Genomic DNA, 57,671 nt, shown 5'->3' on the forward strand with positions numbered 1-57,671 from the left:
CCCCCCCCCCCCCCCCCCCCCCCCCCCCCCCCCCCCCCCCCCCCCCCCCCCCCCCCCCCCCCCCCCCCGCTCCCACATTGGTTTTGTGGATTGGCGCACCAGTGGGTGGCAGCTGTGCAAGGACACGCACTGTTATCGGACTTAAAGGACCTGTCGCGATCCTGCTCGCGATGGCATCACCGTGGATTCCAATTTTGTTGTCTTGTTGGTCAGCAACTTGCATTGCCCTGTGCAAGCCCGAGAGCCCAGCCAACCTCACAACAAAATGGAGTTTCAATTCATGCACAAACGCCCGTTGAAGAAGCTGCTTTGCGCCGTTGCGGCGGCCATTGGTTTGAGCGCCAGCCTGACCGCCGTAGCCGCCGATCCGCTGAAAGTCGGCTTCGTCTATATCGGTCCGATCGGTGACCACGGCTGGACGTATCAGCATGAACAGGGGCGCAAGGAACTCGCGGAAAAATTCGGCTCGCAGATCACCACCAACTACGTGGAAAACGTCGCCGAAGGCGCCGACGCCGAGCGGGTGATCCGCAACATGGCCAAGGACAAATACGACCTGATCTTCACCACCTCCTTCGGCTACATGAACCCGACGGTGAAAGTTGCCAAACAGTTTCCCAAGGTGACCTTCGAACACGCCACCGGCTACAAGCAGGACAAGAACCTCGGCACTTACCTGGCGCGCACTTACGAGGGCCGCTACGTCGGCGGCTTCCTCGCGGCGAAGATGACCAAGACCAAGAAGGTCGGCTACGTCGCCTCCTTCCCGATCCCGGAAGTGATCCGCGACATCAACGCCATCCAGTTGGCCCTGAACAAATACAATCCCGGCACCGAGATCAAGGTGGTGTGGGTCAACTCATGGTTCGATCCGGGCAAGGAAGCGGACGCCGCCAACGCGTTGATCGATCAGGGCGTGGACGTGGTGTTCCAGCACACCGACAGCCCCGCGCCGATCCAGGCCGCCGAACGTCGCGGCGTGTATGCCGTGGGCTACGCTTCGGACATGGCGCACTTCGGGCCGAAAGCGGTGCTGACCTCCATCGTCAATGACTGGGGGCCGCACTACGTTCAAGCAACCCAAAGCGTGCTCGACCATGACTGGAAATCCCGGGACTACTGGGGCGGTTTGAAGGAGGGCACCGTTGAGCTGCCGATCAGTGACCTGGTACCGGCGACGGTGAAGAGCGAAGCCGAGCAGCTCATCGCCGACATCAAGAGCGGTGCGCTGCAACTGTTCACCGGGCCGATCAAGGATCAGGCCGGGGTCGAGAAAATCCCGGCGGGCGAGAGTGCGACCACGGCGGAACTGGCGTCGATGAATTACTACGTGGAAGGCATGAAGGCCGAGATTCCGAAGTAATTCTCCAATGCTGAAACACCGTCCCTGTGGGAGCGAGCTTGCTCGCGATGGCGGACTTTCAGTCAGCAAAGATGTTTGTTGTGCTGGCCTCATCGCGAGCAAGCTCGCTCCCACAGGGTTCTTCAGTGTTTTCCAGTCTGCGTTTTTTCAGGACAATCCATGAACAGCCTCCCCATCATCGACATCACCCCGCTCTACAGCGACGATCCATCCGCCTGGCCAGCGGTGGCCGAACAAATCGACCTCGCCTGCCGCGAGTGGGGTTTCTTCTACATCAAGGGCCATCCGATCAGCACTGAGCGGATCGACGGACTACTCGACAGCGCCAAACGCTTCTTCGGCCAACCTACCGCCGAAAAGCTCAAGATCGACATCACCCAGACCCGTCACCATCGCGGTTACGGCGCCATTGCCACCGAGCAATTGGACCCGAGCAAACCCAGCGACCTCAAAGAAACCTTCGACATGGGCCTGCACCTGCCGGCCGAGCACCCTGACGTACTGGCGGAAAAACCCCTGCGCGGCCCCAATCGCCATCCGTCCATACCCGGCTGGGAAGCGCTGATGGAGCAGCACTACGTCGACATGCAAGACCTCGCGCAAACGCTGTTGCGGGCAATGACCATCGCGCTGGGGATTGAGCGTGATTTCTTCGACGCGCGCTTCAATGAGCCGGTCAGCGTGCTGCGGATGATCCATTACCCGCCGCGCCACACCGCCAGTTCCGAAGAGCAACAAGGTGCCGGCGCGCACACCGACTACGGCTGCATCACCCTGCTCTATCAGGACGCCGCCGGTGGCTTGCAAGTACGCAACGTCAAAGGCGAATGGATCGACGCGCCGCCGATCGAAGGTACGTTCGTGGTCAACCTCGGCGACATGATGGCGCGCTGGAGCAACGACCGTTACCTGTCGACGCCGCACCGGGTGATCAGCCCCCAGGGCGTGGATCGTTATTCGATGCCGTTCTTCGCCGAGCCGCACCCGGATACCCGCATCGAATGCCTGCCCGGATGTCAGGACACATTGCATCCGGCGAAATACCCGGCCACCACCTGCGCCGAGTTCCTGCTCTCGCGCTTCGCCGATACCTACGCTTATCGACGGGAACAGGAAGCGGTGTGATCAACCGCCTGGTCAGGTTTTACCAATTGTTGCGGCAACCCTCTGTAGAATGGCGACCATTGCACCTGATGAGAAAAGAATTATGTACGACTGGCTGAACGCCCTGCCCAAGGCAGAATTGCACCTGCACCTGGAAGGCTCGCTGGAGCCGGAGCTGTTGTTCGCCCTGGCCGAGCGCAACAAGATTGCCTTGCCATGGAACGACGTCGAAACCTTGCGCAAGGCGTATGCCTTCAACAACCTGCAGGAGTTCCTCGATCTGTATTACCGGGGTGCCGATGTGCTGCGCACGTCCCAGGACTTCTATGACCTGACCTGGGCGTACCTGCTGCGCTGCAAAGAGCAGAACGTGATTCACACCGAACCGTTCTTCGACCCGCAGACCCACACCGACCGTGGCATCCCGTTCGAAGTGGTGCTCAACGGCATCGCCGCCGCGCTCAAGGATGGTGAACAGCAACTGGGCATCACCAGTGGTTTGATCCTGAGCTTCCTGCGCCATCTGAGCGAAGACGAAGCCCAGAAAACCCTCGATCAGGCGCTGCCGTTCCGCGATGCGTTCGTCGCCGTGGGCCTGGACAGCTCCGAGATGGGCCACCCGCCGAGCAAGTTCCAGCGCGTGTTCGACCGTGCCCGCCACGAAGGCTTCCTGACCGTCGCCCACGCCGGTGAAGAAGGCCCGCCCGAGTACATCTGGGAAGCCATCGACCTGCTGAAAATCCAGCGCATCGACCATGGCGTGCGCGCCATCGAAGACGAGCGCCTGATGCAGCGAATCATCGACGAGCAGATCCCGCTGACCGTGTGCCCGTTGTCGAACACCAAGCTTTGCGTGTTCGATCACATGTCGCAGCACAACATTCTCGACATGCTGGAACGCGGCGTGAAAGTGACCGTGAACTCCGATGACCCGGCGTATTTCGGCGGTTATGTCACCGAGAACTTCCATGCGTTGCACACCCATCTGGGCATGACCCAGGATCAGGCCAAGCGCCTGGCGCAGAACAGTCTCGATGCACGGTTGGTAAAACCCTAAAGGCAAACGCAAACCTTGCAGGAGCTGGCTTGCCAGCGATAAGGCCATCACCTCCAGTATTGATGCTGGATGAGAGGCCGCCATCGCCGGCAAGCCGGCTCCTACAACGCCATTTCCAGTTCGGACTCACTGGCAAAGCGATGAATTTCCCGTTGCCCGGAGGCCGTCACCTGCAAGGTTCGGGAATCGTTGGGCAGGCTCAACCACCCCGACTGCATGAACAGCTGCAACAATGCCGCGCCCAGCGAGCCGCCCATGTGCGGGCGCCTTTCGCTCCAGTCGGGGCAGGCGCAGGCAACCCTGCCGTTGTGATGGGCCAGCGCCTGGATGAACACTCCCCGTGCCGCCAACTCTGTCGCACCCTTGAGCGTGACCGTGACCCGCTGATCAAAGTGTTCGATCCAGCCCGCCTCCAGCAGCCGCTGATACAGATCGGCGGACAGGGTGCCCCCCAAATGATCGTCGCACAGTCGGGCACTCAACAATGGTGACCGCACCACCCGGGGCTTGACCAGAGGTGCATTGCGCTTGAATACGTCCGGAATATCCTGGGGTGCGCTGGCGAAGGTCGCGCTGGCCAGTGCTTCGATTGCCGCTCCGACCTCGGGAGCGGCCAGGCGGAAGAAGCGTTTGCGGCCGCGGTTTTCAACCTTCAGCAGACCTCCGGCGGACAGACGGCCCAAGTGTGCACTGGCCGACGACGATGACAGGCCGGCCAGCAATGCCAACTCTTCGGTTGCTCGCGCCGAACCATCCATCAAGGCCCACATCATTGCGCTGCGCTTTGGGTCAGCCAGCAACGTGGCGATCTGGCTGATGCAAGGTGCATGTTCCATGTATTCACTCCCTGTTGAATCGTTTCGTCTACTGCCCAGAGAAATCTTGACCAGTAATGTGTCGTCGGCCAATCCGTGGAAACTGCCATAAGCCCGGCAACGCCTTGCTCAACCATTTGCGCTGCCCGGCCGATGCTGCGAAGGCCAGAAGGATGACCGTGCAGCCGGGCCGACTCGAACGTGGACCCACCATTGGGGATCGACGCTACTTACATGATGAGGGCGCTAGTATATGCGGGTTGGTCGGCGGATCCTTTCCTCCACCCGGCGTAGGTGGTGATCGTTCCTGAGGGAAATTTCTCTTTTTTCGTGCGACTAATGATCGATTTCCGAAAAGCCTGGAAATTGACTGCTCAAAAGGGCGCATCGTCTGGCAAGCATTTCACGCAACAGGTTCACCGGCTTACTCAATTGTGCGCGATGGGCGCACAACAGATTCAACGGTGCGCGCTCACAGAGCAGCTCCGGCATCAGCACCTTCAAGCGGCCGGCCAGTACATCGGCGGCCACATCGAGCCAGGATTTGTAAGCGATCCCGGCACCTGCCACGGCCCATAGGCGCACGACATCGGCATCGTCGCTGAAACGATCGCCGCTGACGGTCAGGCTGACTTCGCGTTTGCCGTCGTGAAAACTCCAGTGATCGTGGACCCGGCTGCCGAGCATGTACAACAGGCAATTGTGCTGTGCCAGTTGCTCCAGCTGCCGCGGCTCGCCATGCCGGGCCAGATAGCCGGGAGCGGCGCACAAAACCCGTCGGTTCTGCGGGGCGATGGGCAGCGCCACCAGGCTGGAGTCCTCCGGTTCACCGTAGCGCAGGGCAATGTCTACCGGTTGGCGAAACAGGTCGGCGATGCGGTCCCCCAGCAGCAGGCGCACGGTGAGTTTCGGATGCTCGCGTTGAAACTCGTCGAGCCAGGGCAGCAGCAGGTTGCGGCCAAAGTCCGATGGCGCCGACAGTTGCAGCACCCCGCTGACCTGGTCCTGACCACTGGCCAGCAATCGCCGGCCCTCGTCGAGATTGCTCAGGGCCGCGCGGGCGTATTCAAGAAAGCCCTCGCCTTCGGCGGTCAGGCGCAGGCTGCGGGTAGAACGGGCCAGTAAACGGGCGCCGAGTTGCTGTTCGATGCGCTTGAGCGCCGCACTGGCCACCGCCGCCGACATGTCCATGCCCCGCGCGGCGGCGGACAGGCTGCCCAGGTCCGCCGCCCGGACAAACAACTGCAAGTCATCGAAACGCAGCATCAAGAACACCGATTATCAAAAAAATATTGAAAGAGACTGCTCTTTTAGCCGGTTTTATCTTCAGGAGAAATAGCCAATCATCTGCCCCATCGTATCCCTTCTTTATTAGTGTTCAGGAGCCGCCCATGAAAGCCATTGCCTACTACGCCTCGTTGCCGATCAGCGACAACAAGGCTCTGCAAGACATCGAGCTGCCAGAGCCGGTTGCCGGCCCCCGCGACTTGCTCGTGGAAGTCAAAGCCATCTCGGTCAACCCGGTGGACACCAAGGTGCGCCAGAACGTCCAGCCCGAAGGCGGCGCGGCCAAAGTGCTGGGTTGGGACGTGGCCGGTGTGGTCAAGGCCGTGGGCAGTGAGGTGACGCTGTTCTCGGTCGGCGACCAGGTGTTTTACGCCGGCTCCATCGCGCGGGCTGGCGGCAACAGCGAGTTGCATGTGGTGGACGAACGCATCGTCGGCCACATGCCCAAGACCCTCGGATTCGCCGAAGCCGCTGCCCTGCCGCTTACCGCGATCACGGCCTGGGAACTGTTGTTCGAGCGCCTGCAAGTGCGCGAAGGCAAAACCGATGAAGGCCAGAGCCTGTTGATCGTCGGCGCGGCAGGTGGCGTGGGCTCGATTCTTACGCAGCTCGCTCACCAACTGACGGCCCTGAAAGTCATCGGCACCGCTTCGCGTGCGCAAACCCAAAGCTGGGTGAAGGAGTTGGGCGCTGACCTGGTGATCGACCATGGCCAGCCACTGAGCGAAGCACTCAAGCGTGCCGGTGTGGACCAGGTTACCCACGTCGCCAGCCTGACCCAGACCGACCAGCATCTGGACCAATTGGTGGAGGCATTGGCGCCCCAAGGCAAACTGGCGCTGATCGATGACCCCAAGTCGCTGGACGTGACCAAGCTCAAGCGCAAGAGCCTGTCACTGCACTGGGAGTTCATGTACACCCGTTCGCTGTTTGAAACCGCGGACATGATCGAACAGCACAACCTGCTCAATCGCGTCGCCTGGCTGATCGATGCCGGGACACTGAAAACCACGATGGGGGAACACTTCGGCACGATCAACGCGGCCAATCTGCGCCGTGCCCATGCCCTACTGGAAAGCGGCAAAGCCAAGGGCAAGATTGTATTGGAAGGGTTCTGAAGCGCTGAAAAAACCGCCACTGATTTCATCGCTTTCTGCTGTTTTCCGTCTGCGACCGGGACGCTCCGGTCGCGGACAACCTCTGTGGGCGCCCTCGAAAAGTCGTGTTTTTTTTAGTTACAAACCGTCAGTCAGACAGTTGATCCTTGTCACAATGGTGACCGTGTACGGGACTACAATCGAATCTCCTGCGAGGCATTCTTTTGCGTAACGTCTTTTACGAGAGGTGATCAGCTGTGAAGATCCTGATAAAAGAACTGGCAAAATCCCAGTGGCAAGTCCGTCTTGACCAACATGCTGTGACGTTCCGCAGCGAAGCAGAAGCTCGCGCTTTCACGCGTACCCTTGAAGCCCGCATCCAGGCCCCTCACCCGATTCCCGTCCTCCTCACGCAGCGCGCAGCCGGCTGACTCCGGCCTCAAACCCGGGCTTGCGCCAGCGCCCGGGCATTTTGCAAACGCCGGGTGAGCACCGCCGCGCTCACCACCAGAATTCCACACAGGCTGATGACCATGGCCATCGGCACGGCGCTGCCGTCGTGCAACACGCCCACCAGCGCAGAGGCGCCGGCAGCCACGCTGAATTGCAGGCAACCGAGCAGCGCCGACGCGCTGCCGGCCCGTGCGCCCTGCCCGCTCATCGCACAAGCCGCCGCGTTGGGGCTGATGCAACCGAGGCTGGCGATACAGATGAACAATGGAATCAGCAGCGGCCACAATTGTGCCGTGTGCAGAGAGCTGACAGCGAGCAGGGTCAAACCGGCCGCCAGATAAACCCACACCGCGCGCGCCAGCAAAAACATCGGGCCACGTTTGGCCAGTAACCGCGCGTTGACCTGCGCCACCAGAATGAAGCCCGCCGCATTGATGCCGAACAGCCAGCCGAAATGCTCGGCCGCAACGCCGTAGAGCTTGATGAAGATGAAGGGCGAACCGGCGATGTAGGCAAACATCCCGGCGATGGCGATGCCCCCGGTCAAGGCATGGCCAAGAAATATGGGGTCGGCCAGCAACCGACCGTACTGACGCAGCGCACCCGACAGCGGTTGACGCGGTATGTGGGCCGGCAAGCTTTCCGGCAAGCCCGTCGCAACCGCCAGCCCCGCCAGCGCACTGAAACCGGTCAAGGCCAGAAAAATCGACTGCCAGCCTGTCGTGTTGACCAACAACCCACCCAGCAATGGCGCAAGGATGGGAGCAAGTCCCATCACCAGCATCAGTTGCGAAAAGACTTTCGCCGACCCCACCGCATCACACTTGTCGCTGACCACCGCCCGGGAAATCACCATCCCCGCGCAACCGCCCAACGCCTGGATGAAACGCGCGCCGATCAGCCATTCCAGGTTCGGTGCATAGGCGCACGCCACGGAAGCAACGGTGAACAAACCGACACCGATGAGCAACGGAATGCGTCGCCCGAAACGATCCGCCACCGGACCATAGGCCAACTGACCGATGGACAAGCCGAGGAAGTAGGCCGCCAACGTCATCTGGACGTGATTTTCGTCCGTGCCGAAAGCCATGGCCATGGCCGGGAAGGCCGGCAGGTAGAAATCGATCGCCAGCGGACCGAAAGCGCTCAAGGCGCCGAGAATCAGAATGGTACGGAAGTTCATCAGGCATCCAGTGGGGCAGAAGTCGGCAGCCCGACAGTCTAGCCGCGCACGGACGCCTTGAACATTCCGGTAGCTCGCTAACTATCAAATTCAGGCCAGTTTGACGCCGTAACCCTCTTCGCTGATCGCCTCGATCACCTGCTCGGCGGTCAGCGCACTTTCGACACCGACCTCCCTGGCAGCCAGATCGACCCGCACACTGGCTGCCGGGTCTTTGGCCTGGAGCGCCTGGGTGATGGCTTTGACACAGTGACCACAAGACATGCCTTCGACGTTGAACACTTGCATGGGATGACTCCTTTTTCCGAGGGTTGACCCCAGTTTCGAGCTTGCCACCATGGCAAGGTCAAGTTCTGAAGTGAGCTGCCGGGCTGGCAATCGGCGCGACGCTCGGCCAAGCTGCGTCCATCAATGACTCGAACTCAGGAGATTCAGCCATGCGCTGGTCAGTTTTCAGCCTGTTTGGCTTTCTCAGCCTTTTCGCCGCCGTGCCTTCGGCCAATGCTGCCAGTCAGGATTATGGCGTGCTGATCATTTCCCGCGAGCGCCTGGAAGTCGCGACCAGTTGCGAAATCGGCGTGTACATCCAGGATCAACTGGCGGCGCGGCTGTTTCAGGAACAGAGCACCTCGTTCAACCTGCCGCCGGGCATCGTCTCGCTACGCCTGAAACTGCTGCCGGGCCAGATGCCGGGTTGCAATCCGGGCATGCTCGCGCCGGGTTCGCAGGATATCCAGCTCAAGGCTGGCGATGTGCTCAAGTACCGGATCGCGATGACGCAGGAAGGGATGTACCTCAAGCGCGCCGGTCTCGGCTACTGACATCTATACCCCCTGTGGGAGCGAGCTTGCTCGCGATTAGGCCGTTACATTAAACAACTCTGTTGACCGGTACTCCGCCATCGCGAGCAAGCTCGCTCCCACAGGGGATCAGCGGCACGTTTAAGATTGGCGCTTGACCTTGCCAGCATGGCAAGGTTGATCCTGTGGTCATCTACTACAGGGAGTGCGACCGATGTCCGAATCCACCACGTTCGACCTGCCGATTGCCGGCATGACCTGCGCCAGTTGCGCCGGGCGGGTCGAGCGCGCCTTGAGCAAAGTCATTGGCGCCAGTGCCGTCAGCGTCAACCTCGCCACTGAGCAGGCGCGGGTCCAGGCACCCGGCGACAGCTTGCCGGCCTTGATAGATGCCGTGGCCAAGGCCGGCTACAGCGTGCCGCAACAGAGCCTGGAATTGAGCATCGACGGCATGACCTGCGCATCCTGCATCGGTCGCGTCGAGCGTGCGCTGGGCAAGGTGGCCGGAGTGAAAAGCGTCAGCGTCAACCTGGCCAACGAACGCGCCCACCTTGAACTGCTTGGCCAGATCGATCCGCAGACCTTGATCGCCGCTGTGACAAAGGCAGGCTACAGCGCCAGCGTCTGGGAAGCCGAACACCCGCCAACCGACAATCAGCAACAGCGCCTGCACCGCGAACGCCTGGCCTTGATCATCGCCATTGCCCTCGCCTTGCCGCTGGTATTGCCGATGCTGCTACAGCCATTCGGCGTGCACTGGATGCTCCCGGCCTGGGCGCAATTCGCCTTGGCCACGCCCGTGCAATTCATTTTCGGCGCACGGTTTTACGTCGCCGCCTGGAAAGCCGTGCGCGCGGGGGCCGGCAACATGGATTTGCTGGTCGCCCTGGGCACCAGCGCCGGGTATGGCTTGAGCCTGTATGAATGGGCCACCGCCGCCGGGCGCATGCCACATCTGTATTTCGAAGCCTCGGCGGTGGTGATCGCCCTGGTGCTGCTGGGCAAGTACCTGGAAAGCCGCGCCAAGCGCCAGACTGCCAGCGCCATTCGAGCCCTCGAAGCCTTGCGTCCGGAACGGGCGATTCGGGTGACCGATGGTCACGAGCAAGACGTCGCCATCAGCGCCCTGCGCCTCAATGACCTGGTGATGGTCAAACCCGGCGAACGCTTCCCGGTGGATGGCGAAGTGGTTGAAGGCCAGAGCCACGCCGACGAAGCCCTGATCAGCGGCGAGAGTCTGCCAGTGCCCAAGCAGCCCGGCGACAAGGTCACCGGCGGCGCGATCAACGGTGAAGGCCGGTTGCTGGTGCGTACCCAGGCCCTCGGTGCGGAAACCGTGCTGGCGCGGATCATCCGTCTGGTGGAAGACGCCCAGGCCGCAAAAGCGCCGATCCAGAAACTGGTGGATAAAGTCAGTCAGGTGTTCGTGCCCACCGTTCTGCTGATTGCCCTGGCCACCCTGATCGGCTGGTGGCTGTATGGCGCGCCGATGGAAACCGCGCTGATCAACGCCGTGGCGGTGCTGGTGATCGCCTGCCCGTGCGCCCTGGGCCTGGCCACGCCGACGGCGATCATGGCCGGCACCGGCGTGGCGGCACGCTATGGGATTCTGATCAAGGACGCCGAAGCACTGGAGCGTGCCCATGAAGTCAGCGCGGTGGTGTTCGACAAAACCGGCACCCTGACCTCCGGCGCCCCGCGCATTGCTCATCTGAGTGCCATCGACGGTAATGAGGCGAGCCTGCTGCAATTGGCCGGAGCCCTGCAACGCGGCAGTGAGCATCCGTTGGCCAAGGCTGTTCTGGATGCCTGCGCCGAGCGTGGACTGAAGGTGGCCGATGTCAGCGACAGCCAGTCCCTGACTGGTCGCGGCATCGCCGGCAGCCTCGAAGGGCGTCGCCTGGCGCTGGGCAATCGGCGTCTGCTGGAGGACAGCGGCTTGAGTGCCGGGCCGTTGGCCGACTCGGCGATCGCGTGGGAAAAAGAAGGCCGGACCTTGTCCTGGCTGATCGAACAATCCCCCGAACCCCACGTGCTGGGCCTGTTCGCCTTTGGTGACACCCTCAAGCCCGGCGCGCTGCAAGCGGTGCAACAACTGAGCGCACGAAACATCAGCAGCCATCTGCTGACCGGCGACAATCGTGGCAGCGCCAACGTGGTGGCCCAGGCCTTGGGCATCCACGATGTGCATGCCGAAGTGCTGCCGGCGGACAAAGCCGCCACGGTCGCCGCACTGAAACAGACCGGGGTGGTGGCGATGGTCGGTGACGGCATCAACGACGCCCCGGCACTGGCCGCCGCCGACATCGGCATCGCCATGGGTGGCGGCACCGACGTCGCCATGCACGCGGCCGGCATCACCCTGATGCGCGGCGATCCACGACTGGTGCCGGCCGCATTGGAGATCAGCCGCAAGACCTACGCCAAGATTCGGCAGAACCTGTTCTGGGCCTTCGTCTATAACCTGATCGGCATTCCGCTGGCCGTGTTTGGCGTGCTCAACCCGGTGTTGGCCGGTGCGGCCATGGCGTTGTCGAGCGTCAGCGTGGTGAGCAATGCGCTACTGTTGAAAACCTGGAAACCCAAGGACCTGGAGGACAACCGATGAACATCGGCCAAGCGGCCCGCCACAGCGGCCTGAGCGCAAAGATGATCCGTTATTACGAGTCCATCGGCCTGCTCAAGGCAGCCCATCGCACCGACAGCGGCTACCGGGTATACGGCGAAGACGACCTGCACACGCTGGCGTTCATCAAGCGCTCGCGGGACCTGGGGTTTTCCCTGGAAGAAGTCGGCAAATTGCTGACCCTCTGGCAAGACCGCCAACGCGCCAGCGCCGATGTTAAAGCGTTGGCCCGCCAGCACATTGATGAGTTGAACCAGAAGATCCGTGAACTCGGCCAGTTGCGCGACACCTTGCAGGACCTGGTTGAGCACTGTCAGGGCGATCATCGGCCGGATTGCCCGATTCTCAAGAATCTGGAATCGGGGTGTTGTGTCACCCCGGCCCCATCGTGATTGCAGGTCACCGCAAAACCTGTGGGAGCGAGCTTGCTCGCGATAGCGGTGTATCTGACACATCAATGTTGGATGTGCCGACGTCATCGCGAGCAGGCTCGCTCCTACAAGGGATTTGGATGGCACACAAAAAACCCGGCCGAAGCCGGGTTTTTCTTTAACCGATCACTGCATCCACGGTGGAGGCGGTTCTTCGGTCTTGCCCGGCGGCGCATCGTCCGCCGCGCGTACGGCTTGCTTGCGCTCTTCATCCAGGCGCGCGGCCTCGATCTCGCGCATGATTCCGCCCACGTCGGCCAGCTCTTCCGTGTCGGCGAACTCGCCGGTCAGGACACTGGCCGGGTGCAAGGTGCCAGCCTCGTACAAGGCCCACATTTCCTTGGCGTATTTGGTCTTCTTCAACTCCGGCGCAAACCGCCCGAAGTAGGACGCCATGTTGCCCACGTCCCGCTCCAGCATGCTGAACGCGTGGTTGTTGCCAGCCGCATCCACCGCTTGCGGCAGGTCGATAATCACCGGGCCGGTCGGCGTCAGCAGCACGTTGAACTCCGACAGGTCGCCGTGCACCAGACCGGTACACAACATCAGCACGATCTGCGAAATCAGGAACGCGTGATACTCGCGCGCCTGGTCCGGTTCCAGCACCACATCGTTCAGGCGCGGCGCGGCATCGCCGTACTCGTCGGCCACCAGCTCCATGAGCAGCACGCCTTCGAGGAAGTCGAACGGCTTGGGCACCCGCACACCGGCACTGGCCAGACGGAACAGCGCCGCCACTTCGGCGTTCTGCCAGGCGTCCTCGGTTTCCTTGCGGCCAAACTTGGAGCCCTTGGCCATCGCACGGGCCTGACGGCTGTTGCGCACCTTGCGGCCTTCCTGGTACTCGGCCGCCTGACGGAAACTGCGTTTATTCGCCTCCTTGTAAACCTTCGCGCAACGCAACTCGTTGCCGCAGCGCACCACATAAACAGCTGCTTCTTTACCACTCATGAGTGGGCGCAGCACCTCGTCGACCAGACCGTCCTCGATCAGGGGTTCAATGCGTTTTGGAGTCTTCATCAGCTTTTATTGTGGGTCCTTTATTACCAAACACGCGAAAGTCATTCGTTATACGGCAATCCACTCACGGGGGGGAGGGGTTGCCGACTTATGAACATTGCAGATGCACACAATGTACCGTTCTCATCAGGTAAAACCGACGACCGCCATGGTCGTTCCAGATCATAGCCGAGCCTGCCTCACTTGTTGTGCAGAGGCATTGAGGGCAATTGCGACAGAAGCTGACACCACAGTTCATGCCTTCCGTAGGATTTTTCCCAACAGACCTCAATTTCCTCCGACAACAGCCGAAGTCCTAAGTGACAAAGTGATTTGTCCGACAATCGCTCCCCCAATAATAGCGATGCCGCACTCAAGGACCCGGGTTGACCAAGAACGTTTACGGCTGCCAATAAACCGCGAGTCATCTGCACTGCGTGGGCCTACAAGAAAATCTGGAGCGCGGATGAACATCAAACAGAAGTTGACCTGGGCGTTTGCAATCATCGCCTGCCTGCCCGTGGTGCTGGTCGCCACCCTCGTTGTGCTGAACCTGCGCAGTGATGCCAGGGACGAATTCGTCGACGGCAGTGCCCGCGAGATTCGTCAGGTCAGCAACGCCATGCAATTGTTCTTTGACGGCATCAGCCAGAACGTCGATTACCTGGCCAAGCAGCCGCTGATCCGAAACTCCGACGACAGCCTCAAGACTTACATGGCCGCCAACGCCGAAAGCGTCCCTCAGGGGGAGGCTGACAAAAAAGTCTTCGCCCTGCTCCAGGATCTGGGCAACAGCCACCCTGCCTACGCCTATGCCATCCTCGGCACGGCGGCGGGCGGCTATGTGTCGTGGCCGGATGATCCTAAGCTGAATAACTACGACCCGCGCCAGCGCCCTTGGTACAAGGCCGCCCAGGCCAAACCGGGCAAGCCGTTTCGCACCGAGGCCTACTACTGGGCCCAGGATGACGCGACCTATGTCAGCACCGTGCGCACCATCGACAACAAGCTGGGCACCAACGGCGGCGTGGTCAGCATCGACGTGACGCTCAAGCAGCTCACCGAAATCGTCAAACAGATCAAGCTCGGTGAAACCGGCTACCTGATGCTGCTGGAAAACACCGGCATGGTCCTGGTGGACCCGAAACAACCGGATCACAACTTCAAACCACTGAACAGCCTTGGCGACGGCTACGCGCAATTGGCCAAGGCCGGCAAGGGCCTGGTGGAAGTGGAGCTGAACGGCGAGCACTACATGGCCAACGTCTGGCCGTCCGAACAACTGGGCTGGACCTTCATCGGCCTGATCAAACAGGACGACGTGATGAGCTCCGCGACCCAGTTGACCTGGTTGATCGCCATCATCGCCGCCGTCCTGGCCGTCATCTTCGCCATCGTCGGCGCCAGTTTTGCCAGCCTCATCGTGCGCCCGATCCGCAGCGTGGCCAGCGGCCTGGAAGGTATCGCCCAGGGCGAAGGCGACCTGACCCAGAACCTGCAAATCCGTGGCAACGATGAAACCGCGCAACTGGCCAACTGGTTCAACCAGTTCCTGACGGCGATTCGCAACCTGATCCAGAACATCGGCGGCGCGGCGGGCAAAATCCTCGCCACGTCCAAGAGTTCGACTCAGGTCTCCAGCGACATGGCCGAAGCCGCCGGACGCCAGCGTGAAGCGGTGGACATGGTCTCCACGGCGTTCCACGAAATGGTCGCCACCGCCAACGAAGTCGCGCGCTCTTGCAGCCAGGCGGCGGAGTCCGCCGACAGTGGCCAGCGCCAGGCGCGCGAAGGTCAGCAACAGATCGATGCGGCGGTGAACAGCGTGGATCGCCTGAGCCAGGAAATCGAACAGTCGGCCCAGTCGATGCAACAGCTCGAACGCGACAGCAACGACATCCAGTCGATCCTGGGGACCATCCGCTCGATCGCTGAACAGACCAACCTGCTGGCGCTGAACGCCGCGATCGAAGCGGCCCGGGCCGGTGAACAGGGACGCGGCTTTGCCGTGGTGGCTGACGAAGTGCGGGCTCTCGCCAAGCGCACGGCCGACTCCACGGCGGAAATCGACGGACTGCTGGGCAACCTGGCCAAACGCACCAGCCAAGTGACCCAACAGATGCACGCCAGCCTGGAAGTGTCCCAGCAATCGGTGACGCGCATCGGCGAGGCACGCAACAGCTTCGGGCAGATCCGCGAATCGGTGGACGTGATCCGCGACATGAACACCCAGATCGCCACGGCGGCGGAACAACAGCATCAGGTGGCTGAAGACATCAACCGGCACATCAGCCAGATCCATGGCGATGCGCAGTTGGTGGCGGAACTGGCCAACTCGGCCCGCCTGGACTCCCAGAGCCTGGCCGGGTTGTCCAATGAACTGGACGGGTTGGTGCGCAGGTTCCGTACCTGATCAACCGGCACACCCCATAACCCTGTGGGAGCGAGCTTGCTCGCGAAAGCGGTATGGCAGTCAACATTGATCTTGACGCTGATGGCCCCATCGCGAGCAAGCCCGCTCCCACAAGGTTTCGGTGTCGCTCACATAATCTGAGCCAGGCACAAAACCTGTGGGAGCGGGCTTGCTCGCGAAAGCGGTATGGCAGTCAACATTGATGTTGAAGCTGATGGCCCCATCGCGAGCAGGCTCGCTCCTACAATTGCGACTGTTCAACGTTCGATAATGGCGGTCACGCCCTGCCCGCCCGCCGCGCAAATCGAAATCAGCCCCCGCCCCTTGCCCGCCGCATCCAGCAACTTCGCCAGGTTGGCGACGATGCGCCCGCCCGTGGCGGCAAACGGATGCCCCGCCGCCAGTGAGCTGCCCTTGACGTTGAGCTTGCTGCGGTCGATCGAACCCAGCGCCGTATCGAGCCCGAGACGGGTTTTGCAGTACTCCGGATCCTCCCAGGCCTTCAAGGTGCACAGCACTTGCGCGGCGAAGGCTTCGTGGATTTCGTAGTAGTCGAAGTCCTGCAAGGTCAGGCCATTGCGCGCGAGCAAGCGCGGTACGGCGTAGACCGGCGCCATCAACAACCCTTCGGCACCGTTGACGAAATCCACCGCCGCCGCCTCACCGTCACGCCAGTAGGCCAGAATAGGTAACCCGCGTGCCTTGGCCCATTCCTCGCTGCCCAGCAGCACCAGTGACGCGCCATCGGTCAGTGGCGTGGAGTTGCCGGCGGTCAGGGTGCCCTTGGCGCTTTTCTCATAGGCCGGCTTGAGCGCGGCGAGCTTTTCCAGCGTGGAGTCCGGGCGCAGGTTGTTGTCGCGGGTCAGGCCCAGGAACGGTGTCATCAGGTCATTGTGCCAGCCCTCGGCGTAGGACGCCGCCAGTTTCTGATGGCTCTCAAGCGCCAATTGATCCTGTGCCTGGCGAGGGATGTTCCAGGTCTGGGCCATCAGCTCGCAATGCTGGCCCATGGACAACCCGGTACGCGGCTCGCCGTTGCGCGGGAATTCGGGGATCAGGTGTTTGGGACGCAATTGCAGGAAGGTTTTCAGTTTGTCGCCGGTGGTTTTCGCGCGGTTGGCTTGCAGGAGGATTTTGCGCAGGCCTTCGCTGACACTGATCGGCGCATCCGAGGTGGTGTCCACGCCACCGGCGATGCCGCAATCGATCTGGCCCAGGGCAATCTTGTTCGCCACCAGCAGTGCCGCTTCCAGCCCGGTGCCGCACGCCTGCTGGATGTCATAGGCCACAGTGGCGGGCGACAGTCGCGAACCCAGTACGCACTCGCGCGTGAGGTTCATGTCTCGCGACAACTTGAGCACCGCCCCGGCGACCACTTCACCAATGCGCTGGCCGTGCAGGTTGTAACGTTCGATCAGGCCTTCGAGGGCGGCGGTGAGCATCACCTGGTTACTGGCAGTGGCATAGGGGCCGTTGGAGCGGGCGAAGGGAATCCGGTTACCGCCGATGATCGCGACGCGGTGCAGTTGGGTCATGAAAAGCTCCTGATGAATGATCTGAACCGAACACAGCCCCCTGTGGGAGCGGGCTTGCTCGCGAAAGGGCCGGCACACTCAACATCGTTGTTGGCTGATACACCGCCATCGCGAGCAAGCTCGCTCCTACAATGTAACCAAGCGTAGGCCTTATCTCGTGGATCGAACGACTGATCGCCATTCATGGTCCACACTTTGATCCCCAGCTTTCGGAGCGTGTTCCATGTCTGACCGCTATATCGACTTCGCCAATTCGTCCATCGGCCATCGCCTGGTCGGCGCCCTGGGGTTGCCGACACCGACCAGACTGGAGCGCTGGCAAGCGGGCCGGTTGCGACCTGTAGAAGGCGCCCTGCTGATTGGAGGCGGGCCGTTGGCCGAACACGTCAGCGCTTTCGCCAACCGTCTGACCGACGCGATCTACAGCTACGGCACCGAGCCTTCGATGGTCACGGCCTGGATTCCCGGCCATGGACCGAAACTCAAGGCCGTGGTGTTCGACGCCAGTGACCTGCTGCACACCGATCAGCTCAAGCAACTTCGCGAGTTTTTCCAGCCGCTGATGAAAAACCTCGACCACTGTGCGCACCTGGTGATTCTCGGGCGCGATCCGCAAACCTTGCGCGACCCGTTCGCCGCCAGTGCCCAGCGTGCCCTGGAAGGTTTCAGCCGTTCACTGGCCAAGGAGTTACGCAGCGGTGGCACCCTGCAATTGATCTACGTCGGTGAAGGTGCCGAGGGGCAACTGGAAGGCCCGCTGCGGTTTTTCCTCTCACCGAAAAGCGCCTTCGTGTCCGGGCAGGTCATTCGCTTGAATCCGTGTTTGACGCCCGTCACCGACTGGACACGCCCGCTCGCCGGGCGCAAGGCACTGGTCACCGGTGCGGCGCGCGGTATCGGTGCCGCCATTGCAGAAACCCTGGCCCGCGATGGTGCCGACGTCATCCTGCTCGACGTGCCGCCGGCCAAAACCGATCTCGAAGCCCTCGCCGCGCGCCTCGGCGGGCGCACCATCACCCTCGACATCTGCGCCGAAGACGCCGCCGCGCAGTTGATTGAACAACTGCCCGACGGGCTCGACATCGTGGTGCACAACGCCGGCATCACCCGGGATAAAACCCTGGCCAACATGACCCCGGAATACTGGGACGCGGTGCTGGCGGTCAACCTCAATGCGCCGCAAGTGCTGACCAAAGCCCTGCTCGACAGCGGCGCCCTGCACGACAACGGCCGGGTGATCCTGCTGGCGTCCATCAGCGGCATCGCCGGCAATCGCGGGCAAACCAATTACGCGGCGAGCAAGGCTGGGTTGATCGGATTGGCGCAAGCCTGGGCGCCGCTACTCCACGAGCGCAGCATCAGCATCAACGCCGTGGCACCGGGCTTCATCGAAACGCAGATGACCGCGCACATTCCCTTCGGCCTGCGCGAAGCCGGACGCCGCATGAGTTCGCTTGGCCAGGGCGGCCTGCCCCAGGACGTCGCCGAGGCCGTGGCCTGGCTCGCGCAACCGGGCACCGGCGCGTTTACCGGGCAAGCGTTGCGCGTATGCGGGCAAAGCGTTCTGGGGGCTTAAGGATGATCACCGACTGGCACACACTCAACCGCGAACCCGGCCTGCCGGGATTGTACGCACGAGCGGCGACACGGCGAAAAATCACGGGCACCACCCTACCCGATTCGGGTTTGCGTTGCTGGGTCGAAGCCGATCCCAAGCGCCTGGCGGCTTATCGCAAGGTCTGTGGTTTCGCCGACAACGGCCTGCTGCCACCGACCTACCCGCACATCCTCGGGTTTGCCTTGCAGATGCAACTGCTCACGACCAGGGACTTCCCGTTCCCGCTACTGGGCCTGATTCACCTGAGCAATCGCGTTCGTGTACTGCGTCCCATGGGTGGAGTGAATCGGGTGTGCGTCAGCGTGCAAGTGCAGAACCTGCAACCCCACGCCAAAGGCGCGACGTTCGATCTGCTGACCACCCTCGACGATCAGTTGGGGCCGTTGTGGGAAGCGGAAAGCCGGATGCTCTGTCGCGGCGTCAAACTCGAAGGTGAACCGCTCGAAGAGAGCCTGGTATCCAGCCTGGCCCTGAGCGAAGTCGAGCACTGGAAAGCGCCTTCGGACATCGGCCGGCAATACGCCAAGGTGTCCGGCGACTACAACCCGATCCACCTGAGCGCGGCCAGCGCCCGACTCTTCGGCTTCCCGACCGCCATCGCCCATGGCCTGTGGAACAAGGCACGCACGTTGGCTGCGCTGGCCGGGCATCTGCCTGTAGCGAATGTCGAGATCGCGGTGCAGTTCAAGAAACCGGTACGGTTGCCCAGTGAGGTGACGTTACTGGCCAGTGCGCCAGGGCCGAGCGGGGATTTTCAGTTGGTGGGTGTTGGGGAGCTGGAGCATATGGTCGGGCATTGGCGGCCGGTTGCCTGAGAAAGCTGATACCTCGACGTGGCGAGGGCGCTGGCTCCTCGCCACAAAAGCTCCGCGGTTAGTTTTGCGGATCGAGATTATCCAGCGCCCGGTTCACCGCCAGCTCACCCAGCATGATCACCTGCGCAATCCCCAGCAGGGTGTTGCGCTGCGAGCCCTCCAGAAAACCTGCGAAATCACTCGCCATCACACTCGCCGACGCCAGCGACTCACAGGCGTGGGCCAGCAGGGTCTCGGTATCGATGTCCGGGGCGATGACGAACAGAGTGCTGGGTTTGTGAACGGCAGGTGGCTTGGGCGGATTGAGGTAGTGATCGAGGGCGCGGTCGGCGACTTCGTGGAGTTTATTTGAGTGAGGGGATTGGTAGGGGGAAACGTCGTCGGTTTCGGGGGGATTTGGGGTGGGTTTGAACATGGTGAAGCTCCATTCTTGGATTCGGAGTTCGCCATCACTGCGACCAAGCAGAAGGGTGGCGAACCGTACGCAGGTTGGTCGACCAGGGAATGGAAACCCGGCAGGGCCTAAGCCCTCCCACGCACAGCTCGCCATTAAGCAAGCACAAAAATGCCGCTCACGCGGCACTGTGCGCCATTCTAAACCCGGGCGACCAAACCCGATCACTGATTTTGCAGCGACAGACAAAGGCTAGAGATCGCGCTTCCGACGGACAACCTGAGAAACATGTCGGAGATTTCCTCGGGATCTGAGGAAAACTACACAGGAATGTGTTGGCTGAAAGGACGTCATCGCGAGCAGGCTTCTACAGTTGGGCTGGGTACATCTGAAAGAAATAGATCGGCTGGCAGGCCGTCTTCGCGGGCAAGCCCGCTCCCACAGGGTCGAGGTACATCCGCCAAATTCAGTTCGGCTGTCAGGCCGCCTTCGCGAGCAAGCCCGCTCCCACAATAGGTCGGCGTACACCCGCTGCTTCTCACCACTCATCAGGCCGAGCGTTAGCTCGCCTGCAGCTCTTGATCTTGATCCACCCGCCCCCTCGGCAGGCTGAGCGGAGGTGTTCATCCGGGGATTGGCGCGCAGCGCCGTTCGACGCAGTCGAACTCATTGTATGTAGGTCGAAGCGAAGCCGACCGGAGGGCAATGCCCCCGGATGAATACCGCAGCGAAGGAACCCCGAGCCTAAGCGAGGGGCCGTACGTAAGGGGCGAGACCTTTTGGTTACTTTTGGGGCGTTTGCCAAAAGTGACCCGCTGTAAGAGCGGAACCGTAAGCAGCCGTTGCCGAAGAAATGGATATGTACACAACCCAAACCTCCGTTTTGGCGGAATGATTCTATGCTGACATTACTCAGTGATGGTCAAGGTAGACGCACTCATGAAAGCCAGCCTCCCCCACAAACAAAGAAGTGCCGCCGCGAATGAGTTCGCCCTGGGATTGCTGACCGCCGCCATTCATCTGAACCTGCCGGGCATCGGACAAGTACCGAATCTGCCGGCGACCCTCACGACCAGTGCGAGTCTGCAATTTTGAGTGCCGGGGACAAACTCTTCGGGCGCCTGCTCCATCGCCATCCGCCGCCCCCGCCGGAACCGCAAGAGGCACCGCGGGTGCACAGTTTCGGATTGCAGATGCAGCTCAATGCCGAGGGGCGTGTCGTTCAACTGAGCGGTCCGCTGCGGCACTTGCTGGCCCAGCACCCCCCCAGCGAGCAGGCACCGCATCTGTTCGACTTCCTGTTGCCCCACAGCAGCCTCGTCATCGAAGGCTCGCCGGCGGACTGGCAGGGGCAAACCCTGGACCTGGACTTCTACAGCCTCAACGGCCCCCCGCTGCATTTGCGCGGCTGGGCGCAGCCCTTGGCCGATACCTGGTTGTTGCAGATGCTGGACATCGGCGACCTGCTGCTTGAGCGCCTGCAATCGCGCAACCGCGAACAATGCCAGGTGCTGGCGCAGCAAATCGCCGAACAGTTGCGCCTGTGCAGCCTGACGCGCCTGCCCGAGGTGCTGACCGAGCAACTGCAAAGCCTGGCCCAGCGTTTTCAGATCCCCTGCATTGCTCTCGCCTTGCTCGATGAGCAGGAACATGGTTGGCAGATTCACCAGCACTACGCCGCCCTGGATGCACCGCAACTGTGGCAAAACGGTCAACGCCTGGGTACGGGGCTGGACAGTTTGAGCGGCTCGGCACCGCAGCACCTGACCCCGCGCGAACACCCGCGCCTGCAAGGTACGTTCGGCAATACCGATGGCTTCGTCGTGCCCTATCATGATGCGCAAGGGGTGGTCGCCTGGATGCTGTGCGGTTTCTACACGGCGCAAAAACGCGCCCCCGATGTCACGGAACGCGACTGGCTACAAATCACCGCCGCGCTCGCCAGTCCCTTGCTCGGGCGCCTGCGCGAGCACCGGCATCACCTGCAACTGGAACGCCTGGAATCGCTGCAAGCCTTGCTGGGAACAGGCTGGTGGGAAGTTTTCAGCGACAGCGACGAGGTTCAGTTGGCACCTTCGCTGGCCACTACCCTGAACCTTGGAATGTCGCGTTTATCCATGCAGGACTGGCTCGATCAGGTGTATCCCGCCGACCGCGAAGAGCTGCGCATCTGCCTGCAAGACTTGCAGGAGACTGGCACTCCCCTGCTGCTGTGCGTGCGCCTGTATCGCCCCTACGGTGCGCCCGCACCCGCCTGGTATCGCCTGCAAGGCCAGGCGCTGGGCGCGGGAAAAAACCGTCGTCTGGTGGGGTTCATGCTCGACATCAGCGACATCAAGAACCAGGAACAGAGCGCCATCGTCGCCCATGCACGCCTGGACAATCTGATCGCCAGCTCTCCGGCGGTGATTTACGTACAGCGCTATGTCGACGGTGCGTTGCACCCGGTGTTCTTCAGCGACAGCCTGTTGCCACTGCTCGGCTGGACCCTCGCCGACTGCGCACCCGGGGCGCTGGGGGAGCGGGTGCATCCCGACGACCGACTGCAGTATTTCGAGCGCACGCGGCTGTTGCTGCGTGAAGGCTCGGTGCGCGCCCGCTATCGGTTGCGTGACAGTCACGGCGACTATCACTGGCTGCTGGATGAAGCGAAGTTGTTGCGCAACGACCTCGGCCTGCCGGTGGAAGCCGTGGGTCTGTGGCTGGACATCACCGAAGCGACCCTGGCCACCGAACAGGTCAGGCAGAGTGAAGAACGCTACCGGATGTTGGTGGAAGACTCGCCGGCGATGATCTGCCGCTACCAGCCGGACTTGACCCTGACCTTCGGCAACCGCCCGCTGGCCACCTGTCTGGAGTTGGCGCCCGAACAATTGCCGGGGGTGAATCTGGGCGACTGGATGTCCGGGGAACAGCGCACTGCATTCATCCAGCGGCTGAACCGACTGAGCCCCGAGTTTCCGGTCAGCACCGCCGAGATCAACCTGCAACTGCCCGGCTGCGAACACGCCTGGTGGATCTGGTCCGATCGTGGGGTGTTCGATGAACAGGGCCGGTTGCTCGAGGTCCAGGCCGTGGGGCGCGACAACACCGAGGTGCGGCGCGCGCAGCAGCAGCTCACACAAAGCGCGAAAATGGCCACCCTCGGAGAAATGGCCACCGGCCTGGCCCATGAGATCAACCAGCCGCTGAACGTGATGCGCATGGCTATCGTCAACGTACTCAAGCGCCTGAACAACGGCGAAGTACAGGTCGATTACCTGATCGACAAGCTCACGCGCATCGACACGCAAGTGCAGCGTGCCGCGCGGGTGGTGGACCACATGCGGGTGTTCGGCCGCCGCTCGGAAACCGAGCAGCAACCGTTCAACCCGGTCCAGGCCATCGAAGGCACGCTGTCACTGTTGTCCGAGGACCTGCGCGACAAAGGCGTCGACCTGCGCATCAGCGAGACCGGTTTTGAGGTGCAGGTGCGCGGCTATGTCGATCAGCTTGAACAGGTACTGATCAACCTGATGGTCAACGCTCGGGACGCGTTGCTCGGCAAGCGCGAAACCCTGCCCGGGTTCAAGCCGTGGATTTCGCTGTACACCGAACGGGATACACACTCGGTACGCCTGTGGGTCGAGGACAACGGCGGCGGTATCGACCCGCGTTTGCTGGAGCGGATTTTCGAGCCGTTCTTCACCACCAAACCGGTGGGCTTCGGCACCGGTCTGGGGCTCTCGGTGAGCTATGACATTGTCGAGAACATGGGCGGCAAGCTGAGCGTCAGGAACTCCACCGAGGGTGCGCGTTTCTGCATAGAACTGCCGATTGTGCTGCCGGATCAGATCGCCGGGGATGGGCGTCCCGAGTGACAACGGAGGTTGGCACCCACCTCGACTTTGTTCAGGTCGATCCCCAGGCTCGCCAGTGCCAGGCATAAAAACCCCTGTAGGGCACAGGGGTTGAGAGACTGGCTGACTCTAGGATGCGTGCGGCGGGTAGTTGGCCAATATCCGCGTGACCGTTTCCCAGATGGCATCGCGACGATCCGTCGGGTTCGGCGTGCGGCTGAGTATCTGTTCGTCACTGCCACGCCACACCAGTTTGCCGTCCTTGCCATCGAGCAGGTCGATCTGGATGGTCGCCACTTTGTAGCTGACGTTGCGGGTTTCGTTATACATAGGGGCGCCGTAGTAGCCATACCACGGGTTACCCCAGCCGCCACCGTAATTGGTGGTCACCTGTTGTTGCCGCTCTTCGACAATCAGGTAGGTCTGCACATTCAAATCGCCCTTGGCGCCTGCGGCGGCCGGGCGCAGACCGCGCTGATCCAGTTGATCGGCAACCGCCTGACGGATGCGCTGCTCGGTCAGGTCGCTCTTGATCCGTGGATCGTCGGGACGGTATTGCAGGGCGGGTTCTTTCCAGGTCCAGCTGCGATAGGCAGCAAAGTCGCGGCTGGCGTCGAAGTCATGATTGACCTGGTTGGCGGCGCAGGCACTGAGCAGCGCGGCCACTGCCAGTAAAACAAAACGGCGGAACATGATGAGTCTCCGGTTGAAGGCATGATCCTGCGGAATGCTTCTTATCTACAAGAAGCTAACTAGGAGGATACGCCGACATTGCCTTTTTCACAGCCTCCCGTATGGCATCGGCCCGCTCGCTTTCGCTGCCCCGGTTGCCGGTTTCAGCGCTGGAGCTCCACACCGGCTGGCCGCTCCTGGCGTCAAACATATCCACCTGAACCACCACGACTTGCTCCTGATAGGTACGAACGACAGGTACGGTGGCGTACCCGCCATACCCAGGGCCGTAGCCGTTGTAGCCACCATAACCGCCGCCGTAATAGTCGTCCTGTACCTGGCGCAAACGGGTTTCCAGGCGCAGGTCGGCGCTGACAAACAGGTCGGCCGGGCGATTGTCGTGCAACGGGCGCAAGCCGCGTTGATCCAGCGCATTGCTGACCGCTTCGGCGATCTGTGCCGAGTCGGCCCAGGCGGTGCCCGGTGGCAGATGCCCGTCGAGCCAGGCCCAACTGCGGTAGCGCCCATAGTCACGGGGGGCTGCCGGGTAAGCGCTGCGGTCAAAGGTGTTGGCGGCCTGGGGCGGCGCCGGTGGCAATGGGTTGGACGTGGCGACATAGGGGTTGCTGCCCTGACAGGCAGCCAGCCCCAGGCAGAACACCAGTACACCTGAATGACTTTTCATTGCGTGCTCCGATCAGACAGGCCGACAGATCCAGTGCAAGTAACGTCCAAGCCCGGCAAAGCTCGGATGACGACGGTGGGCCAGTTCCATTTCCAGCAGGTCCGCCAGCTCGGCGCGGGCCTGGAATTCCACCGGCATGTAATCGTGGAAAACCCGCACGCCACTCATGGTTTCGACCTGCCACAGACCTTCAAGTTGCGCCGCCAGCTCACGCGGATCAAGGGGCTGTTGCGGGGTCAGGCTCTGCTTTTCGCCGGCCATGTCGTTCTTGCGCATCTTGCGGAAATGCCCCTTGAGCAAGTTGCGATATATCAGCGCGTCACGGTTGTAGAACGCCAGGGACAGCCAGCCGTCAGCCTTGGTCAGCTGATGCAGCACCGGCAGGATGGCGTGGGGTTCGGCCAGCCATTCCAGCACGGCGTGGCACAACACCAGGTCGTAGGGTTCGGTGAGTTGCCCGAGCAGCTCCTGCCAGGGTGCCTGAATGAACGTGGCGCTCTGCCCTGCTTCGGCAAAACGCTGGCGGGCGCCTTCGAGCATCGGCTCGGCAGGCTCGGCGAGGGTCACCTGATGGCCCCGCTCGGCCAGCCACAACGACATGTGGCCAAGGCCAGCGCCGATGTCCAGCACGCGCAGCGGCCGGTCGGGCAAGACTTCGGCCAGATCGGCCTGCAACACCGCCAGACGGATCGCGCCTTTGGCACCGCCGTAGATTTTTTCGGCGAAACGGGTCGCCAGTTGATCGAAATGACGGTCGCTCATCAGCTGAACCTCCGTTCGCTGTCCGCCAGTTTGCTGCGCACCACGGCGTCCATGTCCAGGCCCAGTTCGCTGCATAGCAGCAATAGATAAAGCACGATGTCACCGACTTCCTGCCCGGCGTGGGCGAGTTTGTCCGCCGGCAACTGGCGTGACTGGTCTTCGGTCAGCCACTGGAAAATTTCCACCAGCTCGGACATTTCCACGCTCGCGGCCATGGCCAGGTTTTTCGGGCTGTGAAATTGCCGCCAGTCATTGCGGTCACGAATGGCGTGCAGGCGTTCGGTCAGTTCAACAAGGTTCATCGGGCTCTCCTGAAGACGTATAGCTTCGGGGGGATCACAGGTGAAGGCAAGGGCAGAAGATGCATGTTCTCTGTGCAACCCTCTATGCTTGTGGGAACTCGGCAGCCTGATCGACAGCCCAAGACTCAATTCTCTTTAAACAGGACGTTCACTTCATGCAGGTAGAAGGTTTTTCCGAATGGCTCGGCCAGGTACTCGGCTCGATCATCCGCTTCATCGTTGATGGCCTCAGTGGTCTGTTCAATCTGTTGAGCAACGCCAGCAGCAATTTCATCGAAGGCCTGTCCCAGGCGCTGGGCATGGATACCTCGGTCATCAGCATCGTGACCTTGATCCTCGGCCTGATCCTGCTGTGGTCAGCGATCCGCGCCTTTCTCAATGCGTCGTTCATCATGGGTTTCATCTGGTTGGTGCTGGGGCTGTGGTTGCTCAGCTGGATCATCCACTGACCCCACCGAACACCTGTGGGAGCGAGCTTGCTCGCGATGGCGTCGGCACATCAAAAATTGATTCAACTGAAAGAGCGCTATCGCGAGCAAGCTCGCTCCCACATTGGATCTCTGGTGTTTTATGAATTGAGCTCACTTAGCTAATCCGTTTTCACCGCTACAATGCCCGCTCCTCCAAGGAGCCTGCATGTCCAACCTGACCGCCGACTGGCGCGACCACCCTACCCATCGCCGGGTCTGGGCACTCGCCGCGCCGATGATTCTCTCGAACATTTCCGTACCGCTGGTGGCATTGGTCGACAGCACCGTCATCGGTCACCTGCCCCACGCCCATCAACTCGGCGCCGTCGCGGTCGGGGCCAGTCTGTACACCTTCCTTGCCTGGGCCATGGGCTTTCTGCGCATGGGCTCCACCGGGTTCGCCGCCCAGGCAGCGGGGCGTGGGGATGGTGCCGCCTTGCGGCAGATTCTGTTGCAAGGCCTGCTGCTCGCCATCGGCCTGGCCGTGGTCCTGGGTGCGGTGGGCGTGCCTTTGAGCGGGGTCGCGTTGCATTTCATGCAACCGTCGGCTGAGCTCGATCAGCTGACCCGCGAGTTCTTCCATACCCGCCTGTTCGGCCTGCCGGCGGCGCTCGCCAGTTATGCCCTGGTCGGCTGGTTCCTCGGCACCCAGAATGCCCGGGCACCCCTGGCGATTTTGCTGAGCACCAACCTGGTCAACATTGCCCTGAACCTGTGGTTCGTCCTCGGCCTGGAATGGGGCGTGGTCGGTGCTGCCCGGGCCTCGGTGATTGCCGAATGGACCGGCGCACTGATCGGCTTGCTGATGACTCGCAAAGCCCTGCGCGCCTACCCCGGGCATATCGTCTGGGCGGCATTGGCGCTGTGGCAGAGTTGGCGGCCATTGCTGGCGGTCAACCGCGATATCTTCATCCGCAGCCTGGCACTGCAATCGGTGTTCTTCCTGATCACGGTGCAAGGCGCACGGCTTGGCGACGCCACGGTCGCGGCCAACGCTCTTTTGCTCAATGGCCTGCTGCTGACCGCCCACGCCCTCGATGGCCTGGCCCACGCTGTCGAAGCCCTGTGCGGACATGCTCTTGGCGCCCGTAACCGCGATGCCCTGCGCCGTTCATTGGTAGTGGCCGGTGGCTGGTCGTTGCTCGCAAGCCTGGGCTTTGCCGCGCTGTTTCTGTTCGCCGGGCATCTGTTCATCGAGATGCAGACCGACATTCAAAGTGTGCGCGACACCGCGTTCATCTACCTGCCCTACCTCGCCGTACTGCCGCTGATTGCCGTCTGGAGTTACCTGCTCGACGGCCTGTTCATCGGCGCCACCCGCGCCCGGGAGATGCGCAACGGCATGCTGCTGACCGTGGCGCTGGTGCTGCCTTTCAGCTGGGCACTGCAAGGCGGGGGCAACCATGGCCTATGGATAACCTTTCTGTTGTTCATGCTGCTGCGCAGCCTGACCCTTGGCATGATCGCCTGGCGCCTGCGCCGTAACGATGGCTGGTTCGCCGGCGGTATTCACTGATCGGGCGTGGCCCCGACAATCAATTTCGACCTCATGGCCAGGGTGGATCGTTCTGCCACCGGTTTCGCAGGTGATCGAGGCGTTCCTGTTGAGTTCCGCCCGGCAACGGCTGCACGGGCACCGCGTCGGGATACTGCAGGCGTAGCCATATCCAGCCATCAAGCACCGGGCGCTCGCTGAACCCCAGCGCGATCCCCTCCTGCACATGAGCCCACAGGCGGGGGAAATCGACACCGGTGGATCGGTTCCAGCGCCAGGCATGCTGCTCGAGCAGGCAGGTTTGCAATTTTCCCTGCTGCCCAACGCTGAGGCTTTCCTCGACTGCCAACGGGCTGACCGACAACCCCGGGCTGGACAAGCGCTGCCAGCCCTCACACCCCATCGCGCGGTCGGCCCAACTACCGCCGAACCAGCGTAACTGGTGGATAGGTCCTAGCCAGCGACTCAGTTCAACCGCATCGCAGGCATCGAAAAAGTAACTGGCCGTGGTTGGGTTATAGTAACTCAGAAGGGCCCGGTGCAGGCCAAGCGTGACCGTGAGCATGCGCCGCAAATGCGCCAGCAACGACGAAGCGCCCGCCTCGCTGACCACCAGCAGTCCGGGCCAGCGTTTTCCGTCGACGGTGCATAAATCCGCCAGTGCCGGGCAGGTGCGCAGATCGACCAGGACCGGCCCCTGTTCATGCAGTGCATGCCACTCCGTGCCTTCGAACAACCCGAACCATCGGGCCTGGGCAAACATTTGCCGAAGTGTGACACCCGCCTGCGGCGTGCCCGGCACATCCAGCAACAACCACTGAGGGGGTGCCTCGGGCGTACGTGTGGCAATCATGCTCCAGAGCTCTGGCCAAGCTGCGTCGCCAGACGACAGGTGCACAAAGCCTGTGCGCAATGGTTGAAGCTGCCGCCACCGGGTAGCAGGCACAACATCAGCAATGGCTCCCCCGAGCGCAACCATTGCTCCAGGCCCTCATCATGGGTGCAGCCGGGCTGGGGGGTGTCGGCGTCCGTCACCTCGACCGTTGCCGGCGCATGCAGTACCCCGGTTATCTGCGGTTGATCGGGATCGCCCTCGACAAAACCCACGACCACCTCGGTCCCTTCCCGTATCGGCGTGAACGTCGAGGCCTGCAACTGCCTGGCCAGGGGCAGCCAGCAATGACTGGGCGTCGCCCCTTCGCCCTGATAAAGCCAGTCGAATTGCACCGGTACCGGCCTTTGCGGGTCAGGGCTTGGCTCATCGACCTCGACGACCCACGCCCGTTGCGGGCCATGCATCCTTGGTTCGATCGTCACACAGGGCGGTTTGATGGGTGCCGGCCAGTGCAGGGCACGGGCCTGGTTGTGATAAGGCGTCGTCGTATCCTGGCTGCCCCAATGCTCAACGCTGGTCAGCAGCCAGAGCCGATTGCAATCGGCAACCGGATGACCGGACAGCGGCATCAGTCGACCGCTGCGCAAGGTTGCCAGGTCCGTCCGGCATTCGGCGCACTGCACGGCCGTCCCACCGCTACGCCGACGTTCGAACTGCCGCACCGCCGGTCGATCGCCCTCGCTGCGCAATACCACAGGTTCGCCGGTTGGAAAATGCTGCCGGTCATCACCAAACACCACACAGTGCCCGCGGGCCCGGTGTTCGAAGTGGTAGTGAAGCCCCTCCTGGGCGCACAGTCGCTGGAGAAATTGCAGGTCTGACTCTCGATATTGTGTGCAAAAATCCCGGGGCGGGTATTGGCCACTTAGCTCCAGACGTCGATCCTTGCCGGTAATGCCGTGCTCCTTGAGGACCTGGTCGAGGATTTGCGGCACTGATCGGGCACTGAAGATTCGCTGGCTGAAGCGCTGGGCCAGGCAAGCCAGTTTTGGCCCCAGGCGCACCTGGCAGAGTCGGGGTCCGCTGGTGTGGTCACGCTGGACGAGCTCATGCAATTGTCCATGCACGTAGCTTCCGGCTGGTCCGAAATGCAACGAGGCAGGGCGATACAGCAAACTGGCAAGGTCAAGCACCGGGTCTTCGATCAGCAGTTCCAGGTCGAACACGAACGGCTCGCTGATGGCTTCTCTGCCGGTAAAGACCAGGACCTCTAAGGAATCGGGCAGACCTGCTACATCCAGACGAAATGACGGTTCGCTGACTGGATTGAACATCGGCGTTTCTCTACAGGAGGGGCGGCCGGGGATTCTCGCTGAGAGACATGGCCGAGTAGAGTGCCGAAATACAAATTAGGAAATAACCTACGCGAAAAGAAGACCAAATGCGTTGGGTCGTCGAAGATGCTGGAAATTTCGCCTGGAACAGGAGAATTGCCGCACCAGGTCATCTGAAATTTCCGCAGCGAACGGTAAATTTTCAGACGACCTGATGAGCGTGACGCTTACCTCAGGAAGACAGGTAAGACGAACGGGTCAGCCCCAGACGCAAGGCATCGAGGAACTGCGTGCGCTCGGTTGCGCTGATGCGGGCACTGGCGCACTTGTCGCGGTAGTGGGTCATCAGTTCTTCCGGCGACAAGTGCACGTAACGCAGCATGTCTTCGATGGTGTCGTGGGTTTCGATACCGGCGTGGTACACGCTGCCATCGGCGTTCTGGTAGATGTTCACCGAATCGGTATCGCCGAACAGATTGTGCATGTCGCCAAGAATTTCCTGGTAGGCACCGACCAGGAACACACCCAGCAAGTAGTCCTCACCTTCTTTCAACGCGTGCACCGGCAAGCTGGTCTCGATGCTCTGCTCGTCGACGTACTGGTTGATCTTGCCGTCGGAGTCACAGGTCAGGTCTTGCAGTACCGCACGACGCAGCGGCTCTTCGTCGAGACGGTGCAGCGGGATGATCGGCAGGACCTGGTCGATGGCCCAGGTGTCCGGCAGGCTCTGGAACACCGAGAAGTTGCAGATGTACTTGTCGGCCAGCTTGTCGTTGAGTTCGTCCAGCACCTGACGGTGGGAACGCTGGCGTGCCTTCAACGAGTTGTGCAGGCGACGGCACACGGCGAAGTAGCACTGCTCGGCCAGGGCTTTCTCGGCCAGGGTCAGCTTGCCGTCGGCGTACTGGGAGGCAACATCACTCATGTAGTGCGTGGCGCGCCAGTAGGTTTCGGTGACCATTTCGATGTCGGTCGGACCCAGCAGGTCCACCAGCCACTGCACGGTTTCCGGCAGCGCTTCCTTGTTCTCGATCTGCGGCACGTCGTCGTTGTGTTTCTCGACGTCGGTCACCTGGATCACCAGCATCGCGTGGTGCGCGGTCAGGGAACGGCCGCTTTCGGAGAAGATGTTCGGGTGCGGCAGGCTCTGTGCATCGCAGAATTCCTTGAGCATCCCGACCACGACACCGGCGTAGTCGTCCATGTCGTAGTTGATCGAACTGGCATTACGCGAGTGCGTGCCGTCGTAGTCCACGCCCAGGCCACCGCCGACGTCGATGTGATCCACCGGAAGGCCGAGGTTGCGCAATTCGCCGTAGTAACGGATCGCTTCCTTGAAGCCGTGCTGGTAGTCCGCCAGGTTGGCGATCTGCGAACCCATGTGGAAGTGCAGCAGGCGAATGCCCTGGTCCAGGCCCGCCGCGCGGAAACGCTCGACCACCGACAGCAGTTGCGCCGCCGACAGGCCGAACTTGGATTTTTCACCGCCGGTGTCCGCCCACTTGCTCGAGGCCAGGGACGACAGGCGCACGCGCAGGCCGACCTGAGGCTTGACCTTGAGCGAAGCCGCTTCTTCGATCACCAGGCCGACTTCGGATTCTTTCTCGATCACGATGAACACGTTGTGGCCGAGCTTCTGGCCCATCAGCGCCAGGCGAATGAACTCGCGGTCCTTGTAGCCGTTGCAGACGATGGTGCCGCCCTTCGGCGCCAGTGCCAGCACCGCCAGCAGTTCAGGCTTGGAGCCGGCTTCCAGGCCGATAGAAACGTTCTGGGTGGCGATGATGTTTTCGATCACCGCTTCCTGCTGGTTCACCTTGATCGGGTACAGCGCGGTGTACTTGCTCTGGTATTCCAGACGCTCGATGTTGGCGTCGAATGCGCCGGTCAGCTGACGCACGCGGTCTTGCAGGATGTCCGGGAAACGGACCAGCAATGGCAAGGACAGGCCGCTTTTGCGCAGCTGGTCGACTTGCTCGTACAGGTCGATAGGCGAGCTGCTCGGACCGTTCGGACGAACTTCGACGCGACCGGCGTCATTGATCGCGAAATACCCGGCCCCCCAATGGCGAATCCCGTAAACACTGCGGCTGTCCGCAACTGTCCATTGGCTGCCATCGTCTTTGCGTGTGCGTCGTACGGACATCGAAGTCCCCTATAAAGAAGTCATAGTGCGTCGCCTGGGTTCAGGCCGGCGCAGTCTAAAGAATGAAAATGACGGTTCGTCAACGAGGCAATAGACCCCGCCGACCGCAGTGAGTTTAGATACCGGTCATGAACAGGCTCTGTGAAAACCATGTAGACGATGCCGGACCTGAATGTCATCAGGACCGGATCAAGCCGAGGGTGGTTTTCACAGAGGCTGCTAGCCGCCGGACTTCTTCGCTTTGAAACCGAGCTTGATCAGTTCTGCCAAGAGTAGCTCGACATGATCGCCCTGGATTTCGATGACACCGTCTTTCAGCGCCCCACCGGTACCACAACGTTTCTTCAACGTCGTGGCCAGGTCCTTGAGCGCGTCTTCAGCCAACGGCACGCCGGTGATGGTGGTCACCGTCTTGCCGCCACGGCCCTTGCTTTCGCGACGCACGCGAGCGATGCCGTCGCCGGCCGGGATAACGGTCTGTCTGCAGATGCAGGCGTCCACCGGTTTACTGCATTCCGGGCAATGACGACCTGCGTCGGTGGAAAATACCAGGCCGCCCAAGGCGGCGAAGGATGCGGCTTTTTTGGCCACCGGCAATCCTCTTCGGAGGACAAAGACTGGTCGCAGCACTTGGGAAGGCTATCGACCGCGAAGCCCCACTCAGGCAGGGGCAGCGCTACTGAAACGGTACGACATTCATTTCACTGCAGGAGCGAGCTCGCTCGCGATGAACTCAAAAGCGACGCGTTCATTCTGGATGCCCGCGTTATCGTTGACGTCCATCGCGAGCGAGCTCGCTCCTACAGCAACAACCAGCAATACCGGTTCAGTTTAAAAAGGTCGCGCAGTGTAACGGCAAAAACGCCGATTGCTAAGAGCCAATCGGCGCCAATTTATAGCTGTTTTGCGACGTCGATCCGGCGTGAGCGCAAATAGCGCTTCAACGCGGCCAGAGAGTCCGGGCAATAAGGCTTTTGCTCGATTTCCAGCATGACCTGATCGATAGGGATAAAGCGCGCTTCGAGCACCTCTTCCGGTTGCAGGATCAACGGGCCGTCCCACACCGCCGAGAACGCCGAACACCACAGGCGATTGCCGGTGTCCTCAAAGTAAAAGTGGTCATGGGCGGTCAGTTCCACGCCACTCACGCCCAGTTCTTCCTCCAGCTCCCTTGCCGCCGACTCGGCATAAGTTTCACTGGCGAGCACCATGCCCCCCGCCGCCACGTCCCAGAAACCGGGATAGATTGCCTTGCTCAGGGTGCGGCGATGCACGCACAGCTCGCCAGCGGAGTTGAACAACATAATGTAGGTGCCGCGCCCGATCAGCCCGCGCTCGCGCAAATCGGAACGAACCAGGGCGCCGAGCAGGTTGTCCTGCTCGTCAACCCAGGCGATCTGTTCGGCATCGGAAGCCGCACGGTGCGCGGCCTCCCTGGCATTATCGACCATGACTCAGCCCTGATTGAGCAGTTGACGCAAATCGATCACCGCCGCGTTGGCCCGGGAAATGTAGTTGGCCATGACCAGCGAGTGGTTGGCCAGTACGCCGAAGCCACTGCCGTTGAGGATCATCGGGCTCCACACCGGCTCCTGCGACGCTTCCAGTTCACGAATGATCTGGCGCACGCTGACCGTGGCGTTCTTCTTGGCCAGCACATCGGCGAAGTCGACTTCAATGGCGCGCAGCAAATGCGAGAGAGCCCAGGCCTGGCCGCGAGCTTCGTAGAACACGTTGTCGATCTGCAGCCATGGGGTTTCGACGATTTCCTCATCGACTTGCGGCGCCACACCCGGCGTCACCACCTCGGTCTTCAGCGCAGTGTTGAGCTTGACCCGGCCCACACTGGCCGACAGTCGTTGCGACAGCGAACCCAGACGGGTGCCGACGTCACCCAGCCAGTTGTTCAGGTTGTCGGCGCGGGCATAGAACAACGCGCTCTTCTGGTTAGGATCGGACAGTCGCGCCTGATAGCGGCTCAGGGAATTGATGCCCTCCAGGTACTCGGACTCACTGGATGGCAGCACCCAGCTCTTGTTGTCGAAGTTGAAGCGCGGCTCGGCCTTGGCCAGGTCGGCGTCTTCGGCGGACTGCGATTGCGAACGGGCGAAGTCTTTACGCAGTGCCCTGCTCAGGTCGCGGACCTGCACCAGCACGCCATATTCCCAGCTCGGCATGTTGTCCATCCACAGGCCTGGCGGGAATCGGTCGTTGGAAATATAGCCGCCCTGCTTGGTCAGCAAGGTGCCGGCAACGGTCTTGAGGGTTTCCACCGTGGTGTAGCCGACGACCATCTGCTTGCCTTCTTTTTCGGCCGCCAGTTGAGCGGTTTGCTGGACCGGGAACAGCGCCGGCTCCTGGCTCCAGTACCAGCCCAGGACACTCGCCACCAACAGGTAGATGCCCAGCAGAGTGGCCAGCGCCCGGCTGAACAACAGACCACCCAGATAACTGCGGGTCTCCGACTTCGGTTCAGCGGCACGTTCAGGCGCACTGTCTGTGCGGTTCTTCCAGTCCAGCATGGCGATATCCTTTCAAGCTCTTGAGTTCAACGGTTCGACCACAACCATACAACAACGTGCCTTGGCCCGGCACCCGCCATCGCACCGATGCGGAAAATTACCGGGCTTGCGGATCAAAAGAACGTCTGCGCACCCGACGACGCGGCGACCCTCAAAATCCCCCCTAATGGTTTGGATTGCCACCCTAAGGGAATCCCCGACCCTCTAATACCCGAAAAAACGGGCCGATCAGCACTGGCAAAAAAATCATGAATGGCCGGCGTTCCGTCACTCGCCCATTTCCACCCCGCCCCCGCCAAGTGCCCTGATTCAGGTACTTCGCCCCTTAAAACCGCGACTTGAAAGGCTAGAACAAGACCGGCCAGTCACAAACTGAATAAAGACACATTGCAGATTATTGACGTACAGCACTCATGTAATGGAAAAGTGGTGCTAGCATAGAGCCACCACTCGACCTCAGTGTGCACCCTAACTAGTAGTCAGGATATGACCGAGCCAGAAGATCCCAGCCGCGAGCGCCTCAAGCACCACTTTGCCCAGCGGGTAATTCATCAGGCTCGTCAGATTCTTGAGATATGGCAGCGCCTGCAACGCAGTGAGTGGTCCACCGCCGACCTTTCGGAACTGAGCGAGGCCAATCTGCGCCTGCTGCGTTTCGCCGAGCGTTTCGAACAACCGGAACACTCGCAACTGGCACGCCACATCGGTCAGTCACTGGAAGCGGTCGACGCCAATCGCGGACGCCTGAGCAGTGGCCTGATCACCGATCTCAACCGCTTGATGCAGCGCCTGTCACGCACCGGCCTGCGCCATGGCGACCAACTCGATCAAACCTTCCTGCCGCCGCTGCGCAAGCCCATCTACGTGATGTTGCAGGATCACGACCGCGCCGAGCGCCTGGCCAAACAACTGGAATTCTTCGGCCTCAGCGCCCAGTCCCTGGACAGCGTAGACGCGTTTCGCTCATCGATGGTCGAGCGCATGCCGGCGGCGATTGTCATGGACGTGGACTTCAGTGGCACCGGTGTCGGCCTGAAACTGGCCGCCGAAGCCCAGGAAGGCCTCGATCATCAGCTGCCGCTGCTGTTCTTCAGCCTGCACGAAACCGACACCCCGACCCGCCTGGCCGCCGTGCGTGCGGGCGGCCAGGAATTCCTTACCGGCACCCTCGAAGCGTCGAGCCTGCTGGAGAAGATCGAAGTCCTGACCTGCGTTGCCCAGTACGAGCCTTATAAAGTGCTGATCATCGACGACTCCCGCGCCCAGGCCTTGCACACCGAGCGTCTGCTCAACAGCGCCGGGATCGTCACCCGCACGCTCATCGAGCCGATCCAGGCCATGGCCGAACTGGCGGACTTCCAGCCGGACCTGATCATCCTCGACATGTACATGCCGGCCTGCACCGGTACGGAACTGGCCAAGGTGATCCGCCATAACGACCGTTACGTCAGCGTGCCGATCATTTACCTGTCGGCCGAAGACGACCTGGACAAGCAGCTCGACGCCATGAGCGAGGGCGGCGACGACTTCCTGACCAAACCGATCAAGCCCCGGCACCTGATCACCACCGTGCGCAACCGCGCGGCCCGGGCACGCAACCTCAAGGCACGGATGGTCCGCGACAGTCTCACCGGGTTGTACAACCACACGCATATCCTGCAATTGCTCGAAGACTGTTCGTTCCGCGCCCGCCGCGAAAGCAAGCCGCTGAGCTTTGCCATGCTCGACATTGACCACTTCAAACGGGTCAATGACAGCCACGGCCACCCCATGGGCGACCGGGTGATCAAGAGCCTGGCGCTGTTTCTCAAGCAACGCCTGCGCAAAACCGATTTCATCGGCCGCTACGGTGGCGAAGAGTTCGCCATCGTCATGCCGGATACCGATATCGAAGCGGCCTACAACGTGCTCGATGAAATCCGTCAGCGCTTTGCCGAGATTCACTATCCCGCGCAACCCGAGGATCTGTGGTGCACCTTCAGTGCCGGAGTGGTTGAGCTTTGCGAAAGCTCCGACAGCTTGATGATGGCCAACCAGGCGGACGAAGCGCTGTATCGCGCCAAACACGGCGGACGCAATCGCGTACAGGGCGCACGCACATCAAAGCAAAGTGCCACTTTTTTATCGGAATCGACCGATACGGTCATAACCCTGTAACAGAAACGCAATAACTTCAGGCACTTACCATTTCTGCCGTTGGTAGTCCGTAATGCGCCTGAAGCTGCTGACCAATCTCAATACCCTCCTTCTGGTGGCTGTGTGCGTGGCCCTCGGCGCTACGCTGTGGTGGTCGCAGAAAGCCCTGGAGCGCCCATATCTATTAATGGAGCGCTACCTGGGCCTGTCGCAGCAATTTCAGAATGACGTCGCCCGCAGCATTGAGGATTACCTGGGCAGCGGCGATGCGCTGCGCCTGAGCAGTGCCGCCCAAGGCATCGACAGCCTGCAAAAAGAACTCGGCGAATTGCCACCGGCCTTGGCCGAGGCGTTGCGCCCCAGCCTGTCGACCCTTGAAGAATTCAGCAAGACCGACCTGCTGGCCGCCGGCAAACTGGCAGGCGATCCGCAGGCCTTGCTGCTGCAGGCCGAGCGGGAACTAGGCGCCAGTCTCGATCAACTCAGCCAGTACGCCAGTGGCAATGCGGCCTACCTCACGCCGCTGCTCACCGCATCGCAACACTTGGGAAAATTGTCCCTGACCCGGGACAAACTGGTCAGCAGCGGCCGCAGCGAACTGGCCGCCGATGTCGAACGCGAAGTGGCCAACATCCGTATCCAGGCAGAGAAACTCGACGCCCTGCCATTGCTGGGCGTGACCACCAGCAGCGAGTCGAACACTGATGATTTCGCCTCGATGATGGGCCTGGAGAACAAGGAAAAAACCGTCGCCGAAGATGCCGGCGTCGGCCTCAAGCGCGAGCTCAACAGCCTGCTCATCCGCTATCCGGCCGAGCTCTCGCGCACTCGCGATCAAATCCGCAAGCGCGCCGACCTCAGCGCGGCGACCCACCTGAAAATCGCCGACGTGCAACAGGCCATTGCAGGGATGGAACCGGTGGTGCGCGCCCAGCACGGGCAGATCCAGGGTGAAGTACGGCTGATGCAAGGCGTGATGATCGGCTTGATTCTGTTGATCGCATTGCTGATCGACACCCTGCAACGCAAACTCGCCCGGACCCTGACCAACCTCGCCCCGGCCCTCTCGACCTGGGCCGAAGGCGACTTCAGCCGCGACATTCAACTGGGCAACACCAACCGCGAATTGCATGACATTGAAGCCTCCCTCAACCGCTTGCGCGCTTATCTGGTGGACCTGGTGGGGACCATTCGCCGCAACGCCGAACAGGTGGCCGGCAGCAGCCGCACCCTGGCCGACCTGAGCAACGACCTGCATGACGATGCCGAGCATCAGGCTGGCGACACGGCACTGATCCGCGACTCCCTCAGCGAACTGGAAGCGACCATTCAACAAGTCGCCGGCGACGCCAGCCAGGCCGCCGAAGCCAGCCGCCACGCCGGCCTGGCCGTGGAGCATGGACAGAAAGTCATCGGCCTGAGCCTCACCGGCCTGCATGCGCTGGTGGATGAAGTGCAAGGCAATGCACAAATGATCGAACACCTGGCCGAAGAGTCGGCCACCATCGGCGGCGTGTTGACGGTGATCCGCTCGATTGCCGACCAGACCAACCTGCTGGCCTTGAACGCCGCCATCGAGGCGGCCCGGGCCGGGGAAATGGGCCGAGGTTTTGCGGTGGTGGCCGAAGAGGTGCGGTCACTGGCGCAACGTACCGCCGGGGCCACCGCAGAAATCCAGACGCTGATCGCAGGGCTGCAAACCGCCGCGCGGCAATCGGTGGAGGGCATGCGAGCCCAGGTCGAACACGCCGAAGCCACGGCCAGCCAGGCCCAGGCCGCTGATGGCGCGCTGGATAAAATCGTCGGGGCGATCCAGACCATTTCCGACACGGCGGTACGCATCGCCGATGTCACCGCCCAGCAAAGCGGTGCTGTCAGCGAAATCCGTGACCACAGTGAGCGGATTCACCAGCTGGGCGGGGATAATTTGCTGCGCATTGGTGAAGGGCGTGAACAGGGAGAAAATCTTCTGGTGCTGGGTGGTCGATTGCATACAGCCGTTCAGGCCTTCCGCGTCTGATAGACCGCCATCGCGAGCAAGCTCGCTCCCACATTTGATTTGTGCACGACGCAAATCCCCTGTGGGTGCGAGCTTGCTCGCGATGGCGTCAGAACAAACACCTCAGACTCCCCTCCTGCATATCACGCCGCCGTCCGCTATCATCCCCCCAATTCCGATACGCGAGATCGTCATGCGCCGCTTGCTCTGCCTGTTGTTTTTAGTGTTCGTCCTGCCGGCCAGCGCCACTGGCTTGCTGGAGAACCGACCCAGCTCAAGCCTGGGCTCGATCAACAACAGCGCCGACTTCCTGCCGGTGCGCGAAGCTTTCCAGCTGAGCCTGGTAGACAGTACACCGCAATCGATCAAGTTGCGTTTCGTCGCCACCGAAGGTTACTACCTCTACCGCCACCGTTTTCAGTTTCGCGCCGACCCGGCCGATGTCCTCCTCGGCGCGGCGAAACTGCCCGACGGCCAGAAAAAGCACGATGAATACTTCGGCGATGTCGAGGTCTACCACGGCATTCTCGACGTTGAGTTGCCGCGCACCGACCAACGTGCCTTCACCCTGGTCGTGACCTATCAGGGATGTGCCGACAAAGGCCTGTGCTATCCGCCGGAAACCGAGCGCCTGAGCATCGACGGCAGCGGCGCTCCGGCGACGGCTTATCAATGGAGCTGGCGCGAACTAGCGTTGTTTTTCCTCGCCGGCCTGGGCCTGACGTTCACGCCATGCGTGCTGCCCATGCTGCCGATCCTTTCCGGGGTGGTGCTGCGCGGTCAGGTCGGTGGCTGGCGCGGTTTCAATCTTTCGCTGGCCTATGTGCTGCCGATGGCCGCCTGTTTTGCCCTGCTCGGCGCCCTGATGGGCCTGTTCGGCGCCCAGCTCAATCTACAGGCGCGGCTGCAATCGGCCTGGGTGCTGGTGCCGTTCGCGATGTTTTTTGCCGTGTTTGCCTTGGCGATGTTCGGCGTCTTCGAACTCAAGCTACCGCATGCCATCAGCAGTCGCCTGGACCGCATCGCCGGCCGCACCGAAGGCGGGTCACTGTGGGGCGCCGCGGTGTTGGGCGTGGTCTCCAGCTTGCTGGTTTCACCCTGCGTTTCGGCGCCATTGGCCGGGGCGTTGCTGTACATCAGCGCCAGTGGCGATGCGCTGGGTGGCGGCTTGAAACTGTTCATGCTCGGCCTCGGCATGGGCGCGCCGCTGTTGCTGGTGGCCACCGGTGGCGCAGCCTGGCTGCCGAAGAGCGGTCCGTGGCTGGTCTACGTGAAAAACGCGATTGGTGTGTTGTTGCTCGGGTTGGCCGTTGGCCTGCTCGGCCGCGTCTTGCCGGGCCAGGTCACCTTGCTTCTGATCGGTTTGCTGGCAGGCGGCGTCGGCCTGTTCATGGGGGCGCTGGAGTTCGTCTATAAACCACCGCGCAAACGCCTGGGGCAATTGTTCGGCATGTTCCTGCTGTTTTACGCACTGGCCTGCTGGTATGGCGCCTTCAGCGGCCAGACCGACCCGTTCAACCCGATCGGCCAGCCCCGTATCGCTGAAAACAACGGACCCGCGCAAAACACCAGCACCTGGCAAACCGTCAGCACTTCCGCCGATCTGGACCGCGTGCTCGCTGAGGCCCGGTCGTCCGGCACACCGCTGCTGCTCGACTGGTACGCCGACTGGTGCATCAGCTGCAAGGTCATCGAACGCGAGGTACTGGATGACCCTGTCGTCATCGAACGCCTCAAGGGTTACCGGCTGATCCGCTTCGACATCACCGCCAGCAACGCCGAGCAACGCGCCCTGCTCGATCGCTACCAGTTGTTCGGCCCCCCGGCCCTGATGTTTTTTGGCAAGGACGGTGTCGAACGCGCCGATGTGCGAGTGATCGGCGAGATCAACGCCAGGGACTTCGCCGAACGTGTAATCAGGGCGAATGACCAATTTTAATCAAGCAGTCATATATTTCGCGCAAACATCGGTCATCGTGCTGGCTATTGCAGAGAACTGGACAGTCACAAAGGCTTTGCGGCATAGTCGCCGGGTTCTGACAATTGCTCACAGATAACATAGGAACCGCCGATGGCGACGTTACTCGTTCTGCACGGACCCAACCTGAACCTGCTCGGCACTCGCGAACCGGGCACCTACGGCGCCACGACGCTGGCGCAGATCAACCAGGACCTGGAACGCCGTGCCCGCGAAGCCGGTCACCATTTGCTGCACCTGCAAAGCAACGCCGAGTACGAATTGATCGACCGCATCCACGCTGCCCGCAGTGAAGGCGTGGACTTCATTCTGATCAACCCAGCAGCTTTTACACATACAAGTGTCGCATTACGTGACGCGCTGCTGGCGGTGAGCATCCCATTCATCGAAGTGCATTTGTCTAACGTGCACAAACGCGAACCTTTCCGCCATCACTCTTACTTCTCCGACGTAGCGGTGGGAGTGATCTGCGGCCTTGGCGCCAGCGGTTATCGACTGGCCCTGGAGGCCGCCCTGGAACAGCTTGAACAACAAGTTAACCGCCCCTGACCGACCCTTGGGAGTTGATGATTCATGGATATCCGTAAAGTTAAGAAACTGATCGAATTGCTGGAAGAGTCCGGCATCGACGAGCTCGAGATCAAGGAAGGCGAAGAGTCCGTACGCATCAGCCGTCATAGCAAGACCCCGGCTCAGCAGTACTACGCGCCAGCTCCAATGCATGCTCCGGCTGCCGCGCCTGTTGCTGCCGCCGCTCCGGTTGCCGCTGCCGCACCTGCTGCCGCCGCCGCGCCAGCACTGAACGGCACCGTTGCCCGTTCGCCGATGGTCGGTACGTTCTATCGCAAGTCTTCGCCAACCTCGCCGTCCTTCGTAGAAGTCGGCCAGACCGTGAAGAAAGGCGACACCCTGTGCATCGTTGAAGCCATGAAGATGATGAACCACATCGAAGCTGAAACCAGCGGTGTGATCGAATCCATCCTCGTCGAAGACGGCCAGCCGGTTGAGTACGACCAACCGCTGTTCACCATCGTTTGAACCGCGGAGAGCCTTTGATGACTGCGAAGTTGGAAAAAGTTCTGATCGCCAACCGCGGTGAGATCGCCCTGCGGATCCTGCGCGCCTGCAAAGAGATGGGCATCAAGACCGTCGCCGTTTACTCCAAGGCTGACAAGGAACTGATGCACCTGGGCCTGGCAGACGAATCCGTCTGCATCGGTCCGGCATCGGCCGCCCACTCCTACCTGCACATTCCGGCAATCATTGCCGCAGCCGAAGTGACTGGCGCCACCGCCATTCACCCGGGCTACGGTTTCCTTGCGGAAAACGCCGACTTCGCCGAGCAGGTCGAGAAATCCGGCTTTGCGTTCATTGGCCCGAAAGCCGAAACCATTCGCCTGATGGGCGACAAGGTATCGGCCAAGCACGCCATGATCGCTGCCGGCGTACCGACTGTTCCGGGTTCTGACGGCCCGCTGCCGGAAGACGAAGAAACCGCTCTGCGCATTGGTCGCGAAGTCGGTTACCCGGTGATCATCAAGGCCGCTGGCGGCGGTGGTGGTCGCGGCATGCGCGTTGTGCACAAGGAAGAAGACCTGATTGCCTCGGCGAAACTGACCCGCTCCGAAGCAGGCGCGGCGTTTGGCAACCCGATGGTCTATCTGGAAAAATTCCTGACCAACCCACGTCACGTGGAAGTCCAGGTGCTTTCCGATGGCCAGGGTCACGCTATCCATCTGGGCGACCGCGACTGCTCGCTGCAACGTCGTCACCAGAAGGTTCTTGAAGAAGCGCCGGCACCGGGTATCGACGAAAACGCACGTGAGGAAGTACTCGCACGCTGCGTCAGGGCTTGCATCGATATCGGCTACCGTGGCGCAGGCACTTTCGAGTTCCTGTACGAAAACGGCCGCTTCTACTTCATCGAGATGAACACTCGTGTCCAGGTAGAGCACCCGGTTTCGGAAATGGTCACCGGCATCGACATCGTCAAGGAGATGCTCAGCATCGCCGCCGGCAACAAGCTGTCGTTCACCCAGGATGACGTGGTCATCCGCGGTCACGCGCTGGAATGCCGGATCAACGCCGAAGACCCGAAAACCTTCATGCCAAGCCCGGGCACGGTCAAGCATTTCCACGCTCCAGGCGGCAACGGCGTTCGCGTCGACTCGCACCTGTACAGTGGCTATGCGGTTCCGCCGAACTACGATTCGTTGATCGGCAAGCTGATCACCTACGGGGCAACCCGTGACGAAGCCATGGCGCGCATGCGCAATGCGCTGGACGAGATCGTGGTCGACGGGATCAAGACCAACATCCCGCTGCACCGCGACCTGACCCGCGATGAAGGCTTCTGCAAAGGGGGCGTGAACATTCACTACCTCGAGCACAAGCTGGCTGGCGAGAAGCACTAAGCTTCGACCCGATCAACAAAGCCGCCTTCGGGCGGCTTTGTTGTATCTGGACATTTCATCCGACTGCCCCCCCCCTGTGGGAGCGAGCTTGCTCGCGATAGCGTCGGCAAATCCACTATCGATGTCGACTGATAGACCGCCATCGCGAGCAAGCTCGCTCCCACAGGGGTATGTGTCGATGTACAGGGCAAGCCACTCCCACAAAACCTCCGCGCTCGCGTAAACTTGCGCGCTTCTCGCAGCCCGCTAGGCTGCAATCAATATTTTTCAAAGGTGCCCGCCATGCCTTGGCTGCAAGTCCGTCTCGCCATCAGCCCAGAACAAGCCGAAACCTATGAAGACGCTTTCCTTGAAGTGGGCGCCGTGTCGGTGACCTTCATGGACGCCGAAGATCAGCCTATCTTCGAGCCGGAACTCAACACCACGCCGCTGTGGTCCCACACGCACCTGCTGGCCCTGTTCGAAGGCGGCACCGAGCCAGGCCCGGTATTGGCCCATCTGGAGCTGCTGACCGGCAGCCCGTTGCCCGAGCACCACAGCGAGGTGATCGAAGACCAGGACTGGGAACGCAGCTGGATGGACGGATTCCAGCCAATGCGTTTCGGCCAGCGCCTGTGGATCGTGCCGAGCTGGCACGCCGCGCCGGAGCCTGATGCAGTGAATTTGCTGTTGGACCCGGGTCTGGCGTTCGGCACCGGCACCCACCCGACCACCGCACTGTGCCTGGAATGGCTCGACGGCCAGGACCTGAAAGGCTGCAACGTGCTGGACTTCGGCTGCGGCTCGGGGATTCTGGCGATTGCCGCCCTGCTGCTGGGCGCCAAGGAGGCCGTGGGTACCGACATCGACGTGCAGGCGCTGGAAGCGTCCCGCGACAACGCCGGGCGCAATAACATCGCTGATGAACTGTTCCCACTGTATCTGCCGGAAGATTTGCCGCAGGTTCAGGCCGATGTGCTGGTGGCCAACATTCTCGCCGGCCCGCTGGTTTCCCTGGCGCCGCAGCTGTCGGGCCTGGTCAAGTCGGGCGGTCGCCTGGCGCTGTCGGGCATCCTCGCCGAACAGGGTGACGACGTCGCTGCCGCCTACGCCAAGGACTTCGATCTGGACCCGATCGCCAATCGCGATGGCTGGGTGCGCATCACTGGCCGTCGGCGCTAGAATGATCGCCTGCATAATCCGGATCGCCGCATGACCGACAGCTTCGTCACCCAGTGCCCGCATTGCCAAACCAGCTTCCGCGTCAGCCATGCCCAGTTGAGCGTGGCTCGCGGGGTGGTTCGTTGCGGCTCCTGCTTGCAGGTGTTCAATGCCGCCAGGCAGTTGCTTGAGCAGGCCGGCAAGGAAGCACCAGTCGCGACGCCGCTCCCGCCTGTGCAGCCTGAGGAGCCCCTTGAGCCATCGCCACCGCGCGCCATCAGCCAAAAGCAATGGAGCGCGACCGAACTGGACCTGGACAGTCTCGACCTCGACGAAGAACTCGCCCGGCTCGAACAGCGGGAAATCCAGCCGGCCACCGAACTCGGCCGCCATCGCGACGACTCGCTGAGCGCCCGTCGCGACAGCGCCGGGCAGGACGACGAGGAGCCGTGGTCCGACAGCCTGTTCAGTGCGTCGGCGGCCGATCGTGCGCCAGTCGACGAACCGCTCGACAGCCTTGAAACACCAGAGCCGACGGTCGAAACGAGCAAAACCTCACGCACCGAACCTTCGCTGTCCCTGGAACCGGTTGATCTCGACGACGAACCGCAACCACCCCATTTGCGATTGCACGACCCTCTTGATGCGCCGCTGAACCACGAACGCCTGTCGGCCGCCGACGAGAGTGAAATCGACGACAACCTGCCCTCGATAGAACCGCTGCGCAAGCGACGCGAACGCAGCGAACCGGGCGTGCGCGCCGAAGCGCTGCAAGACCTGACCGACGACCCGCTGCAACTGGACTGGCAAAAACGCCGTTCACCTTGGGGCCGACGGCTGTTGTGGTTGCTGCTGGTGCTGATTGCCGCAGGCGCCCTCGCTGGCCAGTACATCGCCTACCATTTCGACGAACTGGCGCGACAGGATCAATATCGCCCGTGGTTCCAGCAACTGTGCCCGCAAATCGGCTGCACCGTGCCCTCCAAAGTCGACATCGCGAAAATCAAAAGCAGCAATCTGGTGGTGCGCAGCCACCCCGAGTTCAATGGCGCCCTGGTGGTCGATGCGATCATCTATAACCGCGCGCCCTTCTCCCAGCCCTTCCCGCTGCTGGAACTGCGTTTCGCCGACCTCAATGGCCATCTGATCGCCAGTCGTCGCTTCAAGCCTGGCGAGTACCTCAATGGCGATCTCGAAGGCATGGCAGAGATGCCTCCGCAAACGCCGATCCACATCGCCCTGGACATTCTCGACCCAGGTGCCAAGGCCGTGAACTACAGTCTGAGCTTCCACTCTCCGGAGTAAAACGCTTCATTACTCCCGGATTAACGCCGGCTTTCTGACTGCTCCAGGCAAACCAAACCACGGGTAATAACAGAATAACTGTTCAGAATTTGTTCAATTCAGCCTTTATCCAGTCATCGAGAGCGGGTATCATGCCAACCCTTTTTCGAACTCTCATGATCCGGCCCCACAACAGGGAAGTCCTATGTCGGCGGTACGCATCGGCCCATACACATTACATAACAGCTTGATTCTCGCCCCCATGGCGGGTGTCACCGACCAGCCCTTTCGTCAGCTGTGCAAGCGCTTGGGCGCGGGACTGGTCGTCTCGGAAATGGTCACCAGCGACATGAGTTTGTGGAACACCCGCAAGTCGCGCATGCGCATGATCCACGAAGGTGATCCCGAGCCACGCTCGGTACAGATCGCCGGTGGGGACGCGCAGATGCTGGCGGACGCCGCACGTGCCAACGTTGAAATGGGTGCGCAGATCATTGATATCAACATGGGCTGTCCGGCAAAAAAAGTCTGCAACAAGGCTGCCGGTTCCGCACTGTTGAAGGATGAACCCCTGGTAACCGAGATCCTGCAGGCCGTCGTGGCTGCGGTCGATGTGCCGGTTACCCTGAAGATCCGGACCGGTTGGGACCGGGACAACAAGAACGGCCTGACGGTGGCGAAGATCGCCGAACAGGCAGGCATTACGGCGCTGGCGGTGCATGGCCGCACCCGTGCCGACCTGTACACCGGTGAAGCCGAGTACGACACCATTGCCGCAATCAAGCAGGCGGTGTCGATTCCGGTCTTCGCCAATGGCGATATCGATTCGCCAGAAAAAGCCCGGTACGTGCTCGACGCGACCGGTGCCGATGGCCTGTTGATTGGCCGGGCTGCCCAGGGGCGGCCATGGATTTTTCGCGAGATCGACCATTTCCTGCGTACCGGCGAGAAACTCCCGGCGCTGGAACTGATCGAGGTGGAACGCATTCTGCTAGAGCATCTGGCTGCCCTGCACGCCTTCTATGGTGATGTGATGGGCGTACGCATTGCTCGAAAGCATGTGGGCTGGTATCTCGCAACCCTGCCGGGCGCCAGGGAGTTTCGCGCCCACTTCAATCGTTTGGATGGTACGGATGCACAATGCGCCAACGTTCGGGCGTTTTTCGCCGAGCGTTACAAGAGCCTGACAGGGGACGGAGAGTGGGTGGCCGCATGACGATGATGACCGAGACTTTAGTGAGTGGAACAACACCCGTGAGCGACAACGTGAATTTGAAACAGCACCTCAATACGCCAAGCGAAGAAGGTCAGACCCTTCGCGGGAGTGTCGAGAAGGCGCTGCACAATTATTTCGCCCACCTTGAGGGCGCTGCCGTCACGGATGTGTACAACCTGGTGCTCTCCGAAGTCGAGGCTCCCCTGCTCGAGTGCGTGATGAACTACGTCAAGGGCAACCAGACCAAGGCCAGCGAGATGCTCGGGCTTAACCGGGGCACGCTGCGCAAGAAACTCAAGCAGTACGATTTGTTGTAAGCATTCAATCAAACCAGAAAGGCGCCCGCGTAAAACCGGTCGCCTTTTTTGCTGACTTCCTTTGCTTTTGATGGAAATTGAGATGACCGACCAGACTACCCGCCTGCCGATCCGCCGCGCCTTGATCAGCGTTTCCGACAAGACCGGGATCCTCGAATTCGCCAAGGAGCTTGAAGCCCTGGGCGTCGAGATCCTCTCCACCGGCGGGACGTTCAAGCTGCTGCAGGACAACGGCGTTGCCGCAGTGGAAGTCGCGGATTACACAGGCTTCGCGGAAATGATGGACGGCCGGGTGAAGACCCTGCACCCGAAAATCCACGGCGGGATCCTCGGTCGTCGCGGTATCGACGACGCCATCATGAACGAGCACGGCATCAAGCCGATCGACCTGGTAGCGGTCAACCTGTACCCGTTCGAAGCCACCATCAACAAGCCAGGCTGCGACCTGCCGACCGCCATCGAGAACATCGACATCGGCGGCCCGACCATGGTCCGTTCCGCCGCCAAGAACCACAAGGACGTGGCCATCGTGGTCAACGCCAGCGATTACGCCAGCGTCCTGGAAAACCTCAAGGCCGGTGGCCTGACCTACGCCCAGCGTTTCGACCTGATGCTCAAGGCCTTCGAGCACACCGCCGCCTACGACGGCATGATCGCCAACTACATGGGCACCGTGAACCAGTCTGCCGACACCCTGAGCACCGAAGGTCGCAGCGAGTTCCCGCGCACCTTCAACAGCCAGTTCATCAAGGCCCAGGAAATGCGCTACGGCGAGAACCCGCACCAGAGCGCGGCGTTCTATGTTGAAGCCAAGCCTGCCGAAGTCGGCATCGCCACCGCGACCCAGCTGCAAGGCAAGGAACTGTCGTACAACAACGTGGCCGACACCGACGCCGCGCTGGAATGCGTGAAGAGCTTCGTCAAGCCGGCTTGCGTGATCGTCAAGCACGCCAACCCGTGCGGCGTGGCTGTCAGCCCTGATGCCGAAGGCGGCATCCGCAAGGCCTACGACCTGGCCTACGCCACCGACACCGAATCCGCCTTCGGCGGCATCATCGCCTTCAACCGCGAACTGGACGCCGAGACTGCCAAGGCCATCGTCGAACGTCAGTTCGTCGAAGTGATCATCGCTCCGTCGGTCAGCGAAGAGGCCCGCGCCATCGTCGCTGCCAAAGCCAACGTACGCCTGCTGGCCTGCGGCGAGTGGTCCGCTGACCGCGCGGCGGCCTGGGACTACAAGCGCGTCAACGGTGGCCTGCTGGTACAGAGCCGCGACATCGGCATGATTGGCGCCGACGACCTGAAAGTGGTGACCAAGCGCGCACCGAGCGAGCAGGAAATCCATGACCTGATCTTCGCCTGGAAAGTTGCCAAGTACGTGAAGTCCAACGCCATCGTCTACGCCAAGAATCGCCAGACCATCGGTGTCGGCGCCGGCCAGATGAGCCGCGTGAACTCCGCGCGTATTGCTGCTATCAAAGCGGAACATGCCGGTTTGCAGGTAGCCGGTTCGGTGATGGCTTCCGACGCCTTCTTCCCGTTCCGCGACGGTCTGGACAATGCGGCCAAGGCGGGCGTGACTGCCGTGATCCAGCCAGGCGGCTCGATGCGTGATGCTGAAGTGATTGCTGCTGCCGACGAAGCCGGTATCGCAATGGTATTTACCGGCATGCGCCACTTCCGTCACTGACAGCACAGCATTCCCCTGTAGGAGCGAGCTTGCTCGCGAAGAACGACTAGACGCCACAGTGTTTCAGACACCCCGCGTTATCGTTAACCACCATCGCGAGCAAGCTCGCTCCTACAGTTCCCAGATTTGCGTCATCCGAGGTTTTTGAAATGAATGTTTTGATCATTGGCAGCGGTGGCCGTGAACACGCCCTGGCCTGGAAAGTGGCTCAGGATCCGCGCGTGCAGAAGGTGTTCGTGGCGCCGGGCAACGCCGGTACCGCCATCGAAGCCAAGTGCGAGAACGTCGCCATCGACGTACTGGCGCTTGAGCAACTGGCAGACTTTGCCGAGAAAAACGTTTCCCTGACCATCGTTGGCCCTGAAGTGCCGCTGGTTGCCGGTGTTGTGGATCTGTTCCGCAGCCGTGGCCTGGATTGCTTCGGTCCGACCGCTGGCGCTGCGCAGCTGGAAGGCTCGAAAGCCTTCACCAAGGACTTCCTGGCTCGCCACAAGATCCCGACCGCCGATTACCAGAACTTCACCGAGATCGAGCCGGCCCTGGCTTACCTGCGTGAAAAAGGCGCTCCGATCGTGATCAAGGCCGATGGCCTGGCCGCCGGTAAAGGCGTGATCGTCGCCATGACCCTGGCCGAAGCAGAAGACGCCGTGCGCGACATGCTGGCGGGCAATGCCTTTGGCGATGCGGGTTCGCGCGTGGTCATCGAAGAGTTCCTGGACGGCGAAGAAGCCAGTTTCATCGTCATGGTCGACGGCAAGAACGTCCTGCCGATGGCCACCAGCCAGGACCACAAACGCGTCGGCGACGGCGACACCGGTCCAAACACCGGCGGCATGGGTGCTTACTCCCCGGCGCCAGTGGTCACCGCCGAAGTGCACAAGCGCGTCATGGACCTGGTGATCTGGCCGACCGTGCGCGGCATGGCCGAGGAAGGCAACGTCTACACTGGTTTCCTGTACGCTGGCCTGATGATCGACAAGGCTGGTAACCCAAAAGTCATCGAATTCAACTGCCGCTTCGGCGACCCTGAGACCCAACCGGTGATGCTGCGCCTGCAGTCGAGCCTGGTGCTGCTGGTCGAGGCTGCTCTGGCCCAGGCGCTGGACAAAGTAGAAGCGCAATGGGATCCACGCCCGAGCGTCGGAATCGTGCTTGCCGCTGGCGGCTATCCTGGTGACTACGCCAAAGGCGTGGCCATCAAGGGGCTGGATGCAGCCGCCGCACTGGAAGGCAAAGTCTTCCACGCCGGTACTGCGCTCAAGGACGGTCAAGTCGTAACGGCCGGCGGTCGGGTGCTTTGCGCAACGGCCATGGGCGCCAGCGTTGACGCTGCACAGCAGCAGGCCTACAAGCTCGCGGCTTCGATTGACTGGGAAGGCTGCTTCTATCGCAAGGACATTGGCTACCGCGCCATTGCCCGCGAGCGTGGCGAAAATCAGGAATAAGGTAAACACCGCGCCAGGCAATGAACACTGTTTATTGCCTGGCTATTCCGGCGCCGCGCATCGTTATATTCTGGCATCAACCTAACGAAGGGATTTCGCCGTGCGCTGGCTCAGGATTGCCATAAGCTTGACCGTCACTTTGCTGACCTTGCTCTGCATGCTACCGGCCCAGGCCGCGCAAGGCAGTGGCTGGGCGGTATTGCTCGACGAACAGGGCGACCTGCAACTGAGCGACATCCGTTCCGCACGTTACACCAATCAATTCAGCCCTATCGAACTCGACCGCATTACCGCCGCCGAACCCGATGGCGCGTTATGGTTGCGATTCAGGCTTGCACCAGGCAAACATGAACAGTTGCTGCGCGTGTTCGCACCTGACCTGCGCCAGTTCAACATGTACGTACTGGACGGCGACAAGCTGATCGATCAATCCAGCACGGGCAACGAACACCCCCAATCCGAGCGACCATTGCCCAGCAGCGACTTCATGCTGGCCCTGCCGCAAAGCGACACCCCCCTCGACGTATACCTGCGACTGGCCTCCGACCACCAGTTACGACCCTACATCACCCTGCAGTCAGCGATCAACTCGGCCGCCAACCAGAACCAGACGCTGATTTATGGCCTGCTGTTCGGTTGCATCGCCATGCTGATCCTGCACAACCTCATCCGCTACGCCTACACCCGCTCGCACAGCGCCCTCTGGTTGGCGACGTGCGAAGGGCTGTTGATGCTCAGTCTGCTGTTGTTGCTGAATCTCGCCGGCCCCTGGCTGCCGGACTGGCATGCACTGCAAACGCCGGGGGCTTACCTGGCATTATTAATGACTGCCCCCTGCGGCCTGATGCTTGCCTATCGTTTCTTCGCCCCGCTCGGGCCGCATCCGCTGAACCGCTTGCTGCTTGGCGAGGTCGTGCTGATCACCGCCTGCAGCCTGATGCTGCTGTTCGTCAATACCTTGCCGCTGAACTTCATCACCTACGGCCTGGTAGCCCTGGCTGGCCTGACCATGCTGTTCATCAGCGCCTATCACTGGCAAAAAGGTTATCGCCCGGCTCGCCTCTTCGTGGCGGCCATGGTGGTGTTCAACCTCGGGACACTGGTCATCCTGCCTGCTCTGTTGGGGCTGACCCTGATCGAACCCCATGGCCTGATCACCACATTGCTGGCGTTCATCTGCATCAGCGGCCTGTTGATGAGCATTGCACTGAGCGAGCGCCAGCGACGCATCACCGAAGACCGCTTCAGCATCAGTCGTGACCTGGCGGCCAGCAACGCCGAGATCAACGCCAAGGCCGAGTTCCTGGCGAAAATCAGCCATGAAATCCGCACCCCGATGAACGGCGTCCTCGGCATGACCGAACTGCTGCTGGGCACACCGCTATCGGTCAAGCAACGCGACTATGTTCAGACGATCCACAGCGCCGGCAACGAACTGCTGACACTGATCAACGAAATTCTCGACATTTCCAAACTCGAGTCCGGACAGATTGAACTGGACGACGTGCAGTTTGACCTCAACGCGCTGATCGAAGACTGCCTGAGCATCTTCCGCGCCAAGGCCGAGCAGCAAAACGTCGAGTTGATCAGCTTCATCCAGCCGCAAGTGCCGCGGGTGATCAGCGGTGACCCGACACGCTTGCGCCAGACGCTGTTGAGCCTGCTTGAAAACGCCCTGAAAAAAACCGATGAAGGCGAAATCCTGATCGTCGTGGCGCTCGACGAGCGCAACACCAAACCACGCCTGCGTATCGCCGTGCAGGACAGCGGCGAGCCCATGGACGCCGAAGAGCGCGACGCCCTGATGCACGCCGAACTGCACAGCCGGCATTTTCTTTCGGCTACCCAGTTGGGCGGCAACCTGGGGCTGGTGATAGCCCGCCAGCTGATCCGCTTGATGCAGGGGGAATTCGGGATCAAGAGCGGCAACAACCAGGGCAGCACCCTGTGGCTGACCCTACCGCTGGACCCGGATCGCCTCGAACACCCGACCTCCGACCTCGACGGCCCGCTGCAAGGCGCGCGGGTATTGGTGGTGGATGACAATGACACCTGTCGCAAGGTGCTGGTGCAGCAATGCAGCGCCTGGGGCCTGAACGTCAGCGCCGCATCTTCCGGCAAGGAGGCGCTGGCCCTGCTGCGCACCAAGGCTCATTTGCGCGACTACTTCGATATAGTCTTGCTGGACCAGAACATGCCCGGCATGACCGGCATGCAACTGGCGGCCAAGATCAAGGAAGACCCGAGCCTGAACCATGACATCCTGCTGATCATGCTCACCGGCATCAGCAACGCACCGAGCAAGATCATCGCGCGCAACTCCGGGATCAAGCGCATCCTGGCCAAGCCGGTTGCCGGCTACACCCTCAAGACCACTCTGGCCGACGAACTGACCCAGCGCAACAAAGGGCTCGTCGCGACCCAGCCCGTGCCAATCGGCCCGACGCTGCCGGTCAAGGTCCCCTGCGACTTCCGCATTCTGGTGGCTGAAGACAACAGCATCTCGACCAAGGTGATCCGCGGCATGCTGAGCAAGCTCAACCTGCAACCGGATACCGCCTGCAACGGCGAAGAAGCCCTGCAGGCGATGAAAGCCCAGCGTTACGACCTGGTGCTGATGGACTGCGAAATGCCGATCCTCGACGGCTTCTCGGCCACCCAGCAATTGCGTGCCTGGGAAGTCGGCAACCAGCGGGTTCGCACCCCTGTGGTGGCGTTGACCGCCCATATCCTTGCCGAACATAAAGAGCGTGCGCGCCAGGCTGGCATGGACGGACACATGGCCAAGCCGGTGGAACTGTCGCAGTTGCGCGAACTGATCGAACACTGGGTCGCCCAGCGTGATCAGCAGAAACGCACGACGACCCCAACGTCCTGAGCCGACAGACTTCGCAACCCCTGATAGACTCCCCCTCGACTTCCCTCGCCAGTGAGCCCGGCACCATGCTCCATGTGTTGTTCAGCGTTTATCTGAAGATGCTGGTGCTCTACAGCCCATTCTTCGTGTTGTCCTGCTTCATCAGCCTGACCCGTGGTTATTCGCGCAAGGAACAGCGTCGGTTGGCCTGGAAAGTAGCGGTCGCCACCCTGGTCTCCAGCGTTCTGCTGTACTTGTTCGGCCGAGTGATTTTCAGTGTGTTCGGCATTACCGTGGACGCCTTTCGTATCGGTGCCGGTAGTGTGCTGTTCATCTCGGCGCTGGGCATGGCACAAGGCAAATCGGCGGTACAGACCGACAATGTGCAGCAGGATGTCACCATCGTTCCACTGACCATCCCGCTGACAGTCGGCCCCGGCACCATCGGTGCCTTGCTGGTGATGGGCGTGAGCCAGCCGCACTGGGACGACAAGCTCACGGCCATTGTCGGCATTGCCCTGGCCAGTTTTACCGTGGGCGTGGTGCTGTTCTTGTCCAGCCGCATCGAACGGATTCTCGGCGACCAGGGGTTACAGATCGTCAGCCGATTAATGGGGTTGTTCGTGTGTGCACTGGCGGCACAGATCATCTTCACCGGGGTCAGGGGCTACCTGCTTCCTTAGCCCGTCATGTCTCTCACCGTTCTTGTTCTCGGTCTCCCCTTGAGCGGTGTCGGAAAACCGGCATCAATCAACGAGGAGACTGCACGGCGTGCTCGCTGACCTGGATGCACAGTGCCTGTCGTTGCGACCCTAACCACAGCACTGTGTCTTCTCTGAATGCCTTGTATTCGTCGACCGAAAACCGCGAATGAAGGAACGAAGTGCTCACACCTCCCACAACGCGACTCAAGGCAAAATCCTGCCTGATGAACTGGCGATCTATCGGCTGACCCGTTTCAAAAAACACCGAAGCCAACGTCAGGAAGCCATCAGCCTCGACAACGCCTGCCAGCACTCTCACGCGATGATGACGGTTGCCGGCGTAATGACCTGCCGTGCTCGCCGATTCAGTCTCGACAGTCATGATCGATTGCCCACGGAAAACACCGGCTGCCACCGACGTCTCCGGCAATTGCGCGACCCTGCGCAAAGCACTTGCCGTCAGCACGATCTGCTCAGCGGACAGACTTGATTGAAAGGCCGCATGGACAGCGTCCTGTATTGAGAAAACCGTAACACCTGCAACCGGGAACATTCCCGAAGTTCTCCCTTGATCGTGGAACTTCCAACCACAGGCAACCAGCGTATCCACAAATACATCGGTCCATTGAGCGTGGTTCCTGCCGCCTGGAAAGTCTTCCTCTGCCGCGAGTTGCGCAAATAAAATAGTGTCAAGGGCGTCCTGCCCGTCTGCAGCCGACAACGACGTCGACAACAGTAAAACGCTGCCTGAATTTATCAATACGGAATACGCCATACGCTTTCCTTGTTTTCAAGAAGGCCAGAGACACAAAGCCTCTGGCCTTGCCCCTTCACTTGCGCCGGCTGAAACGCTTGACCAGAACTTCCTTTCGGTGAACGCCAAGATACTCTTCGATATCCGACTTGATTTCCGCATAACGGACGGGATTGAAAGTAATGAACGACTTTCCGTGAAAAATATCCAGAGAGGACGTCTTCCAATCAACAAACAGCAAGCCGCCGTCCTTCCCCCCACCCTGATGATCAACCGCGCCTATCGCAATCAGGATAATTCCGTTTGCCATTTGTTCGCAGGGAATAGTGGACAAGCGCACGCCTTCGGCATTCTTCGACTCAAGATTCAACAGGTTGATCGCCTCAGGCTCTTTCTTCAATGCATCCAATGTAGAGCTGGTCACTGCACTGAGCACGGAGGCCCCTGGAATTGCAGCCTTTGCGGCTTCGACGGCCGCCTGAATAATATCGACCATGACATTATCCATCGTTACCTTAAGCGAAGTGGCGCTGTATTTTGAATAGCCTTTATCCGGCACGAAACATCCAAGTTCCTCCATGCACTTTGTAAACGCATGGTACCAAGCCTTGGGATCCTTACTATCAGAAACCTCGTAAGTTGCTTCCATCTTCGACATGGTGATCAAGTTTTCAATAATCGCCATGTTCTCAAGACTTATTTTGTCTCCGTACCCGACTAGACTGTTGCCAAGTACCACCGCGTTGAGCTCCTTTGTAGGGCTCGATGCAATCGACAAAGCCAAGGACCTTACACGCGGCCTGCCAGCCAAGGCAACTTTACGCTTCTGAATGCACTTTCTTACAAAGTCAACGCGTTGCGAAACACTTACCGCACTCTCAAAATTATCCACAAACAATACTCCTTTATATATTAATAAGCGCCCCATCCGGGAGCGCCCTGAATCTAACCTGCCCTATCCAGACTATCAACAGCGACTAAATACAACATATGTACCTCAATCAATATTTACTAAGAGCACATACAACTCATACAGATAAAGCACGCAAGACAACCGGACCGTCATTAACCTATGACGATCCGGTTTTATCCAATAAATAAAAAATACTTACTGTTATAGGGGGGTGAGCTTATCGCCATAGCTGCGCGGCGTGTACACCCACGTACTGCCATCGAGGCGAGGAATCACGCGCGTTGTCGAAGAGCCGATGAGTACCATGGTCCGCATGTCCACCTGATCGACACTCAGTTGACCGAGTGTTGTCACCCGCAAGGTCTGACCCGGACGGCCGATGTCCCGCCCTAACACAACCGGAGTGGCCGGTTCACGATGCTGGCCAACAATCTCCAGCGCCCGCCCTAATTGCCACGGCCGCGAACGTGAGATCGGGTTGTAAAAGGCCAGAGCGAGATCGGCTTGAGCGGCCAGATCCAGGCGTTTTTCAATGATCGACCAAGGCTTGAGGTTGTCCGACAGCGACAGCACACAGAAGTCATGCCCCAAGGGCGCACCGGCCTGGGCAGCCGTTGCCAACGAAGCAGAGACACCCGGCAAAATCTCAAGATCGACGCTGTGCCAGATGGCATCGCTAGACTCGTGAAGCGCCTCAAGCACAGCGGCTGCCATGGCGAAGACACCCGGATCGCCAGACGACACCACCACCACCGACCGACCTTGGGCAGCCAGTTCAAAGGCGTGACGGGCGCGCTGCATTTCTTCACGGTTATCGGTGCAGTGCAGGATCTGATCAGCCCGGAACGGCCCGGCCATGCGCACGTAGGTCTCGTAGCCGAGAACATCGTTGGCACGAGCCAGTTCCGCCTTCACCGCCGGCACCATCAATTCGGCAGCGCCCGGCCCGAGACCAATCACCGCCAGGCGCCCGCGAGGGCGGCCGATCTGCAAGGGGTCCAGCGGCTGCTCGGCGACCGCAATGGCAATAGTGTCATCACCAACGATGGAGACAGGCTGCGCTATGGCATGCCGCAGCAGTTCACTGGCCGCACCTGCAGCACTGACAAAACGCAATGGCACACCCAGCTCAAGCGCAACTTCGCGCAGCGCGGAGCTGGCCATTTCAGTGTCGGCGGCCAACAGGCAAGCCATCGATTGCACGGCGATTCCGGCCTGATGCAAAGCCTCGCGAATGGTCCCCGACACATTGCTCGATTCGCCCGTGACGGCAACCAGCACGTTGCGTGGATAGATCAGCAATTCGTTGGCGGCTGGCTCGCGCTCGGTATGGCCGACGTGAACGGTCAGCCGCGCCTGCTCATTCTCAGGCAACTGCACGTGTGCCAGCCACGGAGCCTCACCCTCAATGCGCACCGTTTCGCCGGCGAGCAAATCGGAAACGAAACGCTTGCCCAACTCCAGATCACCAAGGGCATAGCCGCTGGGCGGGTTGAGCAGGCACGTGCCGAAACGCAACTCGCCGCTGGTGGTGATCGCCGCCGCGACTTCCAGCGCGGCGGCAATCTCCCGCGCCATCACATTTACCCCACCAAGACCACCCAGCAGTGGAACCACTGCGCTGCCGTCTTCGGCTACCGCCAATACCGGTGGTTCGGCGCCTTTTTCCAGCAACAAGGGCGCCAGCGTGCGGATCACAATCCCGGCCGCGCACAGGGCAATGATCGGCGTGCCCTGTTGATAGAGTTCGCGCAGGGTCGCACCGAACTCGT

Annotated in this window: 48 protein-coding genes and 1 pseudogene (1 of these 49 running past the window's edge); 29 read left to right on the top strand and 20 right to left on the bottom strand. The window is 61.1% G+C overall.

The window, feature by feature from the left end; all coding sequences use genetic code 11:
- The first annotated feature begins 280 nt into the window (after positions 1–280).
- The 3 genes from AC1Q6Y_RS09725 to AC1Q6Y_RS09735 all read left to right on the top strand — a co-directional run bounded on the left by AC1Q6Y_RS09725 (position 281) and on the right by AC1Q6Y_RS09735 (position 3,524).
- The gene (locus AC1Q6Y_RS09725; protein WP_057712130.1) at positions 281–1,363 is read left to right on the top strand and encodes a BMP family ABC transporter substrate-binding protein; all 1,083 of its coding nucleotides are present in this window, start codon (positions 281–283) and stop codon (positions 1,361–1,363) included.
- A gap of 159 nt (positions 1,364–1,522) precedes the next feature.
- Positions 1,523–2,488 (top strand): isopenicillin N synthase family dioxygenase, encoded by a 966-nt coding sequence (locus AC1Q6Y_RS09730; protein WP_492624482.1) that lies wholly within the window; start codon positions 1,523–1,525, stop codon positions 2,486–2,488.
- An 82-nt stretch (positions 2,489–2,570) separates the two neighbouring features.
- A complete protein-coding gene (locus AC1Q6Y_RS09735) occupies positions 2,571–3,524 on the top strand; it encodes an adenosine deaminase (protein WP_007996475.1) in 954 nt (317 codons plus the stop codon).
- Between the two features lie 101 nt (positions 3,525–3,625).
- Here the strand turns inward: AC1Q6Y_RS09735 and AC1Q6Y_RS09740 are convergent, their stop codons facing one another.
- Together AC1Q6Y_RS09740 and vimR are read right to left on the bottom strand one after the other, a co-directional pair.
- Positions 3,626–4,360, bottom strand: coding sequence for a helix-turn-helix domain-containing protein (locus AC1Q6Y_RS09740; protein WP_057712132.1), 735 nt, complete (start codon positions 4,358–4,360; stop codon positions 3,626–3,628).
- Between the two features lie 315 nt (positions 4,361–4,675).
- Positions 4,676–5,605: a transcription regulator VimR gene (gene vimR / locus AC1Q6Y_RS09745; RefSeq protein ID WP_057716524.1), complete on the bottom strand. Its 930-nt coding sequence runs from the start codon at positions 5,603–5,605 to the stop codon at positions 4,676–4,678.
- Between the two features lie 125 nt (positions 5,606–5,730).
- Here vimR and AC1Q6Y_RS09750 point away from each other — a divergent pair, with 125 nt between their 5' ends.
- Positions 5,731–6,744, top strand: coding sequence for a zinc-binding alcohol dehydrogenase family protein (locus AC1Q6Y_RS09750; RefSeq protein WP_057712133.1), 1,014 nt, complete (start codon positions 5,731–5,733; stop codon positions 6,742–6,744).
- 418 nt (positions 6,745–7,162) lie between these two features.
- On the opposite strand, the gene AC1Q6Y_RS09755 is transcribed toward AC1Q6Y_RS09750, so the two are convergent.
- Complete coding sequence (locus tag AC1Q6Y_RS09755) at positions 7,163–8,359, bottom strand: multidrug effflux MFS transporter (protein WP_492624483.1); 1,197 nt, start codon at positions 8,357–8,359, stop codon at positions 7,163–7,165.
- A 90-nt stretch (positions 8,360–8,449) separates the two neighbouring features.
- Positions 8,450–8,647 (bottom strand): heavy-metal-associated domain-containing protein, encoded by a 198-nt coding sequence (locus AC1Q6Y_RS09760; RefSeq protein ID WP_057712135.1) that lies wholly within the window; start codon positions 8,645–8,647, stop codon positions 8,450–8,452.
- 149 nt (positions 8,648–8,796) lie between these two features.
- On the opposite strand from AC1Q6Y_RS09760, the gene AC1Q6Y_RS09765 reads away from it, so the two are divergent.
- From AC1Q6Y_RS09765 to cueR, 3 genes are all read left to right on the top strand, one after another.
- On the top strand, positions 8,797–9,180 hold the full coding sequence (locus tag AC1Q6Y_RS09765; protein WP_057712136.1) for a hypothetical protein: 384 nt from the start codon (positions 8,797–8,799) through the stop codon (positions 9,178–9,180).
- A gap of 193 nt (positions 9,181–9,373) precedes the next feature.
- Complete coding sequence (locus AC1Q6Y_RS09770; protein ID WP_492624484.1) at positions 9,374–11,767, top strand: heavy metal translocating P-type ATPase; 2,394 nt, start codon at positions 9,374–9,376, stop codon at positions 11,765–11,767.
- Positions 11,764–12,177, top strand: coding sequence for a Cu(I)-responsive transcriptional regulator (cueR, locus tag AC1Q6Y_RS09775; RefSeq protein ID WP_102672585.1), 414 nt, complete (start codon positions 11,764–11,766; stop codon positions 12,175–12,177). Before AC1Q6Y_RS09770 ends, cueR begins: the two co-directional genes overlap by 4 nt.
- A 165-nt stretch (positions 12,178–12,342) precedes the next feature.
- On the opposite strand, the gene AC1Q6Y_RS09780 is transcribed toward cueR, so the two are convergent.
- A complete protein-coding gene (locus tag AC1Q6Y_RS09780; protein ID WP_046043760.1) occupies positions 12,343–13,236 on the bottom strand; it encodes a PA4780 family RIO1-like protein kinase in 894 nt (297 codons plus the stop codon).
- A 445-nt stretch (positions 13,237–13,681) separates the two neighbouring features.
- Between AC1Q6Y_RS09780 and AC1Q6Y_RS09785 the strand changes: the two are divergent.
- A pseudogene (locus AC1Q6Y_RS09785) lies at positions 13,682–14,770 on the top strand (cache domain-containing protein); the annotation flags it as partial.
- A gap of 129 nt (positions 14,771–14,899) precedes the next feature.
- Positions 14,900–15,628, top strand: coding sequence for a methyl-accepting chemotaxis protein (locus AC1Q6Y_RS09790; protein WP_371317838.1), 729 nt, complete (start codon positions 14,900–14,902; stop codon positions 15,626–15,628).
- A 257-nt stretch (positions 15,629–15,885) separates the two neighbouring features.
- Here the strand turns inward: AC1Q6Y_RS09790 and AC1Q6Y_RS09795 are convergent, their stop codons facing one another.
- Positions 15,886–17,163 carry an acetyl-CoA C-acetyltransferase gene (locus AC1Q6Y_RS09795; RefSeq protein ID WP_090452946.1) on the bottom strand — a complete coding sequence of 426 codons (1,278 nt, stop codon included), beginning with the start codon at positions 17,161–17,163 and terminating at the stop codon, positions 15,886–15,888.
- A gap of 223 nt (positions 17,164–17,386) precedes the next feature.
- On the opposite strand from AC1Q6Y_RS09795, the gene AC1Q6Y_RS09800 reads away from it, so the two are divergent.
- Together AC1Q6Y_RS09800 and AC1Q6Y_RS09805 are read left to right on the top strand one after the other, a co-directional pair.
- Positions 17,387–18,739 (top strand): 3-oxoacyl-ACP reductase, encoded by a 1,353-nt coding sequence (locus tag AC1Q6Y_RS09800; RefSeq protein WP_492624485.1) that lies wholly within the window; start codon positions 17,387–17,389, stop codon positions 18,737–18,739.
- 2 nt (positions 18,740–18,741) lie between these two features.
- Positions 18,742–19,596, top strand: a complete 855-nt coding sequence (locus tag AC1Q6Y_RS09805; protein WP_223502799.1) for a MaoC family dehydratase — start codon at positions 18,742–18,744, stop codon at positions 19,594–19,596.
- A 58-nt stretch (positions 19,597–19,654) separates the two neighbouring features.
- Here the strand turns inward: AC1Q6Y_RS09805 and AC1Q6Y_RS09810 are convergent, their stop codons facing one another.
- Positions 19,655–20,011, bottom strand: a complete 357-nt coding sequence (locus AC1Q6Y_RS09810; RefSeq protein ID WP_492624486.1) for a DUF6124 family protein — start codon at positions 20,009–20,011, stop codon at positions 19,655–19,657.
- Between the two features lie 918 nt (positions 20,012–20,929).
- Between AC1Q6Y_RS09810 and AC1Q6Y_RS09815 the strand changes: the two genes are divergently transcribed.
- Positions 20,930–21,085, top strand: a complete 156-nt coding sequence (locus AC1Q6Y_RS09815; RefSeq protein WP_223502800.1) for a hypothetical protein — start codon at positions 20,930–20,932, stop codon at positions 21,083–21,085.
- Entirely contained in the window at positions 21,082–23,850 is a 2,769-nt protein-coding gene (locus tag AC1Q6Y_RS09820) for an ATP-binding protein (protein ID WP_492624487.1), read from the top strand. The genes AC1Q6Y_RS09815 and AC1Q6Y_RS09820 overlap by 4 nt, the downstream gene beginning before the upstream one ends.
- 108 nt (positions 23,851–23,958) lie before the next feature.
- Here AC1Q6Y_RS09820 and AC1Q6Y_RS09825 read toward each other — a convergent pair whose 3' ends face one another.
- From AC1Q6Y_RS09825 to AC1Q6Y_RS09840, 4 genes are read right to left on the bottom strand one after another with little or no spacing between them, the layout of a single operon-like run.
- The gene (locus AC1Q6Y_RS09825; RefSeq protein ID WP_057712146.1) at positions 23,959–24,522 is read right to left on the bottom strand and encodes a DUF4136 domain-containing protein; all 564 of its coding nucleotides are present in this window, start codon (positions 24,520–24,522) and stop codon (positions 23,959–23,961) included.
- Positions 24,523–24,577: 55 nt separating this feature from the next.
- Positions 24,578–25,186, bottom strand: coding sequence for a DUF4136 domain-containing protein (locus AC1Q6Y_RS09830; protein WP_057712147.1), 609 nt, complete (start codon positions 25,184–25,186; stop codon positions 24,578–24,580).
- Between the two features lie 12 nt (positions 25,187–25,198).
- Positions 25,199–25,948: a methyltransferase domain-containing protein gene (locus AC1Q6Y_RS09835; protein WP_218495141.1), complete on the bottom strand. Its 750-nt coding sequence runs from the start codon at positions 25,946–25,948 to the stop codon at positions 25,199–25,201.
- Complete coding sequence (locus tag AC1Q6Y_RS09840; protein WP_085727452.1) at positions 25,948–26,250, bottom strand: MazG-like family protein; 303 nt, start codon at positions 26,248–26,250, stop codon at positions 25,948–25,950. The genes AC1Q6Y_RS09835 and AC1Q6Y_RS09840 overlap by 1 nt, the downstream gene beginning before the upstream one ends.
- Positions 26,251–26,405: 155 nt before the next feature.
- Here AC1Q6Y_RS09840 and AC1Q6Y_RS09845 point away from each other — a divergent pair, with 155 nt between their 5' ends.
- Positions 26,406–26,699 (top strand): hypothetical protein, encoded by a 294-nt coding sequence (locus tag AC1Q6Y_RS09845; RefSeq protein ID WP_057712150.1) that lies wholly within the window; start codon positions 26,406–26,408, stop codon positions 26,697–26,699.
- Positions 26,700–26,886: 187 nt separating this feature from the next.
- Entirely contained in the window at positions 26,887–28,236 is a 1,350-nt protein-coding gene (locus tag AC1Q6Y_RS09850; protein WP_492624488.1) for an MATE family efflux transporter, read from the top strand.
- Positions 28,237–28,267: 31 nt separating this feature from the next.
- Here the strand turns inward: AC1Q6Y_RS09850 and AC1Q6Y_RS09855 are convergent, their stop codons facing one another.
- The 6 genes from AC1Q6Y_RS09855 to AC1Q6Y_RS09880 all read right to left on the bottom strand — a co-directional run bounded on the left by AC1Q6Y_RS09855 (position 28,268) and on the right by AC1Q6Y_RS09880 (position 35,052).
- The gene (locus tag AC1Q6Y_RS09855; RefSeq protein WP_492624489.1) at positions 28,268–29,068 is read right to left on the bottom strand and encodes a DUF4123 domain-containing protein; all 801 of its coding nucleotides are present in this window, start codon (positions 29,066–29,068) and stop codon (positions 28,268–28,270) included.
- On the bottom strand, positions 29,065–30,384 hold the full coding sequence (locus AC1Q6Y_RS09860; protein ID WP_492624490.1) for a type VI secretion system Vgr family protein: 1,320 nt from the start codon (positions 30,382–30,384) through the stop codon (positions 29,065–29,067). The genes AC1Q6Y_RS09855 and AC1Q6Y_RS09860 overlap by 4 nt, the downstream gene beginning before the upstream one ends.
- Before the next feature lie 232 nt (positions 30,385–30,616).
- Positions 30,617–32,530 carry an arginine decarboxylase gene (gene speA, locus AC1Q6Y_RS09865; RefSeq protein WP_057712154.1) on the bottom strand — a complete coding sequence of 638 codons (1,914 nt, stop codon included), beginning with the start codon at positions 32,528–32,530 and terminating at the stop codon, positions 30,617–30,619.
- A gap of 219 nt (positions 32,531–32,749) precedes the next feature.
- Positions 32,750–33,121, bottom strand: coding sequence for a translation initiation factor Sui1 (locus tag AC1Q6Y_RS09870; RefSeq protein WP_057712155.1), 372 nt, complete (start codon positions 33,119–33,121; stop codon positions 32,750–32,752).
- Positions 33,122–33,423: 302 nt separating this feature from the next.
- Positions 33,424–33,981: an NUDIX hydrolase gene (locus tag AC1Q6Y_RS09875; protein WP_057712156.1), complete on the bottom strand. Its 558-nt coding sequence runs from the start codon at positions 33,979–33,981 to the stop codon at positions 33,424–33,426.
- Positions 33,982–33,984: 3 nt separating this feature from the next.
- Positions 33,985–35,052, bottom strand: a complete 1,068-nt coding sequence (locus tag AC1Q6Y_RS09880) for a DUF2333 family protein (protein WP_090452925.1) — start codon at positions 35,050–35,052, stop codon at positions 33,985–33,987.
- Between the two features lie 486 nt (positions 35,053–35,538).
- Between AC1Q6Y_RS09880 and gcbA the strand changes: the two genes are divergently transcribed.
- The 14 genes from gcbA to AC1Q6Y_RS09950 all read left to right on the top strand — a co-directional run bounded on the left by gcbA (position 35,539) and on the right by AC1Q6Y_RS09950 (position 54,211).
- Positions 35,539–37,209 carry a diguanylate cyclase GcbA gene (gene gcbA / locus AC1Q6Y_RS09885; RefSeq protein WP_057712158.1) on the top strand — a complete coding sequence of 557 codons (1,671 nt, stop codon included), beginning with the start codon at positions 35,539–35,541 and terminating at the stop codon, positions 37,207–37,209.
- A 955-nt stretch (positions 37,210–38,164) separates the two neighbouring features.
- Complete coding sequence (locus tag AC1Q6Y_RS09890; RefSeq protein ID WP_492624584.1) at positions 38,165–39,208, top strand: methyl-accepting chemotaxis protein; 1,044 nt, start codon at positions 38,165–38,167, stop codon at positions 39,206–39,208.
- A 172-nt stretch (positions 39,209–39,380) separates the two neighbouring features.
- On the top strand, positions 39,381–41,126 hold the full coding sequence (locus tag AC1Q6Y_RS09895; RefSeq protein WP_492624491.1) for a protein-disulfide reductase DsbD: 1,746 nt from the start codon (positions 39,381–39,383) through the stop codon (positions 41,124–41,126).
- A gap of 132 nt (positions 41,127–41,258) precedes the next feature.
- Positions 41,259–41,714 (top strand): type II 3-dehydroquinate dehydratase, encoded by a 456-nt coding sequence (aroQ, locus tag AC1Q6Y_RS09900; RefSeq protein ID WP_007971361.1) that lies wholly within the window; start codon positions 41,259–41,261, stop codon positions 41,712–41,714.
- Positions 41,715–41,738: 24 nt separating this feature from the next.
- Positions 41,739–42,203, top strand: a complete 465-nt coding sequence (gene accB / locus AC1Q6Y_RS09905; RefSeq protein ID WP_008053948.1) for an acetyl-CoA carboxylase biotin carboxyl carrier protein — start codon at positions 41,739–41,741, stop codon at positions 42,201–42,203.
- Positions 42,204–42,220: 17 nt separating this feature from the next.
- Positions 42,221–43,579, top strand: coding sequence for an acetyl-CoA carboxylase biotin carboxylase subunit (gene accC, locus AC1Q6Y_RS09910; RefSeq protein WP_007994228.1), 1,359 nt, complete (start codon positions 42,221–42,223; stop codon positions 43,577–43,579).
- Between the two features lie 282 nt (positions 43,580–43,861).
- Positions 43,862–44,740, top strand: a complete 879-nt coding sequence (prmA, locus tag AC1Q6Y_RS09915; protein ID WP_492624492.1) for a 50S ribosomal protein L11 methyltransferase — start codon at positions 43,862–43,864, stop codon at positions 44,738–44,740.
- Between the two features lie 30 nt (positions 44,741–44,770).
- Positions 44,771–46,024, top strand: coding sequence for a DUF3426 domain-containing protein (locus tag AC1Q6Y_RS09920; protein WP_492587181.1), 1,254 nt, complete (start codon positions 44,771–44,773; stop codon positions 46,022–46,024).
- Between the two features lie 184 nt (positions 46,025–46,208).
- Positions 46,209–47,219, top strand: coding sequence for a tRNA dihydrouridine synthase DusB (gene dusB / locus AC1Q6Y_RS09925; RefSeq protein WP_057712163.1), 1,011 nt, complete (start codon positions 46,209–46,211; stop codon positions 47,217–47,219).
- Complete coding sequence (fis, locus tag AC1Q6Y_RS09930; RefSeq protein WP_015093301.1) at positions 47,216–47,536, top strand: DNA-binding transcriptional regulator Fis; 321 nt, start codon at positions 47,216–47,218, stop codon at positions 47,534–47,536. The genes dusB and fis overlap by 4 nt, the downstream gene beginning before the upstream one ends.
- A gap of 82 nt (positions 47,537–47,618) precedes the next feature.
- A complete protein-coding gene (gene purH / locus AC1Q6Y_RS09935; protein ID WP_102669203.1) occupies positions 47,619–49,226 on the top strand; it encodes a bifunctional phosphoribosylaminoimidazolecarboxamide formyltransferase/IMP cyclohydrolase in 1,608 nt (535 codons plus the stop codon).
- Positions 49,227–49,375: 149 nt separating this feature from the next.
- Positions 49,376–50,671: a phosphoribosylamine--glycine ligase gene (purD, locus tag AC1Q6Y_RS09940; RefSeq protein ID WP_090452915.1), complete on the top strand. Its 1,296-nt coding sequence runs from the start codon at positions 49,376–49,378 to the stop codon at positions 50,669–50,671.
- 100 nt (positions 50,672–50,771) lie between these two features.
- Positions 50,772–53,549 (top strand): hybrid sensor histidine kinase/response regulator, encoded by a 2,778-nt coding sequence (locus tag AC1Q6Y_RS09945; RefSeq protein WP_407514957.1) that lies wholly within the window; start codon positions 50,772–50,774, stop codon positions 53,547–53,549.
- 65 nt (positions 53,550–53,614) lie between these two features.
- The gene (locus AC1Q6Y_RS09950) at positions 53,615–54,211 is read left to right on the top strand and encodes a MarC family protein (RefSeq protein WP_057712167.1); all 597 of its coding nucleotides are present in this window, start codon (positions 53,615–53,617) and stop codon (positions 54,209–54,211) included.
- Between the two features lie 67 nt (positions 54,212–54,278).
- Here AC1Q6Y_RS09950 and AC1Q6Y_RS09955 read toward each other — a convergent pair whose 3' ends face one another.
- The 3 genes from AC1Q6Y_RS09955 to cobJ form a co-directional block, all read right to left on the bottom strand.
- Positions 54,279–55,007, bottom strand: coding sequence for a hypothetical protein (locus AC1Q6Y_RS09955; protein WP_492624493.1), 729 nt, complete (start codon positions 55,005–55,007; stop codon positions 54,279–54,281).
- A gap of 55 nt (positions 55,008–55,062) precedes the next feature.
- On the bottom strand, positions 55,063–55,878 hold the full coding sequence (locus AC1Q6Y_RS09960) for a hypothetical protein (protein ID WP_057712169.1): 816 nt from the start codon (positions 55,876–55,878) through the stop codon (positions 55,063–55,065).
- Positions 55,879–56,100: 222 nt separating this feature from the next.
- Positions 56,101–57,671, bottom strand: the 3' portion of a protein-coding gene (gene cobJ / locus AC1Q6Y_RS09965; protein WP_218495151.1) for a precorrin-3B C(17)-methyltransferase. The gene runs 136 nt beyond the window's last position; only the last 1,571 of its 1,707 coding nucleotides appear in the window; the start codon falls outside the window, past its right edge; it ends in the stop codon at positions 56,101–56,103.

Source organism: Pseudomonas sp. GW823-FHT06E10, assembly GCF_058794995.1.

Bases quoted from the DNA above. Each gene is read 5' to 3' on its own strand.
- AC1Q6Y_RS09730 (WP_492624482.1), top strand. From the start codon at position 1,523: ATGAACAGCCTCCCCATCATCGACATCACCCCGCTCTACAGCGACGAT.
- AC1Q6Y_RS09765 (WP_057712136.1), top strand. From the start codon at position 8,797: ATGCGCTGGTCAGTTTTCAGCCTGTTTGGCTTTCTCAGCCTTTTCGCC.
- AC1Q6Y_RS09835 (WP_218495141.1), bottom strand. From the start codon at position 25,948: ATGAGCGACCGTCATTTCGATCAACTGGCGACCCGTTTCGCCGAAAAA.
- speA (WP_057712154.1), bottom strand. From the start codon at position 32,530: ATGTCCGTACGACGCACACGCAAAGACGATGGCAGCCAATGGACAGTT.
- dusB (WP_057712163.1), top strand. From the start codon at position 46,209: ATGTCGGCGGTACGCATCGGCCCATACACATTACATAACAGCTTGATT.
- AC1Q6Y_RS09740 (WP_057712132.1), bottom strand. From the start codon at position 4,360: ATGGAACATGCACCTTGCATCAGCCAGATCGCCACGTTGCTGGCTGAC.
- AC1Q6Y_RS09850 (WP_492624488.1), top strand. From the start codon at position 26,887: ATGTCCAACCTGACCGCCGACTGGCGCGACCACCCTACCCATCGCCGG.
- vimR (WP_057716524.1), bottom strand. From the start codon at position 5,605: ATGCTGCGTTTCGATGACTTGCAGTTGTTTGTCCGGGCGGCGGACCTG.
- AC1Q6Y_RS09815 (WP_223502800.1), top strand. From the start codon at position 20,930: ATGAAAGCCAGCCTCCCCCACAAACAAAGAAGTGCCGCCGCGAATGAG.
- AC1Q6Y_RS09735 (WP_007996475.1), top strand. From the start codon at position 2,571: ATGTACGACTGGCTGAACGCCCTGCCCAAGGCAGAATTGCACCTGCAC.
- AC1Q6Y_RS09950 (WP_057712167.1), top strand. From the start codon at position 53,615: ATGCTCCATGTGTTGTTCAGCGTTTATCTGAAGATGCTGGTGCTCTAC.
- AC1Q6Y_RS09800 (WP_492624485.1), top strand. From the start codon at position 17,387: ATGTCTGACCGCTATATCGACTTCGCCAATTCGTCCATCGGCCATCGC.
- cueR (WP_102672585.1), top strand. From the start codon at position 11,764: ATGAACATCGGCCAAGCGGCCCGCCACAGCGGCCTGAGCGCAAAGATG.
- fis (WP_015093301.1), top strand. From the start codon at position 47,216: ATGACGATGATGACCGAGACTTTAGTGAGTGGAACAACACCCGTGAGC.
- AC1Q6Y_RS09875 (WP_057712156.1), bottom strand. From the start codon at position 33,981: ATGGTCGATAATGCCAGGGAGGCCGCGCACCGTGCGGCTTCCGATGCC.
- AC1Q6Y_RS09830 (WP_057712147.1), bottom strand. From the start codon at position 25,186: ATGAAAAGTCATTCAGGTGTACTGGTGTTCTGCCTGGGGCTGGCTGCC.
- AC1Q6Y_RS09880 (WP_090452925.1), bottom strand. From the start codon at position 35,052: ATGCTGGACTGGAAGAACCGCACAGACAGTGCGCCTGAACGTGCCGCT.
- AC1Q6Y_RS09810 (WP_492624486.1), bottom strand. From the start codon at position 20,011: ATGTTCAAACCCACCCCAAATCCCCCCGAAACCGACGACGTTTCCCCC.
- gcbA (WP_057712158.1), top strand. From the start codon at position 35,539: ATGACCGAGCCAGAAGATCCCAGCCGCGAGCGCCTCAAGCACCACTTT.
- AC1Q6Y_RS09755 (WP_492624483.1), bottom strand. From the start codon at position 8,359: ATGAACTTCCGTACCATTCTGATTCTCGGCGCCTTGAGCGCTTTCGGT.
- AC1Q6Y_RS09845 (WP_057712150.1), top strand. From the start codon at position 26,406: ATGCAGGTAGAAGGTTTTTCCGAATGGCTCGGCCAGGTACTCGGCTCG.
- AC1Q6Y_RS09825 (WP_057712146.1), bottom strand. From the start codon at position 24,522: ATGTTCCGCCGTTTTGTTTTACTGGCAGTGGCCGCGCTGCTCAGTGCC.
- purD (WP_090452915.1), top strand. From the start codon at position 49,376: ATGAATGTTTTGATCATTGGCAGCGGTGGCCGTGAACACGCCCTGGCC.
- AC1Q6Y_RS09860 (WP_492624490.1), bottom strand. From the start codon at position 30,384: ATGTTCAATCCAGTCAGCGAACCGTCATTTCGTCTGGATGTAGCAGGT.
- AC1Q6Y_RS09895 (WP_492624491.1), top strand. From the start codon at position 39,381: ATGCGCCGCTTGCTCTGCCTGTTGTTTTTAGTGTTCGTCCTGCCGGCC.
- AC1Q6Y_RS09805 (WP_223502799.1), top strand. From the start codon at position 18,742: ATGATCACCGACTGGCACACACTCAACCGCGAACCCGGCCTGCCGGGA.
- AC1Q6Y_RS09725 (WP_057712130.1), top strand. From the start codon at position 281: ATGCACAAACGCCCGTTGAAGAAGCTGCTTTGCGCCGTTGCGGCGGCC.
- AC1Q6Y_RS09840 (WP_085727452.1), bottom strand. From the start codon at position 26,250: ATGAACCTTGTTGAACTGACCGAACGCCTGCACGCCATTCGTGACCGC.
- purH (WP_102669203.1), top strand. From the start codon at position 47,619: ATGACCGACCAGACTACCCGCCTGCCGATCCGCCGCGCCTTGATCAGC.
- aroQ (WP_007971361.1), top strand. From the start codon at position 41,259: ATGGCGACGTTACTCGTTCTGCACGGACCCAACCTGAACCTGCTCGGC.
- AC1Q6Y_RS09790 (WP_371317838.1), top strand. From the start codon at position 14,900: ATGGTCTCCACGGCGTTCCACGAAATGGTCGCCACCGCCAACGAAGTC.
- prmA (WP_492624492.1), top strand. From the start codon at position 43,862: ATGCCTTGGCTGCAAGTCCGTCTCGCCATCAGCCCAGAACAAGCCGAA.
- AC1Q6Y_RS09890 (WP_492624584.1), top strand. From the start codon at position 38,165: ATGATCGGCTTGATTCTGTTGATCGCATTGCTGATCGACACCCTGCAA.
- AC1Q6Y_RS09955 (WP_492624493.1), bottom strand. From the start codon at position 55,007: ATGGCGTATTCCGTATTGATAAATTCAGGCAGCGTTTTACTGTTGTCG.
- AC1Q6Y_RS09750 (WP_057712133.1), top strand. From the start codon at position 5,731: ATGAAAGCCATTGCCTACTACGCCTCGTTGCCGATCAGCGACAACAAG.
- AC1Q6Y_RS09760 (WP_057712135.1), bottom strand. From the start codon at position 8,647: ATGCAAGTGTTCAACGTCGAAGGCATGTCTTGTGGTCACTGTGTCAAA.
- accB (WP_008053948.1), top strand. From the start codon at position 41,739: ATGGATATCCGTAAAGTTAAGAAACTGATCGAATTGCTGGAAGAGTCC.
- AC1Q6Y_RS09920 (WP_492587181.1), top strand. From the start codon at position 44,771: ATGACCGACAGCTTCGTCACCCAGTGCCCGCATTGCCAAACCAGCTTC.
- AC1Q6Y_RS09780 (WP_046043760.1), bottom strand. From the start codon at position 13,236: ATGAAGACTCCAAAACGCATTGAACCCCTGATCGAGGACGGTCTGGTC.
- AC1Q6Y_RS09855 (WP_492624489.1), bottom strand. From the start codon at position 29,068: ATGATTGCCACACGTACGCCCGAGGCACCCCCTCAGTGGTTGTTGCTG.
- accC (WP_007994228.1), top strand. From the start codon at position 42,221: ATGACTGCGAAGTTGGAAAAAGTTCTGATCGCCAACCGCGGTGAGATC.
- AC1Q6Y_RS09795 (WP_090452946.1), bottom strand. From the start codon at position 17,163: ATGACCCAACTGCACCGCGTCGCGATCATCGGCGGTAACCGGATTCCC.
- AC1Q6Y_RS09770 (WP_492624484.1), top strand. From the start codon at position 9,374: ATGTCCGAATCCACCACGTTCGACCTGCCGATTGCCGGCATGACCTGC.